The organism is Amazonocrinis nigriterrae CENA67, from assembly GCF_016056305.1.
Lineage (GTDB): Bacteria > Cyanobacteriota > Cyanobacteriia > Cyanobacteriales > Nostocaceae > Amazonocrinis > Amazonocrinis nigriterrae.
This window is the reverse complement of the sequence record NZ_JAECZC010000055.1, coordinates 87,558-145,228: the sequence shown is the minus strand read 5'-3', so window position 1 is coordinate 145,228 and position 57,671 is coordinate 87,558. Positions and strand designations below refer to the sequence as shown.

Sequence of the window (57,671 nt, the reverse complement as noted above, 5' to 3'; positions counted from 1 at the left end):
CGTGACTGCGGATCAATTCAATCCGCCAATCCTGACAGCCCAGGGTTTAACGACTATGGGTATGGGAATTCATAAAGCCTTGGATATGGTTCAAGAGCGCAAATCCCTGTATCGTGCCAATGGTATTGCTTACTATCGTCCTTGGGTATTCATGATCACTGATGGGGAACCGCAAGGAGAACTAGAGCAAGTGATAGAGCAAGCAACACAGCGTTTGCAAGGAGATGAGGCGAATAAGCGCGTGGCTTTTTTCTCAGTGGGTGTAGAAAATGCTAACATGACACGTCTCAATCAAATAGCTGTGCGTACGCCTCTAAAACTCAAAGGACTGAACTTTGTTGAGATGTTTGTTTGGTTATCGGCTAGTATGTCAGCGGTTTCGCATTCGCAAGTAGACGAACAGGTAGCATTACCACCTATTGGCTGGGGATCTATTTAAATGCGATCGCGGCCTCAAACTCACACAGCTAGCTGTCAGAAAAAATCTATGAAAACCTCAAAACAGATTTCTCATTGGCAAGTAGTTGCCGCATCTGTGTGTGGCACCAGCCACATTAGAAACAAGCAGCTGTGTCAGGATGCCCACCACTGGCAGGTATTACCAGGGAATGTGTTAGTGGCCGCAGCGGCTGATGGCGCCGGTTCTGCCAGTCAGGGGAAAGTGGGAGCAATGGTGGCTGTGGAAGCAGCGATCGAAAATTTATCAATGCAACAAATCACCAAACACTCCCTGACTGATGATGCAATTGTGCGATCGCTATTACTTGAGGCCTTGTTAGCTGCCAAAACAGCGGTTGAACAGGAAGCAGCAGCTTGCAAAAAACAGCCTCAAGACTTAGCAACAACTTTAATTGTTGTGATTGCTACACCAGAAATAGTAGCAGCGGCCCAGATTGGTGATGGTTTGGCAGTAGCAAAGGATCGTATGGGCAACTTACTTGCACTGACCATGCCCAATAATGGCGAATATATCAATGAAACAACTTTTTTGACTTCAGCAGATGCTATAGATCTAGCCCAGATGAGATTGTGGCGTGAAGCAATAGTCAATATTGCTGTTCTGACTGATGGACTGCAAATGCTGGCTTTAAATATGGTTGCTCGTGAACCTCACAAACCGTTCTTTTTTCCCTTATTTGATTTTGTCGAGAGTGCAGACGACAAGACAGTGGCAAAAGATCAGTTGGTGAAGTTCCTAGGTTCTGAGCGAATTACTCAGCGTACTGATGATGACTTAACCCTAATTATTGCAGCTTTCAACAACATATGAACCAGGATTATCCAATTCCAGTGTTTTAAATAACCTCCGTTAACTGTGATTCTATCATGCAGGTACTACGTTGTCTTCCCAAACAAGAAATTATCAACCTTAGCGTCAGTTTAGGGCGTGGCGGTGAAGCATGTATCTATGCTGTGCCCTCCGATAGTGATTTAGTAGCCAAGATTTATCACAAGCCTACAGTCGCCCACGCCTATAAACTGCATACGATGCTGGCTAACCCGCCGGAAAACCCGACGGCTAGCTTAGGACATATTTCCATCGCTTGGCCACAGGATCTATTACTAGCAGCAGATGTCGGCAATGGCTACGGCGATCGCATCATCGGCTTTTTAATGCCGCGGATTCGGGGGATGCGTCCGATCATCGACTTTTACAACCCCAGAACCCGCCGCGAACACTGTCCTTTATTTAATTATCAGTACCTACTTCGTACTGCCCGCAATTTAGCCGCAGCTTTTGCAGCTTTGCACAATAGTGGATATTGTGTCGGGGATGTGAACGAATCGAACATCCTCGTCAGTGACACAGCATTAGTCACATTGGTAGACACCGACTCTTTCCAAGTACGCGATGTAGAAAACAACGTTGTTTACCGCTGTCCAGTGGGTAAACCAGAATTTACCCCACCGGAACTACAGAATAAAATCTTTGCTCAACACGACCGCCAAATCACTCATGATTTGTTTGGCTTGGCCGTATTGATATTTCAACTGTTGATGGAAGGTACCCATCCCTTCTCTGGCATATTTCAAGGTAGTGCTGAACCACCACCATACGAAGCGCGAATAGCAGCCGGACATTTCACCTACAGTCAAAAGCAGCAAGTACCCTACTTGCCTACACCGATTGCACCGGCTTGGGAAATTCTGCATCCCAGATTACAAGAGTTGTTTGTGCGTTGTTTTGAGGATGGTCACAACGACCCAGAACTACGTCCTAGCGCCCAAAGTTGGTTGTCAGCAATAGCAGAAGCCGAAGATAGCCTAATTACCTGCACCATTAATCCCCAGCATCGTTACAACAACCACCTGCATACCTGTCCTTGGTGTCAACGTGCTTTAAGATTAGGCGGACGCGATCCGTTCCCATCACATCAGGCTATAGAAAATAGAGAACATCTCAAACCACGAATCAAACCAAAAAGGCGCTATAACCAGCCTCCAGGCTTACCACAACCAGCCACACCATTGCAGCGATTTAACTATTGGCAGCAGGCAACTAGCCCTACCTATGCGCCACAAAAACGTTTTCGCAAGGCTAAGGTTTATCCTGTTGTTCTTGGTTTGCTGGGTTTTGGAATTTTGGGGTATTTGGACGTGATGATTAAATTTACTCGTCCATATGTTTCCCAAAATACATACACTCAACAATCGTTGATGTCTCGTGCCCCAGTTAATAATGACACACCAACTTTTGCTGATTACTATAAGCAAGGTCATGCTGCTTATCAAACAAAAAACTATGAGCAAGCAGTGGCAGATTTTAGCGAAGCAATAAAACAGCAACCCACATATGTCAAAGCTTTTGTAAATCGAGGCAATGCCCGCTACAATCTCAAAGACTATGAAGGTGCGCTTGTAGACTATAGCGAAGCTTTGCAAATCAATCCTCATGAGGTCAAAGCTTTAGTTAATCGCGGCAATGCTCACTATATGCTTGCTGAATATAGCAACGACCCTGATACAGAATATAAGCAAGCGATCGCTGATTATAATCAAGCCCTGCAAGTCAATAAAAATGAAGCAGAAGCTTATATCAGAAGGGGCATTGTTTACTCAGAAATTGCCAAATATAGCGCCCAAACTTTAAAAGATTTCAAACAAGCAATTGCTGATTTTACAAGAGCGATCGCCCTCAATTCATCCAAAGCAGAAGCTTATTTTCAGCGTGCTTCTACCCGCTATCAAATGGCTCAATATAGTGGGGATTTTAATCAAGAATACCAAAGGGCACTTTCTGACTTTGACCAAGCATTACTACTCAATAATAAACTGGCGAAAGTTTATCTCAAACGAGGTATGCTTCGCTATGAACTAGCTCAATACCTTGGTAGTGGATCAAACCAAAGTCAGGCGAAAGCCATCGAAGATTTACATACAGCTGCCAAGCTTTCCTTAGAACAAGCGGATACAGAAAATTACCAGCAAGCACTTAGCAGTATCTGTATAATAGAGGAAAACAAATGTAATTTTTTACTTCAAAGATCTAGTATCTGGGAAAATGTCGGAAAAAACTAACACCAAACTAGTAAATTTTGTAACTACTTTATCAAGAGTAAAAATTTACTAGTAATACGGCAAATCATGATTAGACAGGGTTAGCGAAAGCTAACTCTATTTTTTTAGAAGTAATATTTTTATTGATTTAATTATTGAAATTTCCAGGTTTGAGATATTCATAAACTTTTTACACATAAAAGATTTTTATTTACTTGCTCTTCATAATATTGTGTTGAATCTTCGTTAGATTATGTACGGAGAAAAATACATTAAAAATAAAGTTTTCTCCCTAAGTTAAAGCCCATATTAATTGCATAATCAATTGTCAAGGTCGTTGACTGATGACGGATGATTGATGACCGATGATTAATGACAGTCATCAGTTATCAGTTATCAGTCATCAGTCAACACAAATAGATATGCAATTTTCATGTTGAACAGCTTAACAATCTCTCTACAAATCTCCGAGGTAATTGCATGAAAGCGGTGATTTTGGCTGGAGGTCTTGGTACACGCCTCAGTGAAGAAACTACTATCAGACCTAAGCCGATGGTTGAAATTGGTGGTAAGCCAATTTTATGGCACATAATGAAGACTTACTCCGCCCACGGCATTAATGACTTCATCATCTGTTGCGGCTACAAAGGTTACATCATTAAAGAGTATTTTGCTAATTACTTCCTACACATGTCAAATGTCACATTCGACATGCGGTTTAACCAGATGAATGTGCATTCAGGATATGCTGAACCCTGGCGCGTCACCCTAGTCGATACAGGCGATCGCACCATGACAGGCGGACGTTTAAAACGTGTTTGTGAGCATCTTGGCAATGACACTTTTTGCTTCACCTATGGTGATGGTGTAAGTGATATAAATATTACAGAGCTAATTAAGTTTCATCAAGAACAAAAAACCTTGGCGACTCTTACAGCAGTTCAACCAGCAGGACGCTTTGGCGCGATTTCCCTAGGACAAGAACAAACCAAAATCAGCAGCTTTCGCGAAAAACCCGAAGGTGATGGCGCTTGGATTAACGGCGGTTATTTTGTCCTAGAACCGGAAGTCATCAATTTGATTGCCGATGATTCCACGGTTTGGGAGAAAGAACCGTTAGAAAAGCTAGCTGATATGGAACAACTATCTGCTTTCAAGCATAATGGTTTTTGGCAACCGATGGATACTCTACGAGATAAAAACTATCTAGAAGAACTATGGAACAATAATCAGGCTCCTTGGCAAGTATGGGAAAAAAAGTTATGAGTTATGAGTTATGAGTTATGAGTTAGGAGTTATGAGTTATGAGTTATGAATCTCAATTGAATTTAATTTTAACTTCTAACTTCTAACTGCCAACTTCTAACTGCCAACTTCTCACTGCTAACTCTTAAATATTAAGTTTTTTGTCGTTTTGAGTACAAGAATACCAATGTACGATTTTGCTATTGTTGGTGGGGGAATAGTTGGACTGTCTACGGGGATGGCTTTAGGCAAAAAATATCCCAATGCACGAATTTTAGTACTAGAAAAAGAGAGTAACTGGGCATTTCATCAAACCGGCAATAATAGTGGAGTCATTCACTCTGGTATTTACTACAAGCCAGGGAGTTTCAAAGCTAAATTCTGTCGTGATGGTAGTCGCTCAATGGTCGAGTTCTGCCAAGAGCATGGCATCGATCATGAAGTTTGTGGTAAAGTCATTGTTGCAACTGAAGAACAACAATTACCGCGCCTAGAAAACCTCTACAAACGGGGTTTAGATAATGGCATAAAAGTCCAAAAAATCAGCCCTGAAGAAGTCAAAGAAATTGAACCCCATGTGAGTTGTGTCGGTGGGATTCGGGTATTTTCAACCGGAATTGTAAATTACAAACAAGTTTGTTTAAAATACGCCGAATTAATTCAACAACAGGGAGGAGATTTACGGCTGAATACAAAAGTCCTGAAAATATCCCCAAGTGGAAAAAATCAGGTACTGGAAACCAACAACGGCAGCTTTGAAACGCGCTTTGTGATTAACTGTGCTGGATTGCACAGCGATCGCATTGCTAAACTAGGCAAAGTAGAACCCAGCGCCAAAATCGTACCATTCCGGGGAGAATACTACGAACTTACAAAAGAAAAACGCTATTTGGTCAAAACTCTCATTTACCCAGTTCCCAACCCCGCTTTCCCTTTCTTGGGTGTCCACTTTACCCGGATGATAGATGGTAGCGTCCACGCTGGGCCAAATGCAGTTCTCAGCCTCAAACGCGAAGGTTACAAAAAAACCGACTTTAATTTGGGAGATTTTGCTGAAGTCATCACCTTCCCTGGTTTCTGGAAACTAGCAGCAAAACATGCTGATGAAGGCATTCAAGAAATTATTCGTTCCTTTAGTAAAGCAGCATTCACCAGAAGTTTGCAACAGCTAATTCCGGAAGTCCAAGCAGAAGATTTGGTGCCCACCCATGCAGGTGTCCGCGCTCAAGCTTTGATGAATGATGGTTCTTTGGTGGACGACTTTTTAATCGTTCCGGGTGAAAACTCTATCCATGTTTGCAATGCTCCTTCTCCAGCGGCTACTTCTTCTCTGGAAATTGGCAAAGCAATTGTGGCACAAATTCCTCAACAGTCCCATCTTGAGACAGCAGTAATTGCATAGGATAAGCTTAAGTGCGTCCAAATTGCCAATTACCTGGTTAAGACTGTCATTAGTTTTGTGTCCTTTGTCTTTTGTCCTTTGTAAATACAAATGACTAATGACTAATGACTAATGACAAACAACAAATAGAACATACATGATGAATAGCTTGGCAAGCAATGGGAGTCGAAACCCAGTTATCACTCCTGCCAAATTGGCACGCCTAAAAGAAGTTTTATTGACTACACTATTAGGAGATCTGCCGACAATTGCTTTAGGAGTTTACTTGCGAAAGCTATTGTATTCTCAGATTTTTGGTCAATTTGGCAAATTTATTTGCATCGAAATCGGTGTGAAATTTTATGGTACTTCTAATATCCAAATAGGAGATAGAGTCAAAATTTGCAGTGGTGTTAGGCTCAACAGCCTCGGTGCAGAAAACAATCGAATTACTCTTGGCTCTGGAGTCACTTTAGAACGTGGTGTTGATATTGGTACACTACAAAATTCTTTTATCGAAATTGGTGAAGCAACATACATCGGTTTGTATACCTGTATTACTGGTTACGGCAACATCAAAATTGGTAAAAACTGTCTAATTGCAGCTCATTCTGGCATATATGGCAATGGCCATATTTTTGCTGATCCTTCACAGACAATTGGCGACCAAGGAGTTACAAGAAAAGGAATCGTTATAGAGGACGACTGTTGGTTAGGTCATGGAGTCACAGTCATAGATGGTGTCACCATTGGCCGTGGCAGTGTCATCGGAGCTGGAGCAGTTGTTAATAGAGATATTCCTCCTTACTCAATAGCAGTTGGTGTACCTGCAAAGGTAATTGCTCAACGAAATCGCATTTAACTAATACCAATTGTTAAAGGGACTAGAGATTGGCGATTAGGGGCTGGGTATTGAGTAAAGAACCGAAAAATTATGGAATTTGCTCTGATATTTCCTAAATTTTGCACAATTTCCCAGTATCTAGTAAGCAGAGAGAGAAACAGTATTCTTCCCACCACTAAACACAGAGGATTTGACCACAATGAAAGTATTGGTAACTGGAACAGAAGGCTATTTAGGTTCATTATTACCTCCTCTGTTAATCGAACGAGGACATGAAGTTATTGGCGTAGATACAGGTTTCTATAAAGTTGGTTGGCTGTACAACGGTACTGAGGTGACAGCTAAAACTCTCAACAAAGATATTCGCCACATTGCTCCAGAAGATTTACAAGGTGTTGAAGCTGTAGTTCACATGGCCGAACTTTCCAACGACCCTACAGGACAATTAGCACCTAATATCACCTATGAAATTAATCATTTAGGTTCAGTTCGCCTAGCTAACCTATCTAAAACAATGGGTGTGCGTCGCTTCGTCTATATGTCTTCGTGTAGTGTCTATGGTGTTGCTACTGAAGGTGATGTGACAGAAGAATCTCCTATCAATCCTCAAACAGCCTATGCAGAATGTAAAACTCTTGTAGAACGAGATGTCACACCACTAGCAGATGATGATTTCTCTCCTACTTTTATGCGGAATGCTACTGCCTTTGGTGCTTCCCCCAGAATGCGGTTTGATATTGTATTAAACAACTTAGCAGGGTTGGCATGGACTAGTAAAGAAATCAAAATGACTAGTGATGGTACACCTTGGCGGCCATTAGTTCATGCATTAGATATTTGTAAGGCTATTATCTGCGCCTTAGAAGCACCACGCGACATTGTACATAATCAAATCTTTAATGTCGGAGATACAGCTAACAATTATCGCGTCAAAGAAATCGCGGAAATTATTGCTGATATTTTCCCAGGTTGTAAATTATCCTTTGGTGATAACGGTGCAGATAACCGCAGCTATCGGGTATCGTTTGAAAAAATTAACACTCTTTTACCCGGATTCAAATGTGATTGGAATGCTGAACGCGGTGCCAGACAGCTATTTAATTTATTCAGTCAAATTGATATGACTGAAGATACTTTCTTCTTTAGAGGATTTACACGGTTAAAACAACTAGAGTATCTAATTCGTACTGAGCAAATTGACCAAGGTTTCTTCTGGACTAAAAAGTAGATTGGTTATCTAATCAAGTTAAGACGCGGGTAACTTAAATATTCTTTTGAAACGACGGTCATTAGTCATTTGTTTGATTGGTATCACAAATGACTGATGATTGATGACTGATGACTGATGACAACCCAGCAGTTATTTTTAAAAATGAATAAACTACTAACCATTGCCATACCTACTTATAATCGTGCCGAGTTACTGGATAAACAGTTAGCATGGCTTGCTCAATCTATCAAAGGCTTTGAATCTGAATGTGAGATTTTAGTTTCTGATAATTGTTCTACTGATAATACTCAAGAAGTAATAAAAAAGTGGCAACAAAATCTTAGTAACTTCACTTTTAAAATCAATAAACATCCGGAAAATTTAGGCGTTATGAGAAATATTATGTACTGCCTAAATTCAGCAACAACAGAATATGTCTGGACAATAGGTGATGATGATCCAATTCAGGATAGAGCTATTCCTTATGTAATTAATAAAATCAAACAACATGAAGACTTATCATTAATATTCCTCAACTTTTCTGGAAAAAATAAAATTACTGGTGAAGCCGTACATCCACCGACAATAGTCGGTAACCGCTGGTTTGACGCGGATGCTGAAGATGCTTGTGATAATAATGGCAAAGCTATATTTGAACATTGTTTTTCAAAAAGTGTCGGTGCAGTTATTTTTCTCACTGCTACTATCTACCGTACTAATTTAGTAAAACGTGCTTTGCAAATTTGGGCAGATGCTGCCAGTAATTGGATATCCTTAGCATATTTAGCAGGTTATTGTGCTGCCAATGGTAGTGTAATTGTTACTAAAGAGATTTATTTAGAATGTATTATTGGTGTGAGTTATTGGCAGAAAGAGCCAAAGTCAGCACTATTAATGCAATACAAACACATACCTGAAGTTATTTTAAAACTTGAGGAATGTGGATATTCTAAGCATTTTTGTAGGCGGATGCTTCTACAGAATTCTAAAGAAGTTAGCTGGAAAGTTTTCTTAGGTGCTTTGAGAAGATGGCCAGTGTCTGCCATTAAGACAGTAGTTCCTTTTTTCGCTTTAGTAACCATTTCAGCTTTTGATATCGTGGCTTTTAAAGAGTTGAAAATCTCTGAAGTCAACGAACCAAATACCCAAGAATTGCGTTCTGATAATTATAGCGATCGCTCCCTAAATCAATAAAGCCAAAATCAGGTTTCAATTTTATGGTTAACAGCATTCAAGATAAAATATTATCCATCAAATATGAGTTAAATTATAGATTTAGCCTTTTACAACATGCAAGTAATTTACCTGCACTAGAAAGACGCGATCGCGTCATAGTTGACTCTCTTAAAACTGAAGGCATTTACATTACAAATCTTGCAGAATTGGGATTCAATTCCACTCCAAAATTGCTTGAGTCTGCTTACAGGTTATTACCAAGTATGGGGGAAAATAACTACAGCGAATCAGATGAAAATCCGCCTGAAATTTGCACAGTGACAGAATTACCAGAATTTTATAACTGGGGAAAAGAACAAAGGCTACTCAATGTTATTGAAAATTATATTGGTCTTCCTGTTGCCTATCATGGTGTACATTTACGCAAAGACTTTCCCAGTCAAGACCAGTTTGCCACACTGCTATGGCATAGAGATATTGAAGACCGTCGAGTTTTAAAAATTATCGTCTACCTACATGATATAGAAGAAAAACATGGCCCTTTTGAATATGTGCCGCTGCATTTAACCTCAATATATCAACTTAATCATTACCGAATTAAGTACAAGATTAAAAACTCAGGAGGAATCAACGATGAAACGCTAAATCAAATTGTACCCAAATCAGCTTGGAAACCATGTCCAGGGCCAGCAGGTACAGTGGTTATTGCTGATACGAGAAGACTTTTACATCATGGCACTCTTCGGACTCAAGAACGGTCAACACTATTTTTTGCTTACACTGCTAACCCTCCGAAACAACCACATCTTTGTACTCACTTCTGGGATGATACATATCCCAAACCAGATTTTTATAGAAAATCAAATGAACTTAAAGTAGGACAACCATTTTAACGAAATAAGTAAGTAATATTGTGATAAACATCATTGAAAATAAAATGTCGGGATTGAAATCTGAGTTAGGTTATAGATTGGCACTTTGGCAACATAGGAAAAATTTACCCTTGTTAGAAGCACGCGATCGCCTGATTCTTGATACTCTCAAAGAAGAGGGAGCTTATATTACCACACTCGCTCAATTAGGATTACCTTCTAACTCAGAATTACTCCAGGCTGCTAATAGACAATTGTCTACAATGTCACCAGCCAATAGCGACCAAAACCAAAAGCTACCGCAAATTTATACAGTTACAGATTTACCAGAATTTGCTGCATGGGGAAGTGAACAAAGACTGCTCAAGATTATTGAAAATTACATCGGTCTTCCCGTCACTTTTCAAGGTGTACATCTCCGCAAAGATTTACCTAATCAGAATCAATTTGGAACGCTGTTATGGCATAAAGATTCTGAAGACCGCAAAATGGTTAAAGTCATCATTTATTTGACCGATGTAGAAGAACAGCACGGGCCTTTTGAATACGTTCCGCTATCTTTAACCTCTTTCCCTGCTTTCAATTCTTATCGAATTGATTACAAGCTATGGCAGTCCGGATATTTGGGTATTAATGATGAACAACTAAAAGAAATCATCCCCAAATCAGCTTGGAAATCTTGTCCAGGGTCAGCAGGTACAGTTATTATCACAGACCCCAGAACTACTTTACATCACGGCACTTTGCGTTCACAAGAACGGTCAGCGCTATTTTTTGTTTACACCGCCAACCCTCCCAAGCGCCCAGAACTTTGTACGCAATATTGGGATGATACATATGCTAGACCAGATGTAGCTAAAATTCCTGTTTAGTGAGTTTTCTGGTGTAGATACTAAGCAACTACTAATTATTTTCTTGACTCAACATTCATATCGGCGACATTCATGATTTTTACCTCTACAGAACTCAAAGACGCATTCATCATTGATTTAGAAGAAAAACCAGACCACCGTGGTTTTTTTGCTCGTGCTTTCTGTGCTAAAGAATTTGAAGCACAAGGTTTAAAACCAATAGTTGCCCAATGTAACCTTTCTTTCAATTACAAAAAAGGTACACTGCGGGGAATGCACTATCAACTGCACCCAGCAGCAGAAACAAAATTAATTCGCTGCACTAAAGGTGCTATCTATGACGTAATTATTGATATGCGTCCTGAATCACCCACTTTTTTATCACACATCGGCGTAGAATTAACCGCAGAAAATCGTCGTGCTTTGTATGTACCAGAAATGTTTGCTCATGGCTATCAAGCACTCACAGATGAAACTGAAGTTGTGTATCAAGTAGGTGAATTTTATACACCAGGATATGAACGTGGTCTACGCTATAATGATCCATTTTTTAACATTGAATGGCCACTAGAAGTGACTGTAATTTCTGAAAAAGATTTAAATTGGCCGTTGTTAGAAACTATTCCTGTTGGCAGTCCCGACCCTATAGAAGTCACTGTATGAAAAAGCAGGGAAGCAAGGGAGCAGGGGTGCAGGGGAGATGAGGGAGAAAAAACTCCAGACTCTTAACTCCTAACTCAGCAACGCCACATGCGCGGCTGTCGGCAGAGCCACCCAACGCAGTGGCTTCTCAGCAATCAGCACTAAATAATAAATAGAGGAATTTAGGCATAATGATTATTATTGATAAAGCTTTACAAGCACGCGCCGCAGCAGGAAATCCTATCAAAGTGGGGATGATTGGTGCTGGTTTTATGGGTCGAGGTATTGCCAATCAAATTATCAATTCGGTTCCGGGAATGGAGTTAGTTGCTATCTTCAACCGTGACATTGATGCTGCTAAAAGAGCTTATGCAGAAGCGGGAATTGAGGATATACAAGTTGTGACAACTAAGAGCGAATTAGAAGATGCGATCGCTCGTGGTCAATATGCAGTCACCGAAGATGCTCAATTACTCTGCCACGCTCTTGAAATCGAAGCCATTATTGAAGTGACCGGCGCAGTAGAATTTGGCGCTCATATCGTCATGGAAGCGATCGCTCATCGTAAGCATGTAATTATGATGAATGCCGAACTCGACGGTACTATCGGCCCCATCCTCAAAGTCTACGCTGATAAAGCAGGAGTGATTCTCAGCACCTGCGATGGCGACCAGCCAGGCGTGGAAATGAATCTTTACCGATTTGTCAAAAGTATTGGTCTGACTCCGCTATTGTGCGGTAACATCAAAGGACTTCAAGACCCCTATCGTAATCCCACCACCCAAGAAGCATTTGCTAAGCGTTGGGGTCAAAAGGCTCACATGGTGACAAGCTTTGCCGATGGTACAAAAATATCATTTGAGCAAGCGATCGTTGCCAACGCCACAGGGATGAAAGTTGCCAAGCGGGGAATGTTAGGATACGACTTCACCGGTCATGTTGATGAAATGACCCACATGTATGATGTTGAACAACTCAAGCAGCTAGGTGGTATCGTTGATTATGTAGTTGGTGCCAAACCAGGCCCCGGTGTGTTTGTATTTGCGACTCACGAAGACCCCAAGCAACGCCACTACCTCAACTTATACAAGTTAGGTGAAGGCCCCCTCTATAGTTTCTATACTCCCTATCACCTCTGTCATTTTGAAGTCCCACTGTCTGTTGCTCGTGCTGTATTGTTTGGTGATGCTGTGATGACTCCCATAGCAGGCCCGTTAGTAGATGTAGTCACCACAGCTAAAATCGACCTGAAAGCAGGAGAAACCCTCGACGGTATCGGCTACTACATGACCTATGGACAGTGTGAAAATTCTGACATTGTGCAAGAGCAAAAACTTTTGCCAATGGGTTTAGCTGAAGGATGTCGCCTCAAACGAGATATTCCTCGCGATCAAGTCCTCACTTACGATGATGTAGAATTACCTTCTGGTAGACTTTGCGACCAACTCCGAGCCGAGCAAAATGCTTACTTTGCTCCACAAAAAGTTCTAGCAGTAGTTGGTTAACTGTCATTTGTCCTTTGTCATTTGTCCTTTGTAAACGTGAGTTAGACAGACCTCTCCCTCCCAGCCTCCCTCTCCGTAAGAAGAGGGAGGATTAACGAAATCATTAGGGTTTTACTCCCCTCTCTTTGTAGAAGAGGGGTTGGGGGAGAGGTCGAAACAGTATTCATCAAACTCACGTTTTGTAAATACAAATGACTAATGACAAATGACAAAGTTGTATTGCAAAAATAAAATAGGAGTCTTATATTATGACACTAAAAAAGTAGGGTGGGCATTACAATGCTCACCCTACAAGCAACGAACTACTAGGATTTTTCTCGTAATTAATCTATGGGGAAATAATATTTTCAGATGAAAATTGCTTTAGTCCATGATTATTTAACCCAGCGCGGTGGGGCTGAACGCGTTTTTGAATTACTTTGTAAGCGCTATCCGCAAGCGGATATTTTCACCTCTTTATATGACCCAGAAAAAACTATTGATCTGGGTGAGCGGATAGTGAAAACGACTTATTTGCAAAAAATTCCGGGCGCAGCAAAATATTTTAGATTGATGGCTCCTTTCTATTTTCCTGCTTTTCGCGCCCTGAACTTGCAAGACTACGATTTGATTGTAAGCAGTAGCACCAGCTTTGCCAAAGCAGTACGAAAACGCCCGGATGCACAACACATTTGTTTTTGCCATAATGTTACCCGTTTCTTGTGGGATACAGCAACTTATTTACGGGAGTATGGAGATTATAGATATTTTGCGCCTTTAATCGACAAGATTTTTCAAGTCATGAGAAAGGTAGACCTGAAATATGCACAGGAACCTGACCTTTATATTGCTAACTCCACTGTTGTTGCTCGTCGCATTCAAAGTATTTATGGAAAACAAGCATTTGTAGTTAACTATCCAATTGATACCAGTAACTTTGTTTTTTCAGATACAAAAGAAGAATATTATCTAGCCTCAGCCAGAATGATCAGTTATAAGCGTCTTGATATCATTGTCGAGGCTTTTAATTGGCTGGGTTGGCCGTTATTAATATCAGGTGATGGCCCAGAAAAAGAACGTTTAAAATCTAAAGCATTAGATAATATTGAATTCTTAGGGCACGTCAGTGATAAAAAACGCAAAGACTTGTTTTCCAAAGCGAAATCTGTCATAGTTGCAGCCTTAGAAGACTATGGATTAGTTCCAGTAGAGGCAAATGCTAGTGGAACACCAGTGATTTCCTATGGAGCAGGTGGGGTTTTAGATACTCAAATACATGGCAAAACAGGAGTGTTTTTTAAAAGACAAACACCTGAATCTTTGCAAGCTGCACTACTAGAGTCCGGACAAATCGCTTGGGATTATGAAAATATTCGTAATCATGCAGTGAATAATTTTTCGGAACAAGTATTTTTTAGTAAAGTTGAGCAAGTTATTGACCAAGCCTGTAGCATCTATTAATCATGCATGTGATTTGTTAGTTGTTTGCGGAGCGTTTCGCCCAGAAGGATAATAAACGTGGTTCAAACTAGTCTAAATCCCAGTCCAAATTCAGTTGCTGATCCAGAACCTGGTTATGGACAACTGTTTGCAGTATTTATTCGCAGATTTCCTTGGTTCTTAGCAGTATTGATCATTTCAGTTGCGATCGCAGCCTTCATAACTAGTAGAACAAAGCCTACCTACAGAAGCTCAATGCAGTTGCTAGTAGAGCCTAATTATCAAGGTAAAAAAGAAGGAACTGGGGTAGAAAGTCAGTTTACAGAACCTGATGTTCAGATAGATACTGCCACCCAACTGAATCTGATGCAAAGTTCGGGACTTATTCAAAAGGCAGTTGATAAACTGAAGTCTGACTATCCAGACATAACTGTAGATGAGATTAAAAACGCTCTCGTCTTAAATCAATTAAGGACAAAAGAGGACAACGTTGCTACGAAGATTTTCCAAGTAGACTATACCGATCAAGACCCAGATAAGACACAAAAAGTTCTCACTGCTATTCGGCAAGTCTATGTGGAATATAACAAACAACAGCAGGATTTGCGGTTACAAAAAGGTCTGCAAATCATCAGAGAACAGTTGAGTAAGGCCAGTGAGGAAGTAAACGCAGCAGAAACAAACCTGCAACGATTTCGCCGCAACCAAAATTTAATCGATCCAGAGTCACAGGCAAAATCGCTTGAAGAAGACTTGAACAAGATTCAGCAAGAACGCCGTGCAACTCGTTCTGAGTATGAAGAAGCTTTGGCACGGCAAAAATCTTTGCAAGAACAACTAAACCGTTCTCCACAAAATGCTTTGGTTGCTTCTCGTCTGAGTCAGTCTACTCGTTATCAAGGCTTACTGAACGAAATCCAAAAAACAGAGTTGGCACTAGCTCAAGAACGCTTGCGTTTCACAGATGCGACTCCCAGCGTGCAAAAGCTGAAAGAACAACTTCAAAGCCAGAAAGAATTACTACAACAAGAAGTAGGCAGGACTTTAGGTGTACAGTCTGCTGATGTATTCGCGTCTAAAGAACCTCTGCTTGAACAAGGACAGTTTGGTCAAATTGACCTCACCCTTGCCAGTCAGCTAGTAGAAACGCAGACATCCTTAGTCGCTTTAAGTGCCCGTGATCAAACTTTGGCACAGAAAGAAAGTCAACTGCGTGTTGAAATCAAACGCTTCCCGCCTTTATTGGCTTATTACAATCGCATCTTGCCACAGTTGCAATTTAGCCGTGAAAGATTAGAGCAGCTGTTGCGAGCAGAACAGCAATTGCGTCAGGAACTTGCCAAAGGTGGATTTAATTGGGAAGTTGTGGAAGAACCCCAAAAAGGTACGCAATTAGGCCCCAACATGAGGCAAAATCTGTTGTTGGGTGCAGTAGTTGGGTTAATGTTGGGAGGCGTTGCTGCCTTCATTCGGGAATCTGCTGATGATGCTGTTCATACCACTGCCGAGTTAGAAAAGCAGGTTGCTTTACCTTTGTTGGGTACAACTCCCAAATTGCCACCTGCTAGAACCAGAGATTCAGTCATCAAGTTGCCTTTTGGTAAGCCAGAAGTGTTGGCACCCTGGACAATTGAAGTCTTGCAATCTCCTCCACGTTGGGAATCGCTGGATCTGATCTACAAAAATATTGAGCTTTTGAATACTGTTTCTAGCTTGAAATCTTTGATGATCACTTCAGCTTTGTCAGACGAGGGTAAGTCAGCTTTAGCATTGGGCTTGGCAATGAGTGCTGCTCGTTTACACAAACGGGTATTACTGATTGATGCTAACTTACGCGATCCTAGTCTACATGAACAGCTGAATCTGCCCAATGAACAAGGGCTTTCAACTCTACTGGCCAGTGATATTACTCTCCCTAATCAGATTGGTATTCAATCTTCAGGTTCAGCTTACATCGATATTTTGACCGCTGGCCCAAGACCTGCCGATCCTGCAAATCTCTTGAGTTCACCCAGGATGATGCAATTGATGGCAGCTTTTGAGGATAACTATGATTTGGTACTGGTAGACGCTTCGCCAGTTCTCGGTTTGGTAGATGCCATACTTACAGCCTCATCTTGTCGTAGCGTCGTACTAGCAGCAAGCATTGGTAGAGTGACTAGAACTCAGCTGACTCAAGCTACAAATATGCTCAGCAAGTTAAATCTAATTGGGGTTGTGGCTAATGGTGTATCTAACTCTGGCAGCACCTATGTACAGTATCCCAAGCAATACCGATTTGCCTTGCCGCAAGTGGTGGAAAAATAGTTAGTATAGCAGGGCAGGGAGTTTTGCAACCTTGCTACTTACTTCATCTTTTATTGATAGTGCGATCGCGTCTTGTTAAAGTGCGATCGCACATATTTTTTATACCAATTTCCGATAATTGTTAGCGGTGCAGCGCTTGGCGACAACGCACCCTACATTCGATTCCCAATTCCCAATTCCCAATCTATTTGTAATTAATAAACCTTTTTATGGTAATATTTAGCTATGTTGTAATACTTAAGAATTAAGTATATTTATAATAACTTTATAATTATCTGAAGAAAGCGCTTACTATTTAAAGAGTAAGTAAAGAATCTATTTAAGTATATAGCTATTTCTCTAGAGTCTTATATCCTTATTATTGAAACTCGTTCCAAACAGTTAAAAGGTAACAACATACTAGTTCTGTTAAATTTATCGAAACAATAGTTAAACAAACTCAACTAAATGTAGAGATGGAGTTATGGAGTAATAAAATAATTGGGTGACTTTTCTCTGCATTTCGCCACCGTCTATAATCTCCATATAGAAACCCCAGTTTCCGAGCAAGCTTTCCATCTAGCTTTTCCCTAGCTATCTACTTAGTATCTCTGTCGTTTGTACATCTTTACCCAAAAGAACTCCAAAAGATGTGTACTTGTCCTCTAGACAAGTTAAAATGGTATATTTTTGCACGTAATTATCTACAGCTTTTGGCAGCAAAACAAGATTCGGATCGGAGTCTTTGGCATTCATAGCCTTTGATATCACCTCAGCAATTTACTATTGTGTAAATCCAAAGACATATGATAATCTCAATAATTCCGGCTCTACAGAATTACCATACAATAACCCCCCAATACCAAGATAATCCTTCTCCATACTGCACACTCCAGTGGCGGCAAGGTCAGCTCAGGGTGAAGTCTACCAAGTCTAACACTCAAGTTAAACAGCCATATTTACCTTCTGTTGATAACAAGCAATTGTTAGTCAAGTGCTTAAAAAATTCGCCTGTAAATTTAGTGAGTATAGATCCAGAACTGGGTGAAGCTTCGCTGCGGTTTTGGGCTGAGGCGTGTGAGCAAGCTCATAAACCAATATTCCTCCGTCTATCTTCCAGCAATCAACTGTCAAAACAAAGTAGGCAACCTTGGAGTTGGTTACAACAAACAATTGAGTGGATTATAGCTTTAGTGTTATTAGTTTTAGTCAGCCCATTAATCCTCGGATTAGTTGTGCTAACACAGGTTTACTCGCCAGAATCACTTTTTGCTTATGAGTGGTATGTGGGAAAGCGGGGTAAACTCTTTCGGGCAATCAAATTTCATACAACTGTAGACCATAATATTACACCCTTGGGGTATTTGATGTGTAAATATGGTCTGGAGAGTCTGCCACAGTTATGGAATGTGCTACGGGGTGAAATGAGTTTAATAGATTCTTGTGCTTACACTTTAGAAGATGCAGTACAGCTAAGTTTAGAAGCACAAAGGCATCCCAATCAACAACCACTAATCACAAGTTCGTGGGAAGTCGAAGCAGATTCTAATCTGTTGCATTTGGATAGGCAAACACTATAACTTAACGCCTACATATTGCATTTTTGGTCAGTTGTCAGTTGTCAGTTGTCAGTGGTCATTAGTTATTTATAATCCCAGTCCCCAGTCCCCAGTCCCCTACTATATCTATCTGTAGCCATCTGTCGAAATTCTCAAAATATTCTCAAAAATAGTCATGCTTGTTAACATTTTTCAACCAATCTTCAATCTATTCAAGGCTACGGATTTCTGGCAAAAAAACTATTTCATATTGCGAGAATTTAAATACTTCCGGCAAGTTGCTATTTTGGCTTTATTCTTCTCTTTCATGGCAGCAACATTTGAGGGTTTAAGTATTGGTTTTTTACTTTCATTTTTACAAAGCTTAACTGATCATAATGCTGCACCAATTCGCACAGGCTTTGATTGGTTTGATACTTGGATTTTAGCTGCTAATAGTTCAGCAATTAATAGACTATATAGAATATCTATTCTAATTTTGTTAAGTACTTGGATACGTGCTGGCTTCAATTACTTATCACAGGTATACACAGAAATTACTCAACTCTATTTAGCTGATCGCCTGCGTAAACGAATTTTTGAACAGTTACAAGGTTTGCCACTTAGTTACTTTGCTAAAACTCGCTCTGGTGAACTGATTAATACTATTACAACTGAAATTGAAAGAATCAAACAGTTATTCAGTGGCTCAGCATTTTTGATGACTAGAGCAATGACTGCTACTGTTTACTTTATCTCAATGTTTTTGCTGTCATGGCAACTTTCAGCCACTTCTTTACTTTTATTTACACTTGTGGGAGTGGGCTTATCAACACTGAATGCCAAAGCTAGAGAAACGAGTTTTAGTACTTCAATTGCTAACGGTAACTTTACCTCAACAGCAATAGAATTTATTAATGGGATTCGTACAGTTCAGGCATTTGCTACTCAAGACTTTGAGCGGCAGCGTTTTTATAAAGCTAGTGATAAAGTAGTCAGCACTGCAACTAAAGTTGTATTAACCTGGGCAATGGTCAGACCACTAGCTGAAGGTATAGCTAGTACAATTCTGATTGGAATGATTATTTTTGCCTTTACTGTTTTTGTACTCAATGGAACTTTACAAATTGCTTCTTTGCTAACCTTCTTCTTTGTATTATTTCGAGTTGTACCAATTGTTCAAGATATTAATGGCACGAGAGCGCACCTGAGTACATTACAAGGAGCAGCAGATAATATTAAAGAGCTTGTGAGAACTGATAATAAAAAATATTTGCCCAACGGCAAAATTAAATTTACTGGTTTAAAGCATTCAATTGATATAGTATCTGTAGATTTTGGCTATGATCCTAATAATTTAGTGCTAAATAATATTACCCTTAGCATTGAAAATGGCAAGACCACAGCGTTAGTCGGTGCGACTGGTGCAGGTAAAAGTACATTGATAGATTTAATTCCCCGATTTTACGATCCAACAGAAGGTAATGTACTAATTGATGGAGTTGATCTGCGAGGATTTGATATCAATTCATTGCGACAAAAAATTGCAGTTGTCAGCCAGGATACATTTATTTTCAACACTTCTGTTTGGAATAATATTGCTTATGGTATAACAGGAGCGCGGGAAGCAGAAATTAGAGAAGCTGCACGACTAGCAAATGCACTGGAATTTATTGAAGAAATGCCAGAAGGCTTTGATACACAACTTGGAGATAGAGGCGTGCGCTTATCTGGAGGACAACGCCAACGAGTTGCGATCGCTCGTGCTTTACTACGCGATCCAGAAATTTTGATATTGGACGAAGCTACAAGCGCTCTAGATTCTGTCACTGAGCGATTAATTCAAGAGTCTCTAGAAAAGCTTTCAGTCGGTCGAACAGTAATTGCGATCGCTCACCGCTTATCAACTATTGTTCGAGCTGATAAAGTTGTTGTCCTCGAAGAGGGACGAATCGTAGAACAGGGAGGATATCAAGAGTTGCTAGAGCAAAAAGGCAAGCTCTGGAAATATCACCAAATGCAACATTAATTAACTTCAATTAACTTTAGTTCAATGCTTTGTAATTTAAATTATTGATGACTATGACATTAGAATTGCAGTCTCACTCAGTTTCGATTTTGATTTGCACTTGTAACCGTGCAGAAAGCTTGCGTCATACTTTAGAATCATTGGCGCAAGTGAATGTACCAGAAAACTTATCGTGTGAATTGATTGTAGTGGATAATGCTTCGAGCGATCGCACCGCTGAAATTATCCAATCTTTTTCTATGCCAAATATGCCAGTTCGCTATATTAGCGAACTCCAGCGTGGTTTATCAAAAGCTCGTAATGCTGGTATTGCAGCAGCGCGGGGAGAGATTATCTTGTTTACAGATGATGATGTTCGACCACCGCACAATTGGATTGAGGGAATGTGTGCGCCTATTTTAGCTGGAACAGCCGAAGCTGTTGCTGGTGGTGTGAAAATTGCGCCACATTTGGATAGAGAATGGATGCAGCCTATTCATCGTGCATATTTTGCATCTTCAGAGTTTATTGATCCCCAGGCTCCTCAATTTTTAATAGGAGCCAATATGGCATTCTTAAAACAAGTATTAGTTAAAATACCTGGATTTGATACTGAAATCGGGCCAGGAGCAATAGGTTATGGTGACGATACATTATTCACAGCACAAATTCTGCAAGCTGGATACCGAATTGCTTCAGCTTTAGACGTGGTTGTAGAACACCATTTTGACGAGTCCAGGTTACTGCGATCGCATCTGATGAATGCTGCACAAAAAGCGGGACAAACATCAGCTTACCTTGCACATCACTGGGATCATACTCAGATTTCTTTTCCCAGGTTAAGGTTGCTCAAGTGCTTAATTAATTTTGGTTTTTGGCGTTTAAAGACATGGCGACATCCTTTAAAATCAGAAGGTTTGCTTCCACAAGAGTGGGAACTTATCCATATTATCAATTTTTACAAACAGTATTTAGTTGAGTGGAGAAGAAAGCCAAACTATCAGCAATATGGATTAGTAAAAAATTCTTAATAATTATTCTTGATAGAACAGCGATCGCTGGGGAAAATGACCTGACAGGCAGACCTATTATTGATAAATTTGTGAATAATCTTCCTGATATAATCCCTGACGAGTGTATTTCTGATCAAACCTACCAATATTTGAATCAACTATTACTAATTGCCAGTGATGAAAATTACTCTTACTTGTAATACAGGTTTTGGTACAGGAGGACAGGGAGGTTGTTTAGCAAATGCTGCAACAGGTTTAAACCAATTCGCAGATTTAACTGTATTGTGTTCTGGTGAAGAAAAACCTCAAACTAGTTTTCCTGTTTATCCTTTAGGATCTTCCCAATGGAGTCGCAGATTATTAGCGACTCCTGTGTTACGTCGTCGCAATGATTTGGCTGTATTGTTGAGCGATTTATATTTTGATAAGCAAGTAAGTAAATACCTAAAATCCCAATCCTGTGACTTAATTATGGGGGTAGCAGGACAAACGAATTTAGGTTTTAAAGCTGCTAAACAAAAAGGTGCGATCGCTTGGTTATATTGCCTCAATAATTATCTTCCATTCATGCAGCAACAAATTCAGCAAGAAATGGAATTCCTCTCTGAACCTACTGTAGCGACGATGAATCCCATAATGCTGCAACGCTTTTTAGGAGAGTGTGAACAAGCTGATTTAATCGTTGTCCTTTCAGAAGTGGCAAAACAAAGTTTTATTCAAGCTGGATTTTCACCAAACCAAATTGCAGTCCTCACACCTTTTGTAGATACAAATAGATTTCGTCCTACTCCTAAGCAGGATGAAGTTTTCCGCGTGCTTTATGTCGGAACAATTGAACCTCGTAAAGGAGTACCTTATTTAGTTGATGCTTTTATAAAAGCTGAGATTCCTAATTCCGAATTATTAATCGTTGGAGGTACTTCCACCCGTGCCTTGCGGATATTCATGGAAAATACCTTAAGCAAACATGCCAATATTAAACAAGAATTTTGGGATTTTAGCCGTGTCGATCCGACAGAAGTATTTGGCAGATGTTCTGTTTTAGTTTTACCTTCTGTAGAAGATGGTTTTGGCTTAGTCGCATTAGAAGCAATGGCTTGTGGATTGCCTGTTATTGTTACTTCTCAATGTGGTGCAGCTGATGTAGTCGAAAACGCAGTGAATGGTTTTGTTGTGCCTCCTAGAGACATTCAAGCTATCACAGATAAACTTTTATTTTTCGCTAACAATGAACCAACTCGCCAAGAAATGGGTAAATCTGCCAGAATCACATCTGAAAAACAAACTCAAGAAGTTTATCAACAAACCCTAGAACAAATATTTAGAAATCAAGGATTACTTAACTAATTGAAAATATAAATTTGCCTCACGCAAAGGCGCTAAGGCGCAAAGGTACAATGAAATATGACTTATCAAGTAGTTAATAAAAAAATAATTTCTCACTGCACTAATGCTGATATTAGTGGCGGTGGTGGGATTGAAACTTATGTAGCTTCATTGGTACATTCTCAAATTCCAGGTGTGAGCGCTCATACTATCACTGATTTAAAAAATGTCGATCAGAGACAGTTTGAATTGCTTCACATTCACGATCCAGATATGTTAATGGATTTGCGTTCAGAATGTCCAGCAATATTTACCTTACACAATCATTCTACTTACTGTCCCAGCGGTACGAAGTATTTAGCAGACCGAAACAGAGTTTGCGATCGCCCGATGAATCCTCTAGGATGTACCTGGGGACATTTAATAGATGGTTGTGGTAGCCGCCGACCACAAAATATTCTTCAAGACTGGTGGAATGCTTACCAGCCTTTAGAGATACTGAAAAAACTCAAAATTCCAGTAATTGCTAATAGTGATTATGTGCGTCAGCAAATCATTATGAGTGGTTTATCACAAGAGCGGGTGTTTACACTGCGTTGTGGTGTGCAACCACCCAAGAGTCCTACAGCAGCTTTAACTAGGGAAATTCATCAAAAACAGCGGATTTTGTTTGCTGGTCGCATTGTTCCTTATAAAGGCATTGAATGGCTAATTAAAGCTTTAGCAAAAACCGACCCAGGAATTCATCTTGATATAGCTGGTGATGGTTGGGGTAAGCCAACTATGGAAAAATTAGCACACCAGATGGGGTTAAGCGATCGCATTACTTGGCATAGTTGGTGTCACGGCGAGAAATTAGAAGAACTTTATCAACAGTGCTTTGCTGTGGTTTTTCCTAGCGTTTGGCCTGAACCAGCCGGTCTTGTAACTCTGGAAGCTTATGCACGTTATCGACCTGTAATTGCTAGTGCAGTTGGAGGAATTCCAGAACATCTGCGAGATGGTGAAACAGGTATTCTTGTCCCACCAAATGATATTCCAAAGTTAGCTGCTGCTATCAATGAACTAGCGTCAAACTATCAAAAAAGCCGAGACATGGGAAAAGAGGGTAAAGCTTGGTTTGAGCAAGAATTTACTATTGATGTTCACATTCAGCGGCTAGAAGAAATTTACGAAAAGACTATTGCTGAATTTCATGGTAGATAAACGAACCGCCCTTCGGGTGACGCTCGCAAGCTCGCTACCGCTGCGCTAACGCCACTTTGCCATCGACGCAAGGCGCCAAGACGGCAAGTGGACTCACCAAGGACGCCAAGGAAGAGAGAAATAAATATTTAATACAAGTTTATAAAAAATTAGTAACTTTCATTACTCCGTGTCCTCTGTGTCTCTGTGGTTCGTTATTCCCTGATTTGTGCGTAATTAATAACTTTGATTTGTGTAAACCTGAGAATTCATAATGGAAAGCTCGACACCGAAAATTGTAGTCATTACTCCTGTAAAAAATGAAGCCTGGATTTTAGACCGCTTCTTATCTGTTACTAGTGAATTTGCTGATTATATTATTATTGCAGACCAAAACTCAACTGATGGTAGTCAGGCTATTTGTAAAAAATATCCCAAAGTTATCTTGATTGAAAATAAATCAGATAAATTCAATGAAGCAGAGCGACAATTGTTATTGATTAAAGCTGCGAGAGATTTAATATCAGAACATAAAATTATTTTAGCTTTAGATGCTGATGAAATATTAGCCGCTAACGCCATCAAAACTCAAAGCTGGCAAACAATGCTCAAAGCCAAGCCAGGAACAGTATTATTTTTTGAAAAGCCAGATTTATTTGTCACAACCCATCAATGTATTAGAACTGGTATTCTTACACCCCTTGGTTATGTTGATGACGGAGCCGAACATCAGCCACAATCTATTCATAGCGTGAGAATTCCAATGCCAGAATATGCGGCAAGATTGCATATTCATGATATTAAAGTCTTGCACTATGCCGTGACTCGTTTAGATGCACATGCTGCCAAAATTCGCATGTACAGTGTTATAGAAAATGTTTTGGGAGTTGGTAATAGTATTGGTAGACGGACTCGCTACACTTCCCAACAAGATTACTTGAAGCTTGGTAAAGTCGAAACTGCTCCTAATGAATGGTTTGCAGGCTGGGAAGAACAGGGAATTGATATGCATACAATTATCAAACAAAAATATTATTCTTACGATTTTGAAGTTCTTCGTTACTTCCATAAATATGGATTGCGTCGCTTCTGGATAGAAGACATTTGGAAATTTGATTGGGAAGCATGTCGTCAATATGCCAAATCGCAAGGAATGCTTGATATACCTGATTATAAAATTCCCAAGCAATCTAAGTTATTGAATTTCATCGCCGATACAATCGCTAATTTATATGTTTACACCAGAGCAGTACTCAGTTTTATAAAACTGATTTAAAACCTCGATAAAGTCATCAAAAAATCGATAGTTATGAGCAAGATGAGTGATGGTGCATAAAAGATGCTTGAGTATAATCAATTCAACGAACCACTAGTTAGCGTTGTTATTCCCACTTATAATAGACCAGAGTATTTGAAACAAGCGATCGCTAGCGCAATTCAACAGACTTATCAAAATATCGAAATCATTGTTTCTGATAATTGTAGCCCCGAAAATCCTCAACCCATTATCGAATCATTTAACGATAAACGCATTAGATTTTGGCGACAACAGCAAAATATTGGGATGCTAGCTAATCAAATGCACGCCTTCAAAATGGCACAAGGCAAATACGTTGCTAGCCTCCACGATGATGATATGTGGAATGAAGACTTTTTAGCAAAGCTAGTTCCACCCCTAGAAGAAAATCCAGAATTAATTCTTGCTTTTTGCGACCAATATATCATTGATGCACAAAGCGAAATTAATCATGCGCTAACTGAAGAAAATACACAAGCTTACAAACGTGACAAATTAACACAAGGAGTTTATCAAACTTTTGCCAAAATTGGCTTAGTAGATAAAAGTATACCTACAGCCGCCGCCTGTGTGATTCGCAATAATATTATTGATTGGGATAGCATTCCCTCAGAAGTTGGTGGAATGTGGGATTTATATTTAACCTATCTTTGCTGTATATCTGGTTATGGTGCTTACTATCATCCAGAAAGATTAACGCGATATCGTACTCATGAGCAAACTGATACTATGCTGAGTGGAAGTAAGGATGCTCAAGCCAAAATTCGCAAAGCTAAAAGCGAAATATTTTGCTACAAAATATTTAGTCAAGACGAACGTCTAAAAGAATTTCAACCGTACTTTGAGCAAAAATGCTTAGAAGCTCATACAACTTTAGCTATTGGCTTACTACGAAATCAACAAACAGCAGCAGCACGTCCCTATCTTTGGCAAGCATTAAGCCAACAAAAATTTAACTTGCGAACTATAGCAGCACTTACTATCAGTTTTACTCCTCGACCATTAGCTAATCAATTACTTGGAATATCAAAATAGGAATTTTCTCACGCAGAGACGCAGAGGCGCGGAGAGTTTATTAATTAATTTCTTTGTGTCTTTGTGTCTTGGTGGTTCGTTTTTCAAAATTTTTTATCATTAATGATATGAAACTTTGCATAATAACGCACAAACTTCAAAAAGGTGATGGTCAAGGAAGAGTCAACTATGAAGTTGCTAAAGAAGCAATTCAACGCGGTCATCAACTAACATTATTAGCTAGTGAAATAGCGCCAAAACTAGAAAATAATCCTCAAGTAAATTGGATTGAAATTCCAGTCAAAAACTACCCCACAGAATTTATTCGTAATTTTATTTTTAGTAAAACAGCTACTGATTGGTTACATCAATATCGCTCTAAATTTGATTTAATAAAAGTCAACGGAGCAATTACCACAGCAGCAGCCGATATTAACGCTGTACATTTTGTACATAGTTCTTGGTTAAAATCACCTGCTCACATTTCCCGCATTCGCCGCGATTTTTACGGCTTTTATCAGTGGTTATATACAGCATTAAATGCCCATTGGGAAAAACAGGCATTCCAAAAAGCAAAAATCGTTGTTGCAGTATCCGAGAAAGTCGCCCAGGAATTAGTCAGCATTGGTGTACCTCGTTCTCGTATCCGCGTGATTGTTAATGGTGTGGATTTACAAGAATTTGCCCCTGGAACAGCTTTTAGGCAACAATTAGGTCTACCTCAAGATGTAACTTTAGCCTTATTTGCCGGAGATATCCGCACAACCAGGAAGAACTTAGATACGGTGCTACACGCCTTAGTGAAAGTTCCCGATTTACATCTAGCGGTGGTGGGTGCAACTGAAGGTAGTCCCTTTCCACAACTAGCAGCCTCTCTAGGGTTAACTGAAAGAGTGCATTTTCTCGGATACCGTCGTGACATCGCTGAAATTATGCGGGCTGTGGATTTATTTGTTTTTCCTTCCCGATACGAGGCTTGCACGTTGGTATTGTTAGAAGCCCTTGCTTCTGGATTACCTGTAATTACTGCCACAGCAACCGGTGGTGCAGAAATAGTCACACCGGAGTGTGGCATAGTTTTGCCCGATACAGACAATATCGATGCTTTGGCGGCGGCGTTGTTGTCTTTAGTCAGCGTAGAGGCAGAAATGCAACGCATGGGTAAAGCAGCCCGCACAGTAGCAGAACAACATAGCTGGACAACTATGGCACAAACCTATGTGGATCTATTTGAGGAGTTAATCAAGCATGAAGAACACCGTTCTCATACCAACCTATCGCCGTCCTCTAGATCTATCACGCTGCCTTTTGGCGCTACAGGTGCAAACTAAACCAGTCGATCAGGTAATAGTAGTTGTCCGCGATACGGATATTGAAACTTGGCAATTCCTTGCAGAGTTCAATCCGCAAAATCTACCATTGCAAACTGTGAAGGTGACACAACCGGGAGTAGTCGCAGCCCTCAACGCCGGACTAGCAGTCGTGAAAGGAGATATTCTTTCCATTACTGATGATGATGCTGCACCTCATCGGGATTGGTTAGAACGAATCAACGCTCACTTTATATCAGATAGTTGCATTGGTGGAGTCGGTGGGCGTGATTGGATACACCGCGACACCAAAATTGAAGATGATTCCCGCTTGGTGGTTGGCAAGTTGCAGTGGTTTGGTCGTGTCATTGGCAACCATCACCTGGGAGTGGGAGAACCCCGCGAAGTCGATGTTCTCAAAGGCGTAAACATGAGTTTTCGTACCCAGGCGATCGGACAATTACGTTTTGATGAGCGGATGCGCGGCACAGGGGCGCAAGTACACTTTGAAATGGCATTTACCCTGGCACTCAAGCGGGCTGGTTGGAAGATTATTTATGATCCTAGCGTTGCCGTAGATCACTATCCAGCACAACGTTTTGATGAAGACCAACGGCACAACTTTAATGAAATTGCCTTTATTAATTTAGTCCATAATGAAACTTTAGTTTTACTAGAGCATTTGCCACCTTTACGTCGGACTGTATTTTTGCTTTGGGCCATATTAGTAGGCACAAGAGATAGTTTCGGCTTCGTGCAATGGCTGAGACTTTTACCCAGCCAAGGCCAACTAGCAACTAAAAAGTGGCTAGCATCCTGGCGTGGACGTTGGCAAGGATGGCAGACATACGGTGGGGAATGGGGAACTCGGGGCCCCCTCTGGGGATAAGGGGCAATGGGGAATGGGGAATAGGGAATGGGCAGTAAGTTTTAACACGAATTAGTAATTAAAAAATCTAAAATCCAAAATCTAAAATCCAAAATCTAAAATCTAAAATTGGTATGGTTTACAATCAAATACTTTTTAATAGTTTTTTACAAGCACATTTTTCTCCTAAAGAGCGATCGCTCCAGGGTTGGATAGTTATCCTTGGCTTTGTACTATTGACAATAGCTTGTTATTTTGTGGGTTTTGCTGCCATGCTGCGCCTGATTTATCCAGCAGCAGCTCTGGTTGTCGCCATATTTTTATACTTGCGGCATCCCATTCTTTATATCGGTTTTAACTGGTGGGTGTGGTTTCTCACGCCTTTAGTTGTTCGTTTAGTTGACTATCGAGTTGGCTGGGATCCCACCCGTCAGATGCTCATCGCACCTTATTTAGTGTCTTTCGTCAGTATAGCCACCTTTTTACGATACTTTCCTAGTGCTGCTCGTCAGGGAGGCTTACCTTTTGTTTTGGCTGCTTTAGGGGTATTCTACGGTTTTCTTGTTGGTATTATTTATAATCAACCCATCCCTGTAGCACGCAGTTTACTGGACTGGCTTAGCCCCATCATCTTTGCTTTTCACTTATTTATGAACTGGCGAGATTATCCCAGCTATCGCCAAAACATGCAGCGCACATTTTTCTGGTGCGTGTTACTCACAGGTGCTTATGGTGTGTATCAATTTGTCGTGGCTCCTGAGTGGGATCGTTATTGGCTGATAGAATCAAAACTGTTTACCAGTTCTGGAGATCCTGTTCCTTTTGGGATGCGTGTGTGGAGTACAATGCACTCAGTTGGCCCCTATGCAACTGTGCTGCAAACTGGTTTATTGTTAATGTTCACCAGTCGCCAAAACTTTTTAACTTTTCCTGCTTCAGCATTTGGTTATTTGTCGTTTTTACTTACCCAAGCACGTAGTAATTGGGGCGGTTGGTTATTCGGGATAGTGATGATTTTGGCTTCGGCTAAAGCACGTACTCAAATGCGTTTAATTACCATAATTTTGGTGATGGCAATGTGTGTTGTGCCATTAACAACCATCGAACCAATTTCTAAAGTTGTGGCAGATCGTATGGAAAGTTTTACTAATCTGCAAGAGGATAGTAGCTTTAGAGATAGATCGGGAAACTATGACAGAAACCTCAGTTTAGCTCTGACAAATGGTCTGGGTAACGGTTTAGGAAATATTTGGAAGGTAGACGAAAAAACAGGTAAAATTGAAGTTTTTGTGGTTGACAGTGGCATTTTAGATATGTTTTTCACCTTGGGTTGGTTTGGCGCCATCCCTTATATGGGTGGTTTAATTTTGTTGCTTGTGAGTGTGTGTAACTATAGTGAAGCTCGTTTTGATAATTTTGTCAGTGCAGCCCGTGCTATTGGTATCAGTTCTTGCGCTCAGCTAATTATTAGCAGCGGAATGCTGAGTGTGATGGGAATGATTCTTTGGGGATTTTTGGCTATGGCTTTGGCAGCACATAAATACTATCAGCATGAACAAATTAATACATATAAATAAGTGTATATTCTCGGTTGGGAGTTGGGGGCGATCGCTATTCCTTACGACTTTTCCAATATCCAGGTTCTCGACTAGAATGCATCACAGCTAAAATTAGAATGTAGTCCTCTTCAATTGTCTAAATAATTCCATAAGGAAACTTTCGTATTAGGTAGCGCCTAATATCCTCATCAATTATTCGCCAGCGAGTAGGCGACTCTCTAATTTTATAAACTGCATCTTCTACTGCATTGATAAAAGCTTGGGCTAATTCTGTACGACTTCCAGCATAATATTGAACTGCTTGAGAATATTCAGTCAGCGCTTCAGGGTGAAAAACATATTTCATTGTTCTAGGAGTCGTCTGACTTGTGCTAATGCTTCTTCCCCTGGTATAGGTTCAACATCTTGGGTGCGAATTTCATCTCGTCTTCGCTTTGCCTCTGTTATCCAAACTGCTTCTATTTTAGGATCACTATCAAATTCTAAGCTTTCGATTAGCTTTTCTGCTAGTAAAGCTCTTGATTCATTTGGCAAAGACAATGCTTCTTGCATCAGTTGTTCAAGAGACAACATAATCACACAACTGCTGTTTAACTTCTGCTTTCAGTATACCTTAACTATAAAAAACAGCCTTTGTAGAATTACTGTTTGGAATGCAAATGGTGAAGCATTGCCTTCTAATTTGTAATTTTTAACAAAACTATAAGTAAAATCAATGCGATCGCAATTTGATTTCAAAACGCCCGATGGCAGGTCAGAAGCAAGGGCGAGCGCTATTATTTACTTGTAAAGCTAGTAAATATGTAGCATTGTTACTTCTTAACTGTCTTAACTGTCTTTTGAATTTTCTTCTTAACTGTCTTAACTTTCCTTGCATTTTTCTGAGGACACTGAGAATATATTTTTATCGCATACTTGATTAAAAAAACACTCATCAAGTCCCTATACAGAATTACACAAAAATCTTAGCTTCAAAACTTAACTCGAACAGTCTTAAATCTTTTGTCAACAACAAGATTCCTAACTTATTATAAAAGTTGGGAATCTTTTCCTTTTAATTGTGAAAATCTCTCTTAATTCTCTCTGCGTTCTCTGCACCTTAGTGAAACAGTCGCACATCATAAGCCTTGCGTCGATTACGATCTCAAGAGCGATCTTTGACGCAGGAGCGTCACTGCTGTTAACGAAGTGCGAGTCTTCTCACAAAGGGAGAAGGGTAGGGTGAGGCGGTTCGTTATCAGAGCAACCTACATCAAAACATATTTCACAATTTAATGATGAAACTTTCTCGCAGATGAAAGTCAGCCTCCACGCCTTGATGAGTTAATGCCCAATAAGTTACTTCAGTGCTTATTTGTTTGATCACAGCGGTGATAGCAACCTCGATAACTTGATTTACTGAGACGATTTTACTCAAATCGACATCTAAAGTCAGTGTCAAACTATCAGATTGATTATCAACATTAAACGGGAGTTTCGTAAAGGCTGTTTCTTCTTGCATCCCTTGACGGTATCCATCAAAATGATAGACATTCCAGTCTCCAGCAGGGGAGAGGTTGAATTCCCAATAGCTTGGAGAATCTTTGATACCGAGGAAGAACTCAAAACAGGTATCTTTCCACAGTTCATGCTTTCGCGCTGGTGTGTCTGAGGGTGGGGCAATAACGATTTCTTTTAATTCACCCAGAAGCGAATAGCAGATAATAAGTTTATTAGCATGTCGGGCGATATTGCCTGCAATTTTCAAATTGGGTAGAGACTCGCTAAAAGAGAAAGGTTGTAGGAAAAAGGTTTGCTCGTTCATTTCATATCCTCGATAATAGAGCGAATCTGGGTTTCTTGGGATTCGATACTCTCGGTAAGCTTAAACTGAACGATCGCTCTTTCTAAGTTATGTTCTGGATGTTTAACTTTAAAATAGACATTGCCGGCTAAATAGTCAGCAAAAAACCTCAGCCCTAACTCAAAGGCAATCAAACGAATTGCATCGTACATGTATGCATAGTCATTTTCTGTGAGAAACGCCTTAGCTATGGATAGATAACCTTCGAGAATTTCCTTACATAAATCAGTATCGAAATAAACATCATTCCAATCCGCAGCTTCTTCGCCGGCAGGATTGCAGCCCGATCGCAAGCAATCACCAATGTCATAATGTACTAGTCCTGGCTTAACAGTATCAAGGTCTATGACGCTGACGGCTTTTTGAGTGGCAGTGTCAAACATCACATTGTTAATTTTGGGGTCGCCGTGCATCAGCCGCAGTGGTAGCTTACCTTCAGCTTTGGCATTTTCTAGGATATGTGCAAAGAGTTGGCGATCGCTAACAAACTGCAAACAATAATTTACTTCTGGGGATGGGTGCGGAGTAGTTTTCGCCAGAACTTCTTGATATTGTTGCAGGTAAAGCGGTGTAATATGAAATCCCACGAGAGTATCGGCGAGTTTTTCCGGTGACAAATCGCTAATTAGATTGTGGAACATCCCCAGAGCATAACCGATTTCTTTGGCGTGTGAGCGATCGCTCATGGTGTCGAAGGACTGCGAACCTTCAATAAAGCTGATAGCCCGCCAGAATGAACCCTCTGCATCTCGCCAATGGTCTTGATTATCCTTAGTCAACAACACGCGCGGTACTTCCCAACGACGGCTGAAGGGGGTCTTTTGTAACCTTTTGTGAACATGCTCAGTAAAGATACACATATTCTGCATGATCAGTTGAGGCTGGCGAAATACTTGCGTGTTGATGCGTTGCAGGACAAAATGCTGCAATTGGGAAGCATCCAGCGTTACCAAAAACGTGTCATTAATATTACCACTACCAAACGCTTGAACAGCCGTCACCTGACCTTGAAGCGTGAATTGGTTAGCAATGGCAACAAGATTGTCCGTAGCCTGTGTTTTAAAATTTTCTATTATGTTCATGTTTCACCTGCACTACTCCTCACGTCATTGCACAAAGGCAATAGGAGACATAGTAACTTAAGTTTCACCTTTGGTCTGTATCAAAGTGTTGCAGGTGTTGTTGACTTTTACCTCTCATTTTGAGAGTATATCCAGCAAATATTTTCTCACACACGCTGAATACGACAAAGATAAATGGAAAAATGACCCTTACTTTTAACCAAAGTATCTATCGCAATTTGTTAGCCGAAGTTACTCCTATAGCAATTGAAACTGAGGAGGAGTACGAACGAATTTTGAATATAGTAGAACAGCTAACTTTTAATAAAAATCGCACAACAGAGGAGCAAGCTTTATACAAGTTACTAGTAATATTAATTGAAGCATATGAAACGGATAATTATCCAATTGATCAATCAGCACCTCATGAAATTTTGCAACACGTTATGAAAGCCAGCGGAACCCGCCAAGCAGATTTAGTAGGCATTATTGGATCAAGTGGTGTGGTATCAGAGGTTGTGAATGGTAAGCGCTCAATTAGTAAAGCACAAGCGAAGGCGCTGGGGGAATATTTTAAAGTATCCCCTAGTTTGTTTATTTAAGAGTTTTTGAGCTTTTTATAATTTGATTTATCAAGCAACGCCATAATCGGTATACTGCCGTTTGTATGGAGGTTGTAATCCAAGTACAATATCCTCTCTTGGTACTCCCATTTTAACTAGTTCTTCTGCGGGATTCTGATCAGTTAAATTTTGCTGAAGCCAAATTTTTCCATCTTTAATATCGAAATGCATCACGCATCGATAAATACGATTAAAGTGCTGCCAACCAACATTCATCCACTGATAATGATCTCGCTCAGTGTCTAAGATGAGTTGAACTTCTACCTCGTCATTCGAGATATCATAACTGGTATAGCGAGTCAGCAGTGTTTTAATATACTCTCGATATTTTGCTACCTTATCCACTGCACAATCACCTCATTTGCTGGATCGTAAACAATTAGTAGGATCTGATATTGTTCTAGCGCAATTTGCGTGAACTCAAGTTGAAAAAATGTTTGGTATGCGTCTAACGGAACTGCAAGATATAATACTCGCTCTGGTTCTGTAGCTTTCAATACAAGGCGATAACTGAGGAATTGCCCCAAAGCAGAGTAAAAATCTGTAATTGCAGAAGGATTAAGAAAGCTTTTAATCTCAACGGCTATTTTATCACCTGCTTTTTCTGCGGCAATTAGTTTCTCTGCACCAAGATCAACCTGAAAATTGACATCCCCAAATTTAAATCTTAGTGGGTCGTCTGTAATCAACCACTGCTCTTTTTCTAGAGCTTGCTTTACCGTTTCGTGAAAAATATCTTTTGCAGACACGGGTGAAATAAAAAAATAACACTGCCCTCTAAAAATTGTAGTCGATAAGATGCTTCATTTTTTTCGGAATTTAGATCCAAGTTTAGTATAGCGGTGATATGATGTTGGCTCAATCACTTACCAGTAGCACCCACAGAAAAAATCCGACTTAAGTTTAATAAACTATCTTCAAACCCTGGAATTTCTACTAACTGATGTGGTAAATAAATCTGTTTGCTGAGATAGTTAAATTCACCTTGAGCATTTTGATAAGGCTGACTATAGCGCTCTAGTTGACGGGCATTTAAGTCTACAATCCAATAATTAGAAATTCCTGCTTCTGCATACAGTTCTAACTTTTTTGTTTGGTCATAAATCAATGTAGAATCTGAAATTTCTATCACAAGTAAAATATCTTCTGGATAGGGATGATGAATTAGATAATCTTCATCTTTGCCGCGTGCGATCGCCACATCTGGTTCAGGTTCGCTTGCATTTGGTAGGGTAATTGGATCTTGTCCCCGAATAACTGCGCGTAGACGCGAAGCGGCTTGTCGCCAGACATCGCCTAAAAGTCGATCCAATTGACGGCAGAGTATAGAACCACAGACTGTATGAGGAGTTCCTTTTGCTACCATTTGCATCAGTTCCCCGCGAATTAATTCAATGCGATCGCTCTCCTTGAGAAATCCCAGTGAAATCAATTGATGATATTCTTCAATGGTGAATCGCTTTGGTGTCACAACGTTCATAGAACATGCACCAGATGGAAATGCTTTTATTTTAACTTGACTTCAAGGCCTCAAATTGCTGCCAGCAAAGGTATAGCGCGCGGGGTACATGAAAACAGCCTTTCCATTTGCCGCCTTTGAGATTTAACAGCACTTCTCCACGGCGGTTGAGGTAGCCAAACCACTCCCCGTAGTCGCGATCGCTAAAGTGTGACCAAGCGTAATCATGCATCTTTTGATACCATTCCCAGCACTCGTTACGCCCTGTAAGACGATAACCCATTGCCAATGCAACCAAAGACTCTAAATGCACCCACCACAGTTTTTGATCCCATTCGAGTTGTTGCGGGGGATGATTATCTGCATCCATAAAATAATACAACCCGCCATATTCACTATCCCAAGCAAAATTGAGGATGTTTAGCACTACATCAACGGCTTGATTAATGGTTTTGCGATCGCTTTTGCGGTTAGCGATGTCCATGATAAACCACATCGCCTCGATACCATGACCGGGATTAATTAACCTACCATCAAAACAATCAATGTGGGAACCGTAGAGACCAACATTTTCATACATCAGTCCCCGTTCCTGGTCAAGAAAATCATTCATGACTTCCTCAACAGTGGCAGCTAAAACGTTTTCCAGGGTTTCACTGGGTAGCAGCCACTCCATTTCTAGTGTCAAGTTGGCTAAAATCATCGGCACTGCCAAGGCTTTCATCGGACGCGTACCGGGATAAATCTTGTTATATTTTCCCTTTGGGTTATCTTTGCGGCGCAAAACATTGTTGTAAGCTTGCATCGCCACATCCTTAGCCCATTCTTCACCAGAAGCGAGGGCATATTGACTAAATGCCATTGCAGCAAAGCAATCAGAAAAGATATTGTAAGGCTGAACCAGTGGCTTACCTTCACAAGTTAGTGCAAAGTACCAGTTGCCTTCCTCATCTCTTCCATGTTGGGCGAGAAAATTCGCCCCATTGCTAGCAATTTGCAACCAATTTTCTCGTTTTTCTAACTGGTTATAAAGCATGGAAAAAGTCCACACTTGGCGGTTTTGCAGCCAAATAAATTTATCTGTGTCATAAACCTTACCCTCACGGTCTAGACAAGTGAAGTAGCCGCCTTGTTGCCAGTCTATTGAGTGTTTTTCCCAAAATAGCAGTACATCGTCTAGGAGGGCATTTTTGTAAAGTTCCGCCAGCGCTTTCAAATCATGCCCCATAACTTTCCTCCCCTGTTGTGCCAAAACTAATAGCTATTTATAATTACCAACCAAAACTTTTGGTGATTTTATCAGCTTAGACAAATTGTAGTTGGGAATTAATTCCCGGTATATAGCTAGTGTGTCCTCATTTACTCTAGCAGCGCTGAACCTCTCTAGGTTTTGTTGGGCGCGGCTTTGCCACTTGTAAAGTTTTTCGGGGTCTTCGAGTAATTGCGCTAAAGTAGCTGCCAAGGTTTGACTGTCTTTAGGCGGCACTAAAATACCAGCTTGTCGATTATCTAACGTTTCCGGAATGCCGTCTACATCGCTGGCAATAATTGCACAACCTGCTTCCCGCGCTTCGGTTAGTACTAAACCAAAGGATTCGCAGTGAGAAGCGAGGACGAAGATATCGCTAGCTAGCATATAGCGTTGTGGTTCTGGCTGAAAACCTTCAAAATGGATGCGATTGCTATAAGTTGTCTTTTGCACCATTGCCTCGAACATTGAGCGATCGGGCCCGTTTCCTACTAAGTATAAATGTGCTTGGGGAAAGTCTTTAGCAATTTTGATAAAAGCTTCGATTAACTCAGCAATTCCTTTTCTCGTATACATCCCCGCTACAGTTGTGATTGCTGGGCGGTGTAAAGGTAGTGGTTGATAATCTTTTAAATTACGATGTCGAGGGCTACCTAGAGTACCGTTAGATATGACTCGCAACTTTTTTTTGGATATACCACGCCGCACCATCGAATCGGCTACTGCATGACTAACTGCTATTACCCTATCTGCTAATCCCATCAATATTGCGCTACGCTGAAACTCGTTGTGAACTGTAGAAACTAAATTATATGGGCAGCCGCTTCTCAAAACCCCTGCTAGGACGACTCCTGTCATCATATGTGCATGAACAATATCGGGTTGAAACACCTGCACAATTTCCCGATAACGCCAAGCAGCTTTGATCATGTTCAACGGTTGTCTAGACTGATTTAGCTGAAAGTGCTTAACTCCATGACGCGCTAATAATATTTCGTATTCTCCCCCAGCAGAAGCTACGGCAACATCATGACCCGATTTTGCTTGCAAACAAGCTAAGTCTACTGCTACATTGACAATCCCATTACCTATTTTTTGTACATGATTTGTAATATGTAAGATTTTCATTTAATTCTTCTCCACAATGGCGATTAAATTTGGAATTTTGGGTTGTCATGAATTTAAATGTAGGTTTATTCTTAGTGTAAAAGCCTACTAAAATTGATTTTTTAAATCAAATTAAAATCCTATATGCCAAGACTTATTTAACTTGATTGCTTATTTATAATTCAGCATTAAAGAAAATTTCGTAAGCGCCTAAAAAATGTTTTATAAAATCCCGCGGGAGGCTTTGTATTTGAGAAGAATATGACGCGATCGCTCTCGCTTTTTTCTCTTGTACTGATGTAATTGAAAGATGGTAAGCTGCTGTTATATCCTGTAATTTGAGTAAAATAAATAGCGGCGCTCTCCAGAATAGCCAAATCGGGTATTGTAATAGCTCAACTTTAATCCCACATTGGAAAATTGCTAGTTTCACTAATTGGTATGTAGCCTCATGATCTCTATGGCAATCTTTTCGATGAGGTACGTAAATTTCTTCTGGCTGATAATATTTTATCAGTTCAGCTATCTGCTTAATTGTCTGTTGCTGTTCTTGGGAACTTAATTCTTGCAAACGCCCATCTGTCTTTTGCAAAAAGTGAATTTCTGACGGTGCTACTCCTAAAATACTTAATGCTGTCAATGCTTCTTGCTTACGGATCTGAATGATTTTATCTCGTGATGTTTCTAAACCTCCTGACCCTTGTCCATCAGTGACGAACACCACTACAACCTGTGTTCCCTGTTCACGTTTTTGGGCAATCATCCCACCACAGCCAAGTGTTTCATCATCTTGGTGAGGAGAAAATACCATCGCTGATTTTTGGTTACATGCTAGTGGCTGACTTCTACCATGTAAAATCCATCGAAATAGTAAGATGGAGTGAATATATTGTAATTTCTCAAGCCAGGAACTCGGCAATAATTTTTGTAAGTTTTGTAGATTAGCTTTGATTTTCATAATTTCCTATATTTTTTGATAAAAAATGTCTGCCGTTGATACAGTTTTTTGCTGTTCAATGTAAAACCAAACAGCATCATAATTCACTTTCAAGCTATTTTGGGACTCAAATATTTATTTTTTATATAAAGAAAATTATTGAATATAAAGATACAGCTAGCTTGGTATATTTTTAAATCAGCCTTATACCATTTATCTTATTTTTAATTTCGTATTCGTTTTCATGTATTTTATGTTGAATGACTTATGATAGCAGTCTTAAATCACATAATCATTACACCCCTTACCGTAAATGGTAAGGGGAGATAAAACACAGAAGTCAAAAGTCAAAAAAACCTTGATTTTTGACTTTTGACTTTGGACAATATTACGAATTGGTATTTCCCTTGCTAAATTTTAGAATGTTTTCCCAGTCCCTAATCCCTAGTCCCTAGTAGTTCACCACGCAAATTTTGACTCTTGGAGACCGCTTAAAGGGAAAAGGAGAAAGGGAAAGAAATTAAAAACATGCGCCCCTTTTCCCCTTACCCAATCCCTGTGCCTGTCAAAATCTTTTTGGCAGGCTACTTGTCCCTTTTACGCGATACATAATTACTTTACCTTTCCAATCTTCCTCAACAAATACTAAATACTCACCATTTGAACGGCGAAAAGCCCGGATACCGTGGGGTATATCAATCCAGCCACTTTCGCTATTCACTTCTGGGCCGGGTTTTAATTTTTGTACTGAAGTTCCTGTCTTGGCATTGTAGACATTTACTTCTGCTGTTTTGCCTGTGACGGTAAATACATAGTCACCAGCTACACTCATGGCGGCGGTAGAGACTTCACGTTTACCTGTGGTGTCGTAAGGGACTACGATTCGCCAACGGGGTGTGCTATTACCTTGACTCCAATTGTCAAAACGGGCAATCTCAGATCCTACGACTTTAGTATCATCGCCAATAGCCGGATGTTCTTTAGTGAACCCTGATAAATACATGGTGTCTGTTTCTGGAAAATACTCAATTCGCCGCAAATCAGTAAATAAGCTGGGATTTTGTTGCTTTTGCATCGAACTATAGGTGTAGATGGGATTGCCTTTAGCATCTAGTCCTTGCAAAGGATAGCGCCGGATACCGTCTTGAGTTCGCAAGGTTTTCCAAACATCTCCTTTACTGTCTACCCACCATCCGCCTAAGTAGGGATAATCTTTGCTAGTTTCGTATTCACCTTTGTCGAAGCTACCGTTACCGTTTTTATCCCGCCAAATCCATTCTCCTTGTTCTGGTTGATACGGCGGCCAATTTCCTGGCATTGATTTTTTATCGTCGCCATTGGTACCGACGAACATCCCCGCAGGAATAGCAATTTTGCCATCCTTGGCTGGATTAAAACGATAAATTTGCAGAAAGCTGCTGTACATATCTGTGAGAAACAAAAAGGGCTTTCCTTTGATGCGGCGAACAAAGGTTGCATCTGGTGATGTATGCAAGCGCGGATCTTGAGGATATTTAAAAGCGTTTAATGTGTAGCTTTTGTAAGTCCATTGCTTACCAGCTGACTTATTATGGTCAATTAAATAGCTTTCTTGTTTGGTAAATACATCTATGCCATCGCTACTAGGATCAGCATCGGCGTTATCAACAAATAACAATCCCAACAATTGCCATAGTTGCTTTCCTGATGGCGAAAACTTCCGTAAATCTGTTCCTGATCTGTTGAAACCATTACTATTTACATAAATATTACCTGCTGCATCTGTACCTACGCCGCTAAGACCGTAAAATTTTAAAGCTTGAACTTCACCAGGAATACCCGCATATATACCCCCTTTGCTACCGAAAGTACTAACTTGCACTGGCTTGTTTTTGATGTCGTAAATCAGTACTTGCTGACGAGGGCCATTGTCTGCAACTAAAAGTCTACCTTGAGGATTAATAGCGATCGCTGTTGGTTCGACAATATCTACAATCTGTTGGGGCAGTTGTTTTCCTGTCTGGGAATAATGCACAATCTTGGCAGGAGTACTACCGATTTTGTTTTGAATAATCCAGAGATTTTTTTGTTGATCGATAGCGATCGCACCCGGATGTGCCACACTAAAACTGCGTAGTTCTTTCATCGTGTCAGTATTGTAGACACGAATCAGGTTACTGGCAGAGTCACTCACATATAACTCATTGTTTACAGTTGCTAATCCAGTCACTTCGCTTTGAGTACTGGTAATTAACATACTTTTATCCCAACCGCGCCCTTCGTTAAATGGTGCAGATTTAAAAGATAAATCATAGCGTCTGACGCAGTACCATGTGGTTTTATCTGGGGGATAATCTTGATTAATCTTGCCGACTGCCCCCTGAACCATAGCCATGTAAATATATTTATCATTGGCTGTTATAGCTTTGCCACCACTACGACTCCAGCCGTGAGTATCATCTAACCGACCAATAACATTACCATCTTTATATATTCCTGCTTCTGCTCCACCTTCATCCCATTCACTATTGGTATAGACTGTACCATTGGGAGCAACATACATTGCTTCTATATAGTTTTGTACCCACTTGTTACCTCCGCCAAAACTATTACCTATCCAAGATGTTTTGTAAGTGGTTGTAGGCACTCCACTTACAGTCCAATCTGTTGTAATTTCAATGGAAGTAACAATTATCCCAATAGCTAGACTCAAAATTAAAAATTTTGCCAAATTGAATTTACGCAAATGCCTAGTTGGGAATAAATGTTTGATATTTTGATTAAGTTTTTTGTAAAACTTGGTAAACAGCTTTAGTAATTTATTTTGCATACTATTCCTCCAGTCATAGTTACTTGTAAACTTTAAGTAGGCATGATGTAATCCCCATAAACAAATTCCTAAAATTTAAATTTGAAAACTATAAAAAACTGATTTGAACTAATTCATAGCTTTTGACAGAACATATATATAGATAACAAATAGTTTATGTTCTGAATTGAATATTTACAAATAATTTACCAAAAATATACAAAATTTTTAATTTATTTATAACCAATAATCTTATTTAATTGTATGAATAATTACTAATTTATCTGCCAAAATGGTCAATCTCAATACAAAAATATCATGTTAAATATACTAACTATACTTTTTATACGAAAATAAGTGTAACAAATTAGCCTGCTGACTAGATCAAAATTTTATTGTGTTAATACTTGTGAATGAAATTTCCATACACTTTGGCGCTAATAATACGGATAATGTAGAAAATTACAGAATATCAGTACTAGAAACATCAATTTACTGCTGAATTTCAAAAGGCGGTTGAGCTTGGTGTAAAAGTGAACATATGCACGCTCAATACATCATAGGAGATAAGTAGTGGAAGATAAAAAAGAAAAATTTAATTCCGTATCTGCATCAATACTCACCCTTGGAATAGGCTGGTTCCCTAAAACGCCTGGAGGACTAGAAAGGTATATTTATGAACTCACACATAGTTTGGCAGCAAATCAAGACCAGGTAGAATTATGTGGAGTTGGTCTACCAGAAGTAAAATTGAATTTACCAATAAAGCTGACTAACCTAGCTTCTCCAGATAGTGCAATTTGGCAACGCCTGTGGTCTATCCGTACTAACTTCCAGAAAACAAGAGTAGGTAAACCTGATGCCATCAATTTGCATTTTGCATTATATAGCTTTCCTATTTTGGATATTTTACCCAAAGGAGTGCCAATTACATTCAATTTTCACGGCCCTTGGGCATCGGAAAGTAAACAGGAAATGATTGATAATAAATGGAGTATTTTTCTGAAGCGTCAGTTAATAGAAAAAACGACTTATAATAGCTGCGATCGCTTTATTGTTCTCAGTAAAGCCTTCGGTAAAATTTTACATCAAGATTATCAAGTTCCGTGGAGTAAAATTCATGTTATACCAGGTGGAGTTAATATTAATTGGTTTCAACCAAACTTGTCATCTCAGGAGGCCCGTCAACAGTTAAACTGGCCTGATAATCGTCGAATATTATTTACATCCCGTCGTTTAGTACATCGAACTGGGGTAGATAAATTACTACAAGCACTAGCAAGTATTAAGCCTAAAATTCCTGATATTTGGTTAGCAGTTGCTGGTCGTGGTCACATGCAAGCTACACTAGAACAGCAAGCCAGAGATTTGGGGTTAGAAAATAATGTTAAATTTTTAGGTTTTTTACCTGATGAGCAATTACCAATAGCTTATCAAGCAGCAGAATTGACTATTATGCCTAGTCAATCTTTTGAAGGGTTTGGATTAGCTGTAGTAGAATCTTTAGCTTGTGGCACACCAGTTTTATGTACACCTATTGGTGGAATGCCAGAAATTTTATTACCTTTTTCCCCAGAGTTAATTACTAATTCGACTGAAGCCTCAGCTATTGCTGAAAAATTAGAACAGGTACTATTGGGAAATTTACAAATACCTTCACGCCAAGCCTGTCGTCAGTACACTATAACTAATTTTGATTGGAATAAAATAGCCCAAAAAGTGCGTCATGTTCTCTTAAAGGATGTTTGACAAGCGAATATAATTAGCTAGTAAACAAACGAAGACAGCCTACAGGATAAATACGAAAAATCTAAATTGTCTCTGGTTTAGGCACAACTTTAGACTGCTAATAGAAATAATCAATTAGACTTTTCAAACATACTTTCAGCTAAAATTTTTAACTCCTAAACGGCAGTTGCTTCAAGTCGGCAAAGCCTTTCGGCAGTCGCTCATGGGGGGAACCCCCAAGACCCTTACGGGTACTCTTCGAGAACCCCTTCGGGGAACGGCAGTTACTCCACTTGGTGAGGGAGTTGCCGTCTTGGCGCCTTGCGTCGATGGCAAACTCCCGTTAGCGAAGCGGTAGCGAGGAACGAGCGTCACCCGAAGGGGGAGACCCCAAGACCGTACTGCCTCACCGCGCTGCCTCACCAATGCACTCCCTCCTCCTAACTCCTAACTTCTAACTCCCAACTCCCAACTCCCAACTCCTAACTTATGAAAATTCTATTTTTAGACCAAAGTGGTAAACCAGGCGGTGCAGAATTGTGTTTAATAGATATTGCTAAACCTTATTGCGATCGCTGTTTGGTAGGCTTATTTGCAGATGGCCCATTTAGAACTTTACTACAACAGCATCATATCCCTGTAGAAGTTCTCGCAACCCAACCAATTCAAGTTCGCAAACAAAGCAATTTCATACAAGCGTTGGGAAGTTTAGGACAACTTGCACCTCTGCTTGCTAAAGTCATACAAAGAGCTACTGAACACGATTTAATTTACGCCAATACACAAAAAGCCTTAGTTGTTGGCGCATTAGCTAGTTTTTTAACTCGTCGTCCCTTGGTGTATCATTTACATGATATTCTTTCCCAAGAGCATTTCAGTCAAACTAACCTTCGAGTTGCTGTTAACCTAGCCAATCATTTTGCATCGTTAGTAATTGCCAATTCCCAAGCTAGTCAAAAAGCCTTTGTCCAAGCCGGAGGACGTGCAAAACTTACTACAATTATCTATAACGGCTTTGAAGTGAAGAATTATCAAACTTGTGAGTCTGATGTTAAACAATTACAACAACATTTAGGACTAGCAGGAAAATTTGTAGTTGGACATTTCAGTCGCCTTGCACCTTGGAAAGGACAGCATATTTTAATTTCTGCCCTTGCTGAATGTCCGCCAGAAGTAACAGCAATTTTAGTGGGTGATGCGCTGTTTGGTGAACAAGATTATGTGCAACAATTACACCAACAAGTTGCCGCACTAGGATTAGAAAACCGCGTTAAATTTTTAGGATTTCGTTCAGATATTCCTCAGTTAATGGCAGCTTGTAACTTAATCGCACACACTTCTACTTCTCCAGAACCTTTCGGTAGAGTAATTGTTGAAGCAATGCTATGTGGAAAACCTGTGGTTGCAGCCAAAGCTGGCGGTGCAATAGAATTAGTAGAACACGACATTAATGGTTTTCTCATAACACCAGGAAAACCTCAAGAACTTGCACAAGTAATTAACAATTGTCTTCAAGAAATAGAGACAACTGCAACTATAGCAAATAATGCTAAAACAAGCGCTAGTCAGCGTTTTGATTTGACAGCTATTAATCAACAAATTGCTCAATCGCTCAAATCATTGCTGAGTATTCAGTGAAAGTATTTGTTTATTATAATTTTCTCCCAACAACTATGGGTCATAGCTCATTCTATTGACATTTTATCTAGAGATATTAAGCAATTTCAAGAATTTTATAATATCACTACTGATATATTGGCTTTACTTTCTCAATAAAGCTTTAGTAGAGTTGGGTTTTGTTCGTCAACCCAACCTACTTAGATTATGTTGTTAGCTTTAATTGAACCGTGTTAGGCTGTAGATATGACTACAAGCCGACTAATTCCCGTGATTCAAAATCGGTAAGTTGTTGAGCGATCGCTAATCTCGCTTCTAGTTTTGCTACACTAAACTGGTTACGCAGATATTCCAAATGGGCAAATGTATTTGCTCTTTCAAGAGTTAGTTGAATTTGCATATCTATTGCCTTTTGATATTCATGATTCACAACCAACACTTCAAAGCGACGTGCTTTACGTTGAGAATCATTTTTTAAATCCATATCAAAAGCAGCTGCGCGATCTGCATTACCTTCAAATCGGTTAATCTGTTGCTGAACTGCCATCAATTGAGAATCTAGTTCATTCATCCTTTGGGCAGCTTGTGCTATTGCACTTGGATAATGACTAAGTTGCATCATCAAATAATATTCCTTGGCGAAAATCTTGACAAACAAAATTAGCTATAATGGTGATGAAGAGCAAAAATTCAAAAGTTTGCATTTTGAATTTTCAAATGATTTTCGCACCCTGCGTTTTTAATTACGCTACTTCCCGGAGTGGCGATGAGACCGCTACTTCTGGGAATGAAAGCGAAAGTTGTTCAGCTTGTGGAACCGCTGCTTGCTCTAATACCTGTACTTCAATATTGACACTGACTAAATAACTGCCTGTATCAGCACCCACTGCTTCAGCGATTAATTTCGCAATGTCCGGGCGTTTGGCAGTCAACGGGTCACGTAAGATACACCGATCCCATTCATGCTTGGCAGTTGGGTTGAGGCTGAGAATGTAATGTTTAATCATCTGACTAACCCTTGAATCCATCTTCACAGAAGACTGTCACACAGCCGTTTTGTACTGCACTCGGCTTTGTGGACGCTATATCTATTATAGTACATTTGTACTGTATTGGGAAGATGAGGGAGGTGGGGGGAGCAGGGGAGATGGGGAGATGGGGGGAATAACAACTGACAACTGACAACTGACAACTAACTCCCAACTCCTCACTCCTCACTCCTAACTTTTAACTATCTTCTTTGCCATTTGTATGATTGTTAAGCAACTGCACGTCATTCACCCAAATTGCTTGTTGTGGGACAGGAATCGAAATTCCGGCTTTGTCTAAAGTAATTTTCAAGCGGCGGCGATACTCTCGTGCCACATCCCATTGCTTGAGTGGTTGTGTCTTAATCCATACACGTATAATTAAACCGCGATCGCCAAAATTATCTATTCCCAAAACTTGCGGTGTTTCTAGAATTTGATGTTGCCATTTTGGGTCTTGATCCATCTCTATGGCTACACTACCAATCAATTGCAAAGCATGGTCAACATCAGCTTCATAGGCAATGGGAATCGTCAAATCAGCCCTTGCCCAACGGCTAGAAAGATTGGCAACAATTTTAATTTCACTGTTGGGAATCGTAATCAAGCGTCCTTCTGAATCTCGCAGTTGGGTCATCCGCAGATTCAAATTTTCTACTAAACCTCCCACATCTCCTACAGCAATCACATCGCCTAAAGCGTATTGGTCTTCGATGATAATCAAAAAGCCATTAATGGCATCTTTAATCAAGTTTTGCGAAGCCAGAGACACCGCAACACCAACTAAACTGGCACCAGCTAGCAAGGGAACGATATCTATACCCAACGAGACTAAGGCTAGTAGTATGCCTACGCCTACCCAAACAATAGTCACAATACTTTTAGTCACACCAGAAAATGTGGAAACCCGCAGTTGCAAACGTTCAGAAGTTTCTGAACTTAATAAAGCACCACTGCTGATCAAAGTCGTAGTGAAGCGGTCAATCAAGGCATAACTCAAGCGAATTGCCACATAAGTTCCCAATGCCACTACAGCTAATCTCACAGGAATTTGGGCAGCTGTGAGCATAGCTACTTGAAACGGTCGTGTATAGGGAAATAGACCCAAGATGATGAAACTGCCGCTTCCCCAAATCCCTGCTTGAGTTAGCTGATACAGTCGTTTTTTGACTTCTACAAGATGGCGATGTTGTTGTTGATTGAGTTGTGTTGTAATTGGTTGGGCTGTCTGTTGAGCTTGGTGAGTCGGCTTTGATAAATTATTTCTGGAACGGCGCTGCCAAATATATACACCCCAGCTTGTGGCAATCATTACTAACCCAATGCCAGCAGCAATTTTACCTTGGTTGATTAAAAATTGAGTTTGTCGTTCTTGCCTTGCTTGTTTGAGATAGTCTTGCAACTTGTCGGTAATTTGATTTGCCGATATAAATGGATCTTCCTTCCGCAGTTGGGCATCCTCGTAAGTGATGGTCATTAGGTATCGATTGTTAACATAAATGACTGGTAATCCATTTAATTTCCGAGTTTCTACCTTGGCTTCTTTGGTAGGCGATCGCAAATAATTTTCAGTTATCTGATCCAAATTCTGTTGGATATCTTGTGAACGTTCAGGAAAATTGGTTTTTGTTGCCGCGATCTGAAACAACTGGCGACCGTCCAAATAAATCCACCCAGAAACAATTTTGTTATCTGAATCATTACTCTGATTGTTGGGAGTTTGAATTAGAGGTAAAAAGGGAATTTGCGATGTGGCCTTTGGCATAGGCGCAACAGTTAACACCATTGACCCTGCGATCGCCCCGATTACGCCCCAACACAAACTTTGTTTGTGTTGCACTCGCGTCAAAGGCGAGTGGGAGGCTTCTAATAAAGCCTCCGGGCGTAGGACGCGCTTTGCGATCGCCAAAAATTGTAAGCGCACTCCAACACCTCCTTAAGCAAAATTTACTGTTGAGTACTCCAGAGCCATCCTGCACAATTAACTTGAGTAAATGTACCTACCTAAAGTTAAGTTTTTGTCCTCACTGACTAAAATTTTCATCTTTTTGGACATTATCTATATATCTTGAGATAGATGACAACTCGCTGAATTTACCAGTAGCCCTGGTTAGGACAGTTCTTGATAATACTCTTACCAAAAATAAAGTTAAAACAAAAAAGCTAAGGATAAAGTTGACATGACGCTGAACAAACGTCAAGCTAGTGCAAAGAAGGCACAAATGTAAATTCCTGAGCTTTGGGCTTTCATTCTTTCGTTGGTGATCACAGCCAAAAATCACCAATCATGGAATAATTGAGTAGAGTTCGCAATTTTTGCGTAGCTTTTTTTACTTTTTAGAGGACATATTTGAATGACCGCAATTTCTCCCCGATTAAAGCACGAGGTTAAAGACCTCGCCCTAGCTCCCTTGGGAAGACAGCGCATTGAATGGGCTGGACGCGAAATGCCAGTTTTACGGCAAATCCGCGATCGCTTTGCCCAAGAAAAACCCTTTGCAGGGCTTCGCCTTGTGGCTTGCGCCCACATCACAACCGAAACAGCACACCTAGCTATTGCACTCAAAGCTGGTGGTGCAGACGCGCTCCTAATTGCTAGTAACCCCCTATCAACACAAGATGACGTAGCTGCTAGCCTCGTCGTCGATCATGAAATTCCCGTCTTTGCCCAAAAAGGTGAAGATAACGAAACTTACAGCCGCCACGTCCAAATCGCTTTAGATCACCGTCCCAACATCATTATTGATGATGGTAGTGATGTGGTAGCTACCTTGGTTCAGGAACGCCAACATCAAATCGCTGATTTGATTGGTACCACTGAAGAAACTACCACCGGAATTGTCCGCCTCCGCGCCATGCTCAAAGATGGCGTTCTCACCTTCCCCGCTGTCAATGTCAACGACGCAGACACCAAGCACTTCTTTGATAATCGCTATGGTACAGGGCAATCCACCCTCGATGGCATTATCCGCGCTACAAATATCTTGCTGGCTGGTAAAACCATTGTTGTGGCTGGTTACGGCTGGTGCGGTAAAGGTACAGCATTGCGGGCGCGGGGTCTTGGTGCTAACGTAATCGTCACCGAAATCGACCCCATTAAAGCAATCGAAGCTGTAATGGATGGTTTCCGCGTGCTACCAATGATAGAAGCCGCACCCCAAGGTGATTTGTTCATCACAGTTACAGGAAACAAACACGTGATTCGCGCTGAACATTTCGAGGTGATGAAAGATGGCGCGATCGTTTGTAACTCTGGTCACTTCGATATTGAAATTGACCTGAAACACCTGGCTAGCCAAGCTAAAGAAATCAAGCAAGTACGTCCTTTTACTGAACAATATCAGCTAGTAAGCGGCAAATCAGTCATAGTGATAGGTGAAGGACGCTTGGTAAACCTCGCCGCTGCGGAAGGACATCCCAGCGCAGTCATGGATATGAGCTTTGCTAACCAAGCTTTAGCTGTGGAATACCTAGTGAAGAATCAAGGTAAGTTGGAACCTGGTTTGCACTCAATTCCCACTGAGGTAGATCAAGAAATTGCTCGCCTCAAGTTACAAGCAATTGGAATTAGCATTGATAGCCTCACACCAGACCAAATTGAGTACATCAATTCTTGGACTACTGGTACTTGAGTTAACCCAGATGTCTACTGAACCAACGGTAGAAATGAAGCGATAACTCAATCTTAATATTTCTGTTTGTGGGATAGGCAAATTGCCTATCCCATTTTTTTAATAGTAATTCGTAATTGTTGTTGATAAAAATCATGTTTAACAATCAATATAGATTGAGGTCATTTAATTTTGGGAATACTGATAACAGTTATTCTTTGCTTAGGGGTTAAATGAAAAAATCTATAAAAAGGCTAAATCAAATTGGTGAAATAGCTGCATGGCTGGCTATTGTTGAAGCAATTTTTTTAATTGCTTCTATTTACTTAGCACCAATTAAGAGTTGGACTTCTTATCTGGTTGCCATACTTTTAATTACTGCCAGCCCATTTTTAACATTTTCTCAAGGGCTGGTTCCCTTGATAACTGGTCGAATGCGTGTGAATGTAGCGTTTATATATGAGTTTGAAGCTCCTACATTTTTTGCTAGGTTAATTGGCTTGGTTCACATAATGCTTGGAGTCTTAGCCTTACTACTTGGTTTGGTATGCTTAATTATATGGTTAAGCTGAGAAACCATTGATAAATTAGCTCAACTTGTTAGGTCATTTGAAGTATTGGTTGCCCAGAGTAATAGTAATGATCTGTAGTGTTTTGTTCTAGCAATTTGGTGTGAGCAGAGATCAACTTTACCTACGCAGACAAAACATACTGTTGAGGTACTGTAAAAAAAAGCCGATCCCTACTCCCCATTTCAGCCGTAGTCTCAATCCTTAAAACTAATGCATTAAACCATATGCTGCAAACGACTTAGGCGTTCGGAGTAGTTTTTGATGACATTTAGGGCAAACATGGGTGTTTCCTGAACGGCGAATAGAAACCTTTTTTCATCAAGAAAGGCAAGTTTACAATCAGTTTTAGCGATCGCTGTATATGTTCTCTTTTTTACGCCTACAAGCACTCCCGTACCAAAAACGTCGCCAGGCTCAATTGTCTCAACAATTTTGCCATTGATTGATATGTCTACCTGTCCTTCGACAATACCATACATAAAATCACCAGGTTGTCCTTCCTCAAAGATGACCTCACCTGCTGCAAATTCTTGTGGATTAGGTTGTTTTTGAAAGATGCTGAGTGTAATGACTGGACTTAACATGACAACAAATCTAAAAATGCTGATTTTTACACGATTTTTTTGTCTAGGTAATCCTAGAGACGAGAAAAGTATACTACTTTCACTCTAAAGATGGGGACTGGGGACTGAGGAATTTAAAAACCCCCAGCTTGGTGAAGTGGGGGTTTAGCATCAGGGATTAGTGAAAAGCGATCGCAATCGCTCTAGTTAGCTCCCGAAACAGCATATTAGCAACCTTAGAACTCAGCTTAGACTGCAAGTGTTTACCATTGAGCAGTTGTTTCCCAGAAGCATCAACATTTTCTTTGAGTTTGGCTTTGTACTGAGCAATCTCGTTGCCAATGTCATTGTCAGGCAGGCGGTCAACTTCGATTTTAGTTATGACATGTTGCCAGAAGTTCATCCGACACAACGCCGAACCGCTACCTTTTTCCACGAGCTTATCGCCGGACTGCTCCAGGGTTGTACCCATACCTAACCTCAGCTTGAAAGCGTCGCGGCTGCGGTTACGTTTGACCCGCTTGGTGTCACCGGGGGAGAATTTCACCATACGTTTACCATTCTCACGGGTAACTTCCTTTTTCTTCACCTCCCGGACTTCTCGCTCAATCAACGGTTTGCCATTGACCAGGAACGCTTCAAACGGATAAATCCGACTCAGCAGCCGGGCGCGAACCCGTAACCCAAATTTAAAATTGTCAAATACCTGGTTGTACATTTTGAACTGGTCATCGTTGATCAACAACTTAAGTTCAACTTCTAACCGCTGTTCCTCCAGGGCGATATCGCATAACCAATCAGCGTGCAGCCTGACAAATGGATCTATGGAAAATCCAAACTGTACTGCTACCGACTGCTGGTAAGCCTTAGTGAGAGATTTGTAACTTTGGGGGTGTACCTCCAGTTCCCGCTGCGCTAACCAACCCCACAATGGGGGGACATTTCCCAGTTTGGTAGTTTCAGTTTTACTGTGTGCCTTTTCAGGAAACTGCCACGCTAAGGCCTGACGGGTGTAGTTAATAATCGGTGACTGTACACGGTTGAGGTGTTCTAGTTTCTGCACCAGTTCCCGCAGCTGATCAATAACCTCGGGCCTGTGCATGAGGAATTGGCGCTCGTTGAGTTCACCAGACTCTAGCTGATTCTCTTGATCTAAAGCGTAAGCAGCCATGGCCAAAGCATCAGCAGCATCGGATTTATTGGGTAAATTCTTACCACCGCGATAACGGCGTAACTCAATGTGACCAACCCAAAGTATTTTCACTCCCAAACTTTCTAAAATCCTTGCCCAAAGTCTTGAGTAATGATTGCCTGTTGGCTCAAGGATTGCCACATCAGGATTATTATCTCGTACATAATCAGCAAAATCAAAAGCTGATTTTTGATTGCCTTTAAGCTTAGGATTAGAGTAAAAAGTAGGGAATAAATTATTAGCTTTAGTCCGTGACTTTTGCCAATAATTCTTTAATCCGCCTTTGGGATAGGATGTTAAAATATGACAAGTGACACTTGATTTACTAACATCAACTCCCAAAGATGTGATTGATTTAATTGTCATGGTTCTGCCGATAATTGGGGTTTAGTATTCGTGGTGCGAACACGAATGAGTTAAAAGCCCAGTTTTGACGCTTGAATCCCCTAACACCCCACCAAAAGAGGGGCGCGATTCACTCTTAACGCTGGGTTTATCCCGGTCGTTCGCGCTGCTGGTGCGCTTGAAAGTAGTAACACCCCACAAAATGGGTGTGCGTTTCTGGTTTAACGCCCCAAGCAGTGCAAACAAGGGGCGGATTGCTTTGGACACAACCCGCGACGGTGGGTATTACCCACCGTTTCGGCTACTGTGTCAGGTAGCCATCATCAGGCGGTTATTCTTCTTCGTCGTCCTCTTCCTCTTTTTCGGGTAATGAATCAACGATTTCTATTAGTAATTCAGAAGCTGGTTCTAGTATTTTTCTAATGTCAAGATCTACATGAAGCGCGGCATACTCTTCATCTTTTATGTTTCCCAAAGCGCCATCAATTTTAGCTTTGATGTGGTGTAATGAATGCCAAAGTATGTAGTAATCCCATGCTGGATCTGGTTGCCAAGTATTATTAGTTCTTTCAGAGTTACTCATAAGTTATTGCTGATATCTCCTCAAGAAATTATCGAGTTCACCGTTAGTTACTTGGTCGTAAGTGGCAATAACAATAGATGGTTGGTCAGATTGATCGTCAACTCGCTGTATTGAAGCTGTGATATTTCGCTGCTGCAATAGTGCTTGCACTTCTGGGGACTCTAAAGCGGCTTGTGCATCAGCACAGTCACGTGCGTGATACGGAAAAATAATTTGACTCACATCAGCAGGTGCATTATTAATGAATTGCAACATCCATTTTTTGCCCTGCTCAATTGGCGGTTCGGGAATATAAAACTCAACTGAGACATTTTTCTGTACAAGCATTCGCTGTATATCGAAACTCCTCAGCGCTTGCTCAAATACGGCTAAATTGGCCTCATCTTCAACGGGGATGCGGACTACTTCATCCCGTAGAGCTAACCGAATCTGTTGTTTAATAATCTCCTTACCTCGACTAATTGCGGCTTGACTCATAATTGCCTCCGATTTTTAAAACGGTGATTACAGTTGCAGCGCTGTTGAATGAGCGCTGTAGCTTCTACCCAAACTTGATGAATGGCTGTGGCATCTTCATCAGAAAATATTTGCTTGTCGCCGTTGTGCCAGGTGACAACGACGAAATCCTTTGATTTACCAATTTCGGTAACTGCTTCGGCTGCTGGTACAAAGTGAAGCTGGCGAACTTGGGCTAGGTTCAACCAACCAGAGTTAGGTGTTTTGCAAGTAAACACGCTGTTGACTGATATAATTTGCATAATTTCTTGGTTCCGTTGCGCGGATTCAAAAGAGCGATCGCGTGACTCCATTAACCGCGCGATCGCAACAAAATTTCAGTTTGATTACACCTGGTCAATCAAAAACCGGATTAAGTCTTGTTTGGTAGAAGTAGGCATTGGCATTAATTGAACACCAACTGCTATAGCTCGGTTGCTGATATGGCCTGCTTCGCCACACAAACTGATAGCTAGGCTATTAATCAGATAGAATTTGTCACCCTCAGACATATTCTCAAAATGGCTACCAAACTCTTTTTCTAAGTCATCCAGTAAGGTGCCGTCGCCTGGTGTGTGGTTGGTGTGATATCCAAGCGGTTCACCCATTATTAATCAACTCCTGTTTGTCATAGGCAACGTCAAACTGATGTTGGGGTACACGTCTGCATAGGAATTTCAGATAATCTTCGGCGTCCTGACGGTTAAAAAACCGTGCAACACATTTAGATTGACCATCAGACGTGCAGAAAATCGCCCACGGTTTAGTGAGTGTAGTTTGCATATTTAAAATCCTTGCATTCAAGTTTTTAAAAAATCACCAGCGCACCACGCCAGGGCGCTGGTGTTGTTTCGACAAATTTACGGAATGTTTAATGAAGCAGTTACTACATGCTCTACATAGTCATAGGCAATCCTCAATTTTGTGATCAAGTGTGAGCGCTTAAATGCGGTAAACAGCCAACGCGTGCTGCACAACGGCTTGTGCATCTTCTAGCGTTGAATCTGGATCGTAGTCAGTGTTATCCTTAAGTGCTTGATAATGACTACTGTTCAACACCTGATGTAATAGGTGGTTAATAGTTGAGAGATTAGATTTAAAGTTTGCGGGTGTATCCGCGTTGTCTGTGATGATGTCGCTCATAATTTTGGGTTGATTAATTGGCAAGTAAAGCGCCAGTAGACGGGTGTAAGCTGGCACTGGATGACTATTTATTCACGCCTCACATAGAAATTTGCTTTAACTGATTTGCGTCTAAATTTATACCTCTAATGCTTACAATGCTCAGGAAAGCCAGCAACGGAAAGTTAGTGTTACTGGCAAATTACTAGTGCTTGTGGGCACACGGGGGAGTTGAACCCCCAGCAAGGCCGCCGAGGCTCACTAACCGTTTGCACCCAGGAAACGCCAGAGAACTGGCGAGTGTAAAAACCCTATGAAAATTCAGACTAATCGCATTGTGTTGTAGTGTTCGGTTATACCTCCAATTCACGGCATGTTCAGTTATCAGTTAACAGTTGACTGTTAACTGTTGACTAATAACTCAGCACTCAGCACTCAGCACTCAACACGATCGCAATTCACACGGGACTTAATATGGCTGAACTACTCTTCATCAGTGTTCGTGTGCCAAGGTGCTAACTGCATTGGTTCCCGGTTGGCGATAGGAGAGGAGAGAAAAAAGTATTTTGCTAATGCAGAATACATAATGTATATTATGCATGAGCGGAATTATTGTCAAGCATTCCGCTCATGCATAATTATTCCGCTCATGTAAAATAGAGGAAAATATGGATTGTGCGAATGGCAAGACGAAAGAAATCAGCAGAAGATGTAACTACTGTGGGGCTGAAATTGAGTCAGAGCGCATGGGAGGAGTTACAGAAGAGAGCAGCAGCGATGGGACTAACAAGATCAGCGTTAGTCGAGAAGATAGGCACGGGGGAAATCCCGATTGGAAACTCGTCCCAGTCAGGGACACAACTGCTGGGAAAATCTTAGAGCGCCTAGAAGCTCTAGAAAAGCGTCATTTAGAGTATGTCCATTCTCATCAAGCTCGGCTAAAGGCGCGGCTGGGAGAAAGTGAGCAATCAGAAAATGAGTTCAAGGAAGAATGTAACCAAATAAAAAGTGATATCTATCATCTAGTAACTCAGTCAAAATCTGTAGATATCCAGTAATAACCGTCTTACCTGTATGGGTGGGGCGGTTTTGCATAGGTGCGGCCACCCAGCAGTGAAAACTGGGTGGATGAAGAATACGCATCTCAAATTATTATGCCAGCAACAGGACACAAATAGATCACAGTTGACTGATAACTCATGACTAATAACTTTCTCCCCATCTCCCCATCTCCCCTGCTCCCCTGCTCCCCATACCCAATACCCAATGCCAATGACTGATAACTCAAGAGCTTGGAATAAGTTGATCCGAAATGCTGCTGGCTTTGCCGACGGACTCTCAAGTGTTCAGTTTGCCCGGCTAATGGGTGTGGGAATTGAGGTAGTAGCGCGGTGGCGAAATGGCAAAGAGCCTGCCCCCGACGGCTGGTCTTTCCATGATGGAAAATGGCACCCATTCCCAGAAGATGACCTGACCGGGAGCGATTACGTACAAAATCATCACCCGCCGTAGAACATCTTCTCCCCATCTCCCCAGTCCCCAATTCCCCATGCCCAATGCCCTATGCCCAATTCCCAATACCCAACCATGACCAAAGACGAAGCAGCTAACTATCCACCCAACAAACCCTGTTACTACACGGGCAACACCAAACGCCTGCAAAACACCAGGCTGTTTATTGTGAAAGTCATAGGAAGAAAACATGCAGAAGTGGCCCTATCACCTTACTTGAAAGACAACCAGTACAACAGCACTGTTCGCCTGGAGAACTTGATTACCGAAGAGCAATGGCACGAGCAGCGCGGCTGTGCAAAATCCAATGAGCGTGACCTGACCGGGAGCGATTACGTACAAAATCATCACCCGCCGGAGAAAATCACCGACGAATCCCCCCATCTCCCCCATCTCCCAATTCCCAATTCCCCATTCCCAATTCCCAATTAGACAAATGGAAGATCCGATAACACAGATCCTCGAAAGCAAATTACAGAAATTAGTGGATTACATTTACAGCCTTCACCCCGACTTAGAGCCAGGTGAAATAGCAGCCATTACCGCATTTCTCATTGACGGCTTACCGGCGGTAATTGAATCGTGTGATTTAAAGCCAAACATTCACGACATGGCGGCAAGCCTCAAACAGAAACGCCAGCAGGCAAGCGTCGCCACTGACAACTGACAACTGACAATGAAAAATATTCTACTTACCGGGTTAATAATCGCAGCGACAATCTTGTTGAGCGCCTTACTATCAGCCATTCCCCTAATGCTTTTGTGGAATGCAGTAATACCAAGCATATTCCCAACAGTTCGCCAAATTGACTTTTGGCAGGCCATAGGATTGATTGTGATTTGCACAATCCTGTTCAAGAGTTTCTCGTCATCAAAGTAAAAAAACCAAAAAGCCACCAATAGATTACCAGTCAGCGGTGGCTTTGGATAGTTCAACTAACAGAATTATGCCAGAACATAGCCAAAAAATCAATCTTCCTTGGACGGAAGAACACGAAGCATTTTGTTATCAAAACCAGATATCACCAGCTGCTAAATCACTATGGCAATGGCTAATGAGGCAGGGTGAAATATCAACAGAGATAGAGCCGGATTTATCAGAATTTAATGCCTGGGTAGAAAAAAATAGAGGTAAAGGTTATGCACATAACTACCTCAAACAGATATTTAACCAGCTAGTATCACACAGAGTTATACAAGTAGTTAAACAGTACTCTTGGAAGATTTGTAAGTTATTAGTTAGACCGTTGTCATGGTTGAAACCACAGAGAGAAAAAAACTTACAAAACCGTAACTCTAGTTACAAATCACAGCCTTCAAATGATAATTCTACCGTGACGAGTGATATACAGCAGCAGCATTCTACTAACAAGCAACTGCTCGAAGACAACGGTATTTATTATGACGATAACGTTACTGAAGTATTACATCGTCCAACTAATGAAATTAAGTTGGCTTTAATCATGTTTGCGTTACGTGGTGGATTTGAAAAAATTCCCAATCCTGAAGGATGGATACGCGATTGTTTGAGGCGAAGGTATTGGGAATATCCGCGTAATCACAATCATTTACTACAGCTATACGGGAACTCTACAGAATGGGATGACTTATTCCCTTCTGGATAATTCCTATGTATAAAAAAACCTGCCAAATTGGCAGGGCAATTAATAAACGCAGCTTAATTATGACTGAACAATTAACACTGTTTAATACAGAATTATTCGCCAACTACGACGAATCCACCGAACCACCTGACCCAGATGAATATCCCACAATTGCAGCTTACGAATCGGCACATGCAGCGTGGGAACGGAAATATCCCCATCTGGTAGATGAAGTCCACGGAATGAGTGAGGATGAGGAGGATGAGTGCGAGTGCGCTGTTGCTCCCGAACTTTGGGGCGATTGCGATCGCACCTCTGCTCCCGAACTTTGGGGCGATGGCGATCGCAATTCTGCTCCCGAACAATCCCAACCTGGTATTAGGTGGTATTGGGATGAAGTTGTTTTTGACGAAGATTTAGAAACTGCTCCCGAACATACTCCGCTTGTTCGGGAGCAATTTGATACATCTGACGCTCTCTACCCGTATAAAAGTGTTCGGGAGCAGGTAACACATGAGACTCTTGATACTGATTTTGTTCGGGAGCAAAAACCAGTTACTCAAGTTGCTCCCGAACACACCCATT

General features: G+C 40.7%; 56 protein-coding genes and 1 pseudogene (1 of these 57 only partly in view). 35 read left to right on the top strand and 22 right to left on the bottom strand.

Annotation, left to right across the window (positions count from 1 at the left end):
* From I8748_RS22955 to I8748_RS22840, 24 genes are all read left to right on the top strand, one after another.
* On the top strand, positions 1 to 439 hold the 3' portion of the coding sequence (locus I8748_RS22955; protein ID WP_198126954.1) for a vWA domain-containing protein. It extends 236 nt beyond the left edge of the window; only the last 439 of its 675 coding nucleotides appear in the window; its start codon lies off the left edge, out of view; its stop codon occupies positions 437 to 439.
* A 48-nt stretch (positions 440 to 487) separates the two neighbouring features.
* Positions 488 to 1,270, top strand: coding sequence for a PP2C family serine/threonine-protein phosphatase (locus tag I8748_RS22950; protein WP_198126850.1), 783 nt, complete (start codon positions 488 to 490; stop codon positions 1,268 to 1,270).
* Between the two features lie 56 nt (positions 1,271 to 1,326).
* Positions 1,327 to 3,519: a tetratricopeptide repeat protein gene (locus I8748_RS22945; protein ID WP_198126849.1), complete on the top strand. Its 2,193-nt coding sequence runs from the start codon at positions 1,327 to 1,329 to the stop codon at positions 3,517 to 3,519.
* A 459-nt stretch (positions 3,520 to 3,978) separates the two neighbouring features.
* Complete coding sequence (gene rfbF, locus I8748_RS22940) at positions 3,979 to 4,764, top strand: glucose-1-phosphate cytidylyltransferase (RefSeq protein WP_198126848.1); 786 nt, start codon at positions 3,979 to 3,981, stop codon at positions 4,762 to 4,764.
* A gap of 166 nt (positions 4,765 to 4,930) precedes the next feature.
* Positions 4,931 to 6,145, top strand: coding sequence for an L-2-hydroxyglutarate oxidase (lhgO, locus tag I8748_RS22935; RefSeq protein ID WP_198126847.1), 1,215 nt, complete (start codon positions 4,931 to 4,933; stop codon positions 6,143 to 6,145).
* 136 nt (positions 6,146 to 6,281) lie between these two features.
* A complete protein-coding gene (locus tag I8748_RS22930) occupies positions 6,282 to 6,986 on the top strand; it encodes an acyltransferase (RefSeq protein WP_404800349.1) in 705 nt (234 codons plus the stop codon).
* 181 nt (positions 6,987 to 7,167) lie between these two features.
* Positions 7,168 to 8,196, top strand: coding sequence for an NAD-dependent epimerase/dehydratase family protein (locus I8748_RS22925; protein WP_198126846.1), 1,029 nt, complete (start codon positions 7,168 to 7,170; stop codon positions 8,194 to 8,196).
* Between the two features lie 144 nt (positions 8,197 to 8,340).
* Entirely contained in the window at positions 8,341 to 9,372 is a 1,032-nt protein-coding gene (locus tag I8748_RS22920; RefSeq protein WP_198126952.1) for a glycosyltransferase family 2 protein, read from the top strand.
* Between the two features lie 23 nt (positions 9,373 to 9,395).
* A complete protein-coding gene (locus I8748_RS22915; RefSeq protein WP_198126845.1) occupies positions 9,396 to 10,247 on the top strand; it encodes a phytanoyl-CoA dioxygenase family protein in 852 nt (283 codons plus the stop codon).
* 20 nt (positions 10,248 to 10,267) lie between these two features.
* Positions 10,268 to 11,098, top strand: a complete 831-nt coding sequence (locus I8748_RS22910; RefSeq protein ID WP_198126844.1) for a phytanoyl-CoA dioxygenase family protein — start codon at positions 10,268 to 10,270, stop codon at positions 11,096 to 11,098.
* 72 nt (positions 11,099 to 11,170) lie between these two features.
* On the top strand, positions 11,171 to 11,740 hold the full coding sequence (gene rfbC / locus I8748_RS22905; RefSeq protein ID WP_198126843.1) for a dTDP-4-dehydrorhamnose 3,5-epimerase: 570 nt from the start codon (positions 11,171 to 11,173) through the stop codon (positions 11,738 to 11,740).
* A gap of 170 nt (positions 11,741 to 11,910) precedes the next feature.
* A complete protein-coding gene (locus I8748_RS22900; protein WP_198126842.1) occupies positions 11,911 to 13,224 on the top strand; it encodes an NAD(P)H-dependent oxidoreductase in 1,314 nt (437 codons plus the stop codon).
* Between the two features lie 351 nt (positions 13,225 to 13,575).
* Complete coding sequence (locus I8748_RS22895) at positions 13,576 to 14,664, top strand: glycosyltransferase (protein WP_198126841.1); 1,089 nt, start codon at positions 13,576 to 13,578, stop codon at positions 14,662 to 14,664.
* Between the two features lie 57 nt (positions 14,665 to 14,721).
* Positions 14,722 to 16,950: a GumC family protein gene (locus I8748_RS22890; RefSeq protein WP_198126840.1), complete on the top strand. Its 2,229-nt coding sequence runs from the start codon at positions 14,722 to 14,724 to the stop codon at positions 16,948 to 16,950.
* A 785-nt stretch (positions 16,951 to 17,735) separates the two neighbouring features.
* Positions 17,736 to 18,509 carry a heterocyst development glycosyltransferase HepC gene (gene hepC / locus I8748_RS22885; RefSeq protein WP_198126839.1) on the top strand — a complete coding sequence of 258 codons (774 nt, stop codon included), beginning with the start codon at positions 17,736 to 17,738 and terminating at the stop codon, positions 18,507 to 18,509.
* Between the two features lie 154 nt (positions 18,510 to 18,663).
* Positions 18,664 to 20,496 carry a heterocyst formation ABC transporter subunit HepA gene (gene hepA / locus I8748_RS22880; RefSeq protein WP_198126838.1) on the top strand — a complete coding sequence of 611 codons (1,833 nt, stop codon included), beginning with the start codon at positions 18,664 to 18,666 and terminating at the stop codon, positions 20,494 to 20,496.
* Between the two features lie 47 nt (positions 20,497 to 20,543).
* Complete coding sequence (locus tag I8748_RS22875) at positions 20,544 to 21,506, top strand: glycosyltransferase family 2 protein (RefSeq protein WP_214662705.1); 963 nt, start codon at positions 20,544 to 20,546, stop codon at positions 21,504 to 21,506.
* A 159-nt stretch (positions 21,507 to 21,665) separates the two neighbouring features.
* Positions 21,666 to 22,835, top strand: coding sequence for a glycosyltransferase family 4 protein (locus I8748_RS22870; RefSeq protein ID WP_198126836.1), 1,170 nt, complete (start codon positions 21,666 to 21,668; stop codon positions 22,833 to 22,835).
* A 57-nt stretch (positions 22,836 to 22,892) separates the two neighbouring features.
* Complete coding sequence (locus I8748_RS22865) at positions 22,893 to 24,020, top strand: glycosyltransferase family 4 protein (protein ID WP_198126835.1); 1,128 nt, start codon at positions 22,893 to 22,895, stop codon at positions 24,018 to 24,020.
* A 253-nt stretch (positions 24,021 to 24,273) separates the two neighbouring features.
* A complete protein-coding gene (locus I8748_RS22860; RefSeq protein WP_198126834.1) occupies positions 24,274 to 25,275 on the top strand; it encodes a glycosyltransferase family 2 protein in 1,002 nt (333 codons plus the stop codon).
* Between the two features lie 63 nt (positions 25,276 to 25,338).
* Entirely contained in the window at positions 25,339 to 26,331 is a 993-nt protein-coding gene (locus I8748_RS22855; protein ID WP_198126833.1) for a glycosyltransferase family 2 protein, read from the top strand.
* Positions 26,332 to 26,438: 107 nt separating this feature from the next.
* Positions 26,439 to 27,641, top strand: coding sequence for a glycosyltransferase family 4 protein (locus I8748_RS22850; RefSeq protein WP_198126832.1), 1,203 nt, complete (start codon positions 26,439 to 26,441; stop codon positions 27,639 to 27,641).
* Positions 27,559 to 28,509, top strand: a complete 951-nt coding sequence (locus tag I8748_RS22845; RefSeq protein WP_198126831.1) for a glycosyltransferase — start codon at positions 27,559 to 27,561, stop codon at positions 28,507 to 28,509. Before I8748_RS22850 ends, I8748_RS22845 begins: the two co-directional genes overlap by 83 nt.
* Before the next feature lie 113 nt (positions 28,510 to 28,622).
* On the top strand, positions 28,623 to 30,065 hold the full coding sequence (locus I8748_RS22840) for an O-antigen ligase domain-containing protein (protein ID WP_198126830.1): 1,443 nt from the start codon (positions 28,623 to 28,625) through the stop codon (positions 30,063 to 30,065).
* A 118-nt stretch (positions 30,066 to 30,183) separates the two neighbouring features.
* Here I8748_RS22840 and I8748_RS22835 read toward each other — a convergent pair whose 3' ends face one another.
* The 4 genes from I8748_RS22835 to I8748_RS22820 all read right to left on the bottom strand — a co-directional run bounded on the left by I8748_RS22835 (position 30,184) and on the right by I8748_RS22820 (position 32,972).
* Positions 30,184 to 30,393 (bottom strand): hypothetical protein, encoded by a 210-nt coding sequence (locus tag I8748_RS22835; RefSeq protein ID WP_225896521.1) that lies wholly within the window; start codon positions 30,391 to 30,393, stop codon positions 30,184 to 30,186.
* Positions 30,390 to 30,620, bottom strand: a complete 231-nt coding sequence (locus tag I8748_RS22830) for an addiction module protein (protein WP_198126829.1) — start codon at positions 30,618 to 30,620, stop codon at positions 30,390 to 30,392. Before I8748_RS22830 ends, I8748_RS22835 begins: the two co-directional genes overlap by 4 nt.
* A 691-nt stretch (positions 30,621 to 31,311) precedes the next feature.
* On the bottom strand, positions 31,312 to 31,851 hold the full coding sequence (locus I8748_RS22825) for a DOMON-like domain-containing protein (RefSeq protein ID WP_198126828.1): 540 nt from the start codon (positions 31,849 to 31,851) through the stop codon (positions 31,312 to 31,314).
* Positions 31,848 to 32,972: a phosphotransferase enzyme family protein gene (locus I8748_RS22820; RefSeq protein ID WP_198126827.1), complete on the bottom strand. Its 1,125-nt coding sequence runs from the start codon at positions 32,970 to 32,972 to the stop codon at positions 31,848 to 31,850. The genes I8748_RS22825 and I8748_RS22820 overlap by 4 nt, the downstream gene beginning before the upstream one ends.
* A gap of 182 nt (positions 32,973 to 33,154) precedes the next feature.
* On the opposite strand from I8748_RS22820, the gene I8748_RS22815 reads away from it, so the two are divergent.
* Positions 33,155 to 33,553: a helix-turn-helix domain-containing protein gene (locus I8748_RS22815; RefSeq protein ID WP_198126826.1), complete on the top strand. Its 399-nt coding sequence runs from the start codon at positions 33,155 to 33,157 to the stop codon at positions 33,551 to 33,553.
* A 30-nt stretch (positions 33,554 to 33,583) separates the two neighbouring features.
* Here I8748_RS22815 and I8748_RS22810 read toward each other — a convergent pair whose 3' ends face one another.
* From I8748_RS22810 to I8748_RS22780, 7 genes are all read right to left on the bottom strand, one after another.
* Positions 33,584 to 33,919, bottom strand: coding sequence for a XisI protein (locus I8748_RS22810; RefSeq protein WP_198126825.1), 336 nt, complete (start codon positions 33,917 to 33,919; stop codon positions 33,584 to 33,586).
* On the bottom strand, positions 33,907 to 34,323 hold the full coding sequence (locus I8748_RS22805; protein ID WP_198126824.1) for a XisH family protein: 417 nt from the start codon (positions 34,321 to 34,323) through the stop codon (positions 33,907 to 33,909). Before I8748_RS22805 ends, I8748_RS22810 begins: the two co-directional genes overlap by 13 nt.
* A gap of 113 nt (positions 34,324 to 34,436) precedes the next feature.
* On the bottom strand, positions 34,437 to 35,054 hold the full coding sequence (locus I8748_RS22800; protein ID WP_198126823.1) for a Uma2 family endonuclease: 618 nt from the start codon (positions 35,052 to 35,054) through the stop codon (positions 34,437 to 34,439).
* 31 nt (positions 35,055 to 35,085) lie between these two features.
* Entirely contained in the window at positions 35,086 to 36,261 is a 1,176-nt protein-coding gene (locus I8748_RS22795; protein WP_198126822.1) for an AGE family epimerase/isomerase, read from the bottom strand.
* A gap of 33 nt (positions 36,262 to 36,294) precedes the next feature.
* Complete coding sequence (locus tag I8748_RS22790; protein ID WP_198126821.1) at positions 36,295 to 37,410, bottom strand: glycosyltransferase family 4 protein; 1,116 nt, start codon at positions 37,408 to 37,410, stop codon at positions 36,295 to 36,297.
* A 154-nt stretch (positions 37,411 to 37,564) separates the two neighbouring features.
* Positions 37,565 to 38,347 carry a PIG-L deacetylase family protein gene (locus I8748_RS22785; protein ID WP_198126820.1) on the bottom strand — a complete coding sequence of 261 codons (783 nt, stop codon included), beginning with the start codon at positions 38,345 to 38,347 and terminating at the stop codon, positions 37,565 to 37,567.
* Between the two features lie 544 nt (positions 38,348 to 38,891).
* Positions 38,892 to 41,135, bottom strand: a complete 2,244-nt coding sequence (locus tag I8748_RS22780) for an NHL repeat-containing protein (RefSeq protein WP_198126819.1) — start codon at positions 41,133 to 41,135, stop codon at positions 38,892 to 38,894.
* Positions 41,136 to 41,687: 552 nt separating this feature from the next.
* Between I8748_RS22780 and I8748_RS22775 the strand changes: the two genes are divergently transcribed.
* Positions 41,688 to 42,863: a glycosyltransferase family 4 protein gene (locus I8748_RS22775; protein ID WP_198126818.1), complete on the top strand. Its 1,176-nt coding sequence runs from the start codon at positions 41,688 to 41,690 to the stop codon at positions 42,861 to 42,863.
* A 468-nt stretch (positions 42,864 to 43,331) separates the two neighbouring features.
* Complete coding sequence (locus I8748_RS22770; RefSeq protein WP_198126817.1) at positions 43,332 to 44,480, top strand: glycosyltransferase family 4 protein; 1,149 nt, start codon at positions 43,332 to 43,334, stop codon at positions 44,478 to 44,480.
* Positions 44,481 to 44,709: 229 nt separating this feature from the next.
* Here I8748_RS22770 and I8748_RS22765 read toward each other — a convergent pair whose 3' ends face one another.
* The 3 genes from I8748_RS22765 to I8748_RS22755 all read right to left on the bottom strand — a co-directional run bounded on the left by I8748_RS22765 (position 44,710) and on the right by I8748_RS22755 (position 47,273).
* A complete protein-coding gene (locus tag I8748_RS22765) occupies positions 44,710 to 45,081 on the bottom strand; it encodes a hypothetical protein (RefSeq protein ID WP_198126816.1) in 372 nt (123 codons plus the stop codon).
* Between the two features lie 121 nt (positions 45,082 to 45,202).
* On the bottom strand, positions 45,203 to 45,466 hold the full coding sequence (locus I8748_RS22760; protein WP_096559605.1) for a hypothetical protein: 264 nt from the start codon (positions 45,464 to 45,466) through the stop codon (positions 45,203 to 45,205).
* Between the two features lie 220 nt (positions 45,467 to 45,686).
* Entirely contained in the window at positions 45,687 to 47,273 is a 1,587-nt protein-coding gene (locus tag I8748_RS22755; protein WP_198126951.1) for a mechanosensitive ion channel family protein, read from the bottom strand.
* A 568-nt stretch (positions 47,274 to 47,841) separates the two neighbouring features.
* Here I8748_RS22755 and ahcY point away from each other — a divergent pair.
* On the top strand, positions 47,842 to 49,119 hold the full coding sequence (ahcY, locus tag I8748_RS22750; protein WP_198126815.1) for an adenosylhomocysteinase: 1,278 nt from the start codon (positions 47,842 to 47,844) through the stop codon (positions 49,117 to 49,119).
* Between the two features lie 212 nt (positions 49,120 to 49,331).
* Positions 49,332 to 49,670: a hypothetical protein gene (locus I8748_RS22745; protein WP_198126814.1), complete on the top strand. Its 339-nt coding sequence runs from the start codon at positions 49,332 to 49,334 to the stop codon at positions 49,668 to 49,670.
* Positions 49,671 to 49,885: 215 nt separating this feature from the next.
* Here the strand turns inward: I8748_RS22745 and I8748_RS22740 are convergent, their stop codons facing one another.
* From I8748_RS22740 to I8748_RS22705, 8 genes are all read right to left on the bottom strand, one after another.
* Positions 49,886 to 50,254, bottom strand: a complete 369-nt coding sequence (locus I8748_RS22740) for a Crp/Fnr family transcriptional regulator (protein ID WP_198126813.1) — start codon at positions 50,252 to 50,254, stop codon at positions 49,886 to 49,888.
* Positions 50,255 to 50,411: 157 nt separating this feature from the next.
* The gene (locus I8748_RS22735) at positions 50,412 to 51,791 is read right to left on the bottom strand and encodes an IS110 family transposase (protein ID WP_198126812.1); all 1,380 of its coding nucleotides are present in this window, start codon (positions 51,789 to 51,791) and stop codon (positions 50,412 to 50,414) included.
* 310 nt (positions 51,792 to 52,101) lie between these two features.
* On the bottom strand, positions 52,102 to 52,353 hold the full coding sequence (locus tag I8748_RS22730) for a hypothetical protein (protein ID WP_198126811.1): 252 nt from the start codon (positions 52,351 to 52,353) through the stop codon (positions 52,102 to 52,104).
* Positions 52,354 to 52,356: 3 nt separating this feature from the next.
* Complete coding sequence (locus tag I8748_RS22725) at positions 52,357 to 52,830, bottom strand: hypothetical protein (RefSeq protein WP_198126810.1); 474 nt, start codon at positions 52,828 to 52,830, stop codon at positions 52,357 to 52,359.
* Positions 52,827 to 53,111 carry a hypothetical protein gene (locus I8748_RS22720; protein ID WP_198126545.1) on the bottom strand — a complete coding sequence of 95 codons (285 nt, stop codon included), beginning with the start codon at positions 53,109 to 53,111 and terminating at the stop codon, positions 52,827 to 52,829. The genes I8748_RS22725 and I8748_RS22720 overlap by 4 nt, the downstream gene beginning before the upstream one ends.
* 84 nt (positions 53,112 to 53,195) lie before the next feature.
* Positions 53,196 to 53,456 (bottom strand): hypothetical protein, encoded by a 261-nt coding sequence (locus I8748_RS22715; protein WP_198126809.1) that lies wholly within the window; start codon positions 53,454 to 53,456, stop codon positions 53,196 to 53,198.
* Positions 53,449 to 53,631: a hypothetical protein gene (locus I8748_RS22710; protein ID WP_198126808.1), complete on the bottom strand. Its 183-nt coding sequence runs from the start codon at positions 53,629 to 53,631 to the stop codon at positions 53,449 to 53,451. The genes I8748_RS22715 and I8748_RS22710 overlap by 8 nt, the downstream gene beginning before the upstream one ends.
* 159 nt (positions 53,632 to 53,790) lie before the next feature.
* Entirely contained in the window at positions 53,791 to 54,048 is a 258-nt protein-coding gene (locus I8748_RS22705) for a hypothetical protein (protein WP_198126807.1), read from the bottom strand.
* A 590-nt stretch (positions 54,049 to 54,638) separates the two neighbouring features.
* Between I8748_RS22705 and I8748_RS22700 the strand changes: the two genes are divergently transcribed.
* The 6 genes and pseudogenes from I8748_RS22700 to I8748_RS22675 form a co-directional block, all read left to right on the top strand.
* Positions 54,639 to 55,028, top strand: coding sequence for a hypothetical protein (locus I8748_RS22700; protein ID WP_198126806.1), 390 nt, complete (start codon positions 54,639 to 54,641; stop codon positions 55,026 to 55,028).
* 214 nt (positions 55,029 to 55,242) lie between these two features.
* Positions 55,243 to 55,482, top strand: a complete 240-nt coding sequence (locus tag I8748_RS22695) for a hypothetical protein (protein WP_198126805.1) — start codon at positions 55,243 to 55,245, stop codon at positions 55,480 to 55,482.
* A gap of 75 nt (positions 55,483 to 55,557) precedes the next feature.
* Positions 55,558 to 55,914: a hypothetical protein gene (locus I8748_RS22690; RefSeq protein WP_198126804.1), complete on the top strand. Its 357-nt coding sequence runs from the start codon at positions 55,558 to 55,560 to the stop codon at positions 55,912 to 55,914.
* Between the two features lie 52 nt (positions 55,915 to 55,966).
* Positions 55,967 to 56,149 (top strand): hypothetical protein, encoded by a 183-nt coding sequence (locus tag I8748_RS22685; RefSeq protein ID WP_198126803.1) that lies wholly within the window; start codon positions 55,967 to 55,969, stop codon positions 56,147 to 56,149.
* Between the two features lie 280 nt (positions 56,150 to 56,429).
* Positions 56,430 to 57,107, top strand: coding sequence for a hypothetical protein (locus I8748_RS22680; RefSeq protein ID WP_198126802.1), 678 nt, complete (start codon positions 56,430 to 56,432; stop codon positions 57,105 to 57,107).
* Positions 57,108 to 57,112: 5 nt separating this feature from the next.
* Positions 57,113 to 57,671: pseudogene (locus tag I8748_RS22675) on the top strand (hypothetical protein); the annotation flags it as partial.

Coding starts and splice junctions, on each gene's coding strand:
- I8748_RS22710 (WP_198126808.1), bottom strand. CDS start 53,631: ATGCAAACTACACTCACTAAACCGTGGGCGATTTTCTGCACGTCTGAT.
- I8748_RS22680 (WP_198126802.1), top strand. CDS start 56,430: ATGCCAGAACATAGCCAAAAAATCAATCTTCCTTGGACGGAAGAACAC.
- I8748_RS22930 (WP_404800349.1), top strand. CDS start 6,282: ATGATGAATAGCTTGGCAAGCAATGGGAGTCGAAACCCAGTTATCACT.
- I8748_RS22945 (WP_198126849.1), top strand. CDS start 1,327: ATGCAGGTACTACGTTGTCTTCCCAAACAAGAAATTATCAACCTTAGC.
- I8748_RS22770 (WP_198126817.1), top strand. CDS start 43,332: ATGAAAATTCTATTTTTAGACCAAAGTGGTAAACCAGGCGGTGCAGAA.
- I8748_RS22815 (WP_198126826.1), top strand. CDS start 33,155: ATGACCCTTACTTTTAACCAAAGTATCTATCGCAATTTGTTAGCCGAA.
- I8748_RS22780 (WP_198126819.1), bottom strand. CDS start 41,135: ATGCAAAATAAATTACTAAAGCTGTTTACCAAGTTTTACAAAAAACTT.
- I8748_RS22720 (WP_198126545.1), bottom strand. CDS start 53,111: ATGCAAATTATATCAGTCAACAGCGTGTTTACTTGCAAAACACCTAAC.
- I8748_RS22840 (WP_198126830.1), top strand. CDS start 28,623: ATGGTTTACAATCAAATACTTTTTAATAGTTTTTTACAAGCACATTTT.
- I8748_RS22755 (WP_198126951.1), bottom strand. CDS start 47,273: ATGGTGTTAACTGTTGCGCCTATGCCAAAGGCCACATCGCAAATTCCC.
- ahcY (WP_198126815.1), top strand. CDS start 47,842: ATGACCGCAATTTCTCCCCGATTAAAGCACGAGGTTAAAGACCTCGCC.
- I8748_RS22715 (WP_198126809.1), bottom strand. CDS start 53,456: ATGGGTGAACCGCTTGGATATCACACCAACCACACACCAGGCGACGGC.
- I8748_RS22785 (WP_198126820.1), bottom strand. CDS start 38,347: ATGAAAATCAAAGCTAATCTACAAAACTTACAAAAATTATTGCCGAGT.
- I8748_RS22870 (WP_198126836.1), top strand. CDS start 21,666: ATGAAAATTACTCTTACTTGTAATACAGGTTTTGGTACAGGAGGACAG.
- I8748_RS22900 (WP_198126842.1), top strand. CDS start 11,911: ATGATTATTATTGATAAAGCTTTACAAGCACGCGCCGCAGCAGGAAAT.
- I8748_RS22745 (WP_198126814.1), top strand. CDS start 49,332: ATGAAAAAATCTATAAAAAGGCTAAATCAAATTGGTGAAATAGCTGCA.
- I8748_RS22825 (WP_198126828.1), bottom strand. CDS start 31,851: ATGAACGAGCAAACCTTTTTCCTACAACCTTTCTCTTTTAGCGAGTCT.
- I8748_RS22835 (WP_225896521.1), bottom strand. CDS start 30,393: ATGAAATATGTTTTTCACCCTGAAGCGCTGACTGAATATTCTCAAGCA.
- lhgO (WP_198126847.1), top strand. CDS start 4,931: ATGTACGATTTTGCTATTGTTGGTGGGGGAATAGTTGGACTGTCTACG.
- I8748_RS22925 (WP_198126846.1), top strand. CDS start 7,168: ATGAAAGTATTGGTAACTGGAACAGAAGGCTATTTAGGTTCATTATTA.
- I8748_RS22915 (WP_198126845.1), top strand. CDS start 9,396: ATGGTTAACAGCATTCAAGATAAAATATTATCCATCAAATATGAGTTA.
- hepC (WP_198126839.1), top strand. CDS start 17,736: ATGATAATCTCAATAATTCCGGCTCTACAGAATTACCATACAATAACC.
- hepA (WP_198126838.1), top strand. CDS start 18,664: ATGCTTGTTAACATTTTTCAACCAATCTTCAATCTATTCAAGGCTACG.
- I8748_RS22690 (WP_198126804.1), top strand. CDS start 55,558: ATGACCAAAGACGAAGCAGCTAACTATCCACCCAACAAACCCTGTTAC.
- I8748_RS22760 (WP_096559605.1), bottom strand. CDS start 45,466: ATGATTAAACATTACATTCTCAGCCTCAACCCAACTGCCAAGCATGAA.
- I8748_RS22735 (WP_198126812.1), bottom strand. CDS start 51,791: ATGACAATTAAATCAATCACATCTTTGGGAGTTGATGTTAGTAAATCA.
- I8748_RS22790 (WP_198126821.1), bottom strand. CDS start 37,410: ATGAAAATCTTACATATTACAAATCATGTACAAAAAATAGGTAATGGG.
- I8748_RS22850 (WP_198126832.1), top strand. CDS start 26,439: ATGAAACTTTGCATAATAACGCACAAACTTCAAAAAGGTGATGGTCAA.
- I8748_RS22860 (WP_198126834.1), top strand. CDS start 24,274: ATGGAAAGCTCGACACCGAAAATTGTAGTCATTACTCCTGTAAAAAAT.
- I8748_RS22845 (WP_198126831.1), top strand. CDS start 27,559: ATGAAGAACACCGTTCTCATACCAACCTATCGCCGTCCTCTAGATCTA.
- I8748_RS22830 (WP_198126829.1), bottom strand. CDS start 30,620: ATGTTGTCTCTTGAACAACTGATGCAAGAAGCATTGTCTTTGCCAAAT.
- rfbF (WP_198126848.1), top strand. CDS start 3,979: ATGAAAGCGGTGATTTTGGCTGGAGGTCTTGGTACACGCCTCAGTGAA.
- I8748_RS22950 (WP_198126850.1), top strand. CDS start 488: ATGAAAACCTCAAAACAGATTTCTCATTGGCAAGTAGTTGCCGCATCT.
- I8748_RS22725 (WP_198126810.1), bottom strand. CDS start 52,830: ATGAGTCAAGCCGCAATTAGTCGAGGTAAGGAGATTATTAAACAACAG.
- rfbC (WP_198126843.1), top strand. CDS start 11,171: ATGATTTTTACCTCTACAGAACTCAAAGACGCATTCATCATTGATTTA.
- I8748_RS22865 (WP_198126835.1), top strand. CDS start 22,893: ATGACTTATCAAGTAGTTAATAAAAAAATAATTTCTCACTGCACTAAT.
- I8748_RS22875 (WP_214662705.1), top strand. CDS start 20,544: ATGACTATGACATTAGAATTGCAGTCTCACTCAGTTTCGATTTTGATT.
- I8748_RS22795 (WP_198126822.1), bottom strand. CDS start 36,261: ATGGGGCATGATTTGAAAGCGCTGGCGGAACTTTACAAAAATGCCCTC.
- I8748_RS22730 (WP_198126811.1), bottom strand. CDS start 52,353: ATGAGTAACTCTGAAAGAACTAATAATACTTGGCAACCAGATCCAGCA.
- I8748_RS22855 (WP_198126833.1), top strand. CDS start 25,339: ATGCTTGAGTATAATCAATTCAACGAACCACTAGTTAGCGTTGTTATT.
- I8748_RS22765 (WP_198126816.1), bottom strand. CDS start 45,081: ATGATGCAACTTAGTCATTATCCAAGTGCAATAGCACAAGCTGCCCAA.
- I8748_RS22800 (WP_198126823.1), bottom strand. CDS start 35,054: ATGAACGTTGTGACACCAAAGCGATTCACCATTGAAGAATATCATCAA.
- I8748_RS22740 (WP_198126813.1), bottom strand. CDS start 50,254: ATGTTAAGTCCAGTCATTACACTCAGCATCTTTCAAAAACAACCTAAT.
- I8748_RS22895 (WP_198126841.1), top strand. CDS start 13,576: ATGAAAATTGCTTTAGTCCATGATTATTTAACCCAGCGCGGTGGGGCT.
- I8748_RS22700 (WP_198126806.1), top strand. CDS start 54,639: ATGGATTGTGCGAATGGCAAGACGAAAGAAATCAGCAGAAGATGTAAC.
- I8748_RS22920 (WP_198126952.1), top strand. CDS start 8,341: ATGAATAAACTACTAACCATTGCCATACCTACTTATAATCGTGCCGAG.
- I8748_RS22695 (WP_198126805.1), top strand. CDS start 55,243: ATGACTGATAACTCAAGAGCTTGGAATAAGTTGATCCGAAATGCTGCT.
- I8748_RS22820 (WP_198126827.1), bottom strand. CDS start 32,972: ATGAACATAATAGAAAATTTTAAAACACAGGCTACGGACAATCTTGTT.